Annotated in this window: 54 protein-coding genes and 1 pseudogene (2 of these 55 only partly in view); 24 read left to right on the top strand and 31 right to left on the bottom strand. The window is 59.6% G+C overall.

Annotated elements, in window-relative coordinates; all coding sequences use genetic code 11:
* Positions 1–709, top strand: the 3' portion of a protein-coding gene (locus phaeop14_RS15600; protein ID WP_040178820.1) for an SDR family oxidoreductase. It extends 41 nt beyond the left edge of the window; 709 of the gene's 750 nt are visible here — the last part of the coding sequence; its start codon lies beyond the left edge, outside the window; its stop codon occupies positions 707–709.
* Positions 706–1,323, top strand: coding sequence for an enoyl-CoA hydratase/isomerase family protein (locus phaeop14_RS15595; RefSeq protein ID WP_096790045.1), 618 nt, complete (start codon positions 706–708; stop codon positions 1,321–1,323). Before phaeop14_RS15600 ends, phaeop14_RS15595 begins: the two co-directional genes overlap by 4 nt.
* Before the next feature lie 11 nt (positions 1,324–1,334).
* On the opposite strand, the gene phaeop14_RS15590 is transcribed toward phaeop14_RS15595, so the two are convergent.
* Positions 1,335–1,643, bottom strand: coding sequence for an HNH endonuclease (locus phaeop14_RS15590; RefSeq protein WP_082035287.1), 309 nt, complete (start codon positions 1,641–1,643; stop codon positions 1,335–1,337).
* Between the two features lie 90 nt (positions 1,644–1,733).
* Here phaeop14_RS15590 and phaeop14_RS15585 point away from each other — a divergent pair, with 90 nt between their 5' ends.
* Positions 1,734–2,957, top strand: a complete 1,224-nt coding sequence (locus phaeop14_RS15585; protein ID WP_096790044.1) for a TIGR03862 family flavoprotein — start codon at positions 1,734–1,736, stop codon at positions 2,955–2,957.
* Here the strand turns inward: phaeop14_RS15585 and phaeop14_RS15580 are convergent.
* The 5 genes from phaeop14_RS15580 to phaeop14_RS15560 form a co-directional block, all read right to left on the bottom strand.
* Positions 2,930–3,520 (bottom strand): glutathione S-transferase family protein, encoded by a 591-nt coding sequence (locus phaeop14_RS15580; protein ID WP_096790043.1) that lies wholly within the window; start codon positions 3,518–3,520, stop codon positions 2,930–2,932. The two genes, phaeop14_RS15585 and phaeop14_RS15580, sit on opposite strands and share 28 nt — an antisense overlap.
* A gap of 118 nt (positions 3,521–3,638) precedes the next feature.
* Positions 3,639–4,667, bottom strand: coding sequence for a DNA polymerase III subunit delta (gene holA / locus phaeop14_RS15575; protein WP_096790042.1), 1,029 nt, complete (start codon positions 4,665–4,667; stop codon positions 3,639–3,641).
* Complete coding sequence (locus tag phaeop14_RS15570; RefSeq protein WP_040170085.1) at positions 4,664–5,206, bottom strand: LPS assembly lipoprotein LptE; 543 nt, start codon at positions 5,204–5,206, stop codon at positions 4,664–4,666. The genes holA and phaeop14_RS15570 overlap by 4 nt, the downstream gene beginning before the upstream one ends.
* Positions 5,193–7,766 carry a leucine--tRNA ligase gene (gene leuS, locus phaeop14_RS15565; RefSeq protein WP_096790041.1) on the bottom strand — a complete coding sequence of 858 codons (2,574 nt, stop codon included), beginning with the start codon at positions 7,764–7,766 and terminating at the stop codon, positions 5,193–5,195. The genes phaeop14_RS15570 and leuS overlap by 14 nt, the downstream gene beginning before the upstream one ends.
* Before the next feature lie 105 nt (positions 7,767–7,871).
* Positions 7,872–8,360: a DUF3576 domain-containing protein gene (locus phaeop14_RS15560; RefSeq protein ID WP_040170090.1), complete on the bottom strand. Its 489-nt coding sequence runs from the start codon at positions 8,358–8,360 to the stop codon at positions 7,872–7,874.
* A 280-nt stretch (positions 8,361–8,640) separates the two neighbouring features.
* Between phaeop14_RS15560 and phaeop14_RS15555 the strand changes: the two genes are divergently transcribed.
* Together phaeop14_RS15555 and phaeop14_RS15550 are read left to right on the top strand one after the other, a co-directional pair.
* The gene (locus phaeop14_RS15555) at positions 8,641–9,582 is read left to right on the top strand and encodes a porin (protein WP_040170093.1); all 942 of its coding nucleotides are present in this window, start codon (positions 8,641–8,643) and stop codon (positions 9,580–9,582) included.
* 112 nt (positions 9,583–9,694) lie between these two features.
* The gene (locus phaeop14_RS15550; RefSeq protein ID WP_040170095.1) at positions 9,695–10,351 is read left to right on the top strand and encodes a YggS family pyridoxal phosphate-dependent enzyme; all 657 of its coding nucleotides are present in this window, start codon (positions 9,695–9,697) and stop codon (positions 10,349–10,351) included.
* Positions 10,352–10,379: 28 nt separating this feature from the next.
* Here phaeop14_RS15550 and phaeop14_RS15545 read toward each other — a convergent pair whose 3' ends face one another.
* Positions 10,380–10,871 carry a L,D-transpeptidase family protein gene (locus phaeop14_RS15545; protein WP_040170271.1) on the bottom strand — a complete coding sequence of 164 codons (492 nt, stop codon included), beginning with the start codon at positions 10,869–10,871 and terminating at the stop codon, positions 10,380–10,382.
* Between the two features lie 35 nt (positions 10,872–10,906).
* Positions 10,907–11,995 carry a GTP cyclohydrolase II gene (ribA, locus tag phaeop14_RS15540; protein ID WP_096790333.1) on the bottom strand — a complete coding sequence of 363 codons (1,089 nt, stop codon included), beginning with the start codon at positions 11,993–11,995 and terminating at the stop codon, positions 10,907–10,909.
* A gap of 195 nt (positions 11,996–12,190) precedes the next feature.
* Here ribA and phaeop14_RS15535 point away from each other — a divergent pair, with 195 nt between their 5' ends.
* The 3 genes from phaeop14_RS15535 (at position 12,191) to phaeop14_RS15525 (ending at position 14,659) form a co-directional block, all read left to right on the top strand.
* Positions 12,191–12,877, top strand: a complete 687-nt coding sequence (locus tag phaeop14_RS15535; protein ID WP_014876226.1) for a response regulator transcription factor — start codon at positions 12,191–12,193, stop codon at positions 12,875–12,877.
* Positions 12,878–13,157: 280 nt separating this feature from the next.
* The gene (locus phaeop14_RS15530) at positions 13,158–13,946 is read left to right on the top strand and encodes an exodeoxyribonuclease III (RefSeq protein ID WP_040170100.1); all 789 of its coding nucleotides are present in this window, start codon (positions 13,158–13,160) and stop codon (positions 13,944–13,946) included.
* 125 nt (positions 13,947–14,071) lie between these two features.
* Positions 14,072–14,659, top strand: coding sequence for a transglycosylase SLT domain-containing protein (locus phaeop14_RS15525; RefSeq protein WP_040170101.1), 588 nt, complete (start codon positions 14,072–14,074; stop codon positions 14,657–14,659).
* 69 nt (positions 14,660–14,728) lie between these two features.
* Here phaeop14_RS15525 and phaeop14_RS15520 read toward each other — a convergent pair whose 3' ends face one another.
* The 4 genes from phaeop14_RS15520 to phaeop14_RS15505 form a co-directional block, all read right to left on the bottom strand.
* Positions 14,729–15,316 carry a LolA family protein gene (locus tag phaeop14_RS15520; RefSeq protein WP_040170103.1) on the bottom strand — a complete coding sequence of 196 codons (588 nt, stop codon included), beginning with the start codon at positions 15,314–15,316 and terminating at the stop codon, positions 14,729–14,731.
* 64 nt (positions 15,317–15,380) lie between these two features.
* Positions 15,381–18,542 carry a DNA translocase FtsK 4TM domain-containing protein gene (locus tag phaeop14_RS15515; RefSeq protein WP_096790040.1) on the bottom strand — a complete coding sequence of 1,054 codons (3,162 nt, stop codon included), beginning with the start codon at positions 18,540–18,542 and terminating at the stop codon, positions 15,381–15,383.
* 113 nt (positions 18,543–18,655) lie between these two features.
* Positions 18,656–19,834 (bottom strand): aminotransferase class I/II-fold pyridoxal phosphate-dependent enzyme, encoded by a 1,179-nt coding sequence (locus tag phaeop14_RS15510; protein WP_096790039.1) that lies wholly within the window; start codon positions 19,832–19,834, stop codon positions 18,656–18,658.
* Positions 19,835–19,942: 108 nt separating this feature from the next.
* Positions 19,943–21,271, bottom strand: coding sequence for an amidase (locus tag phaeop14_RS15505; RefSeq protein WP_096790038.1), 1,329 nt, complete (start codon positions 21,269–21,271; stop codon positions 19,943–19,945).
* 89 nt (positions 21,272–21,360) lie between these two features.
* Between phaeop14_RS15505 and phaeop14_RS15500 the strand changes: the two genes are divergently transcribed.
* Positions 21,361–22,587: an FAD-dependent monooxygenase gene (locus phaeop14_RS15500; protein WP_096790037.1), complete on the top strand. Its 1,227-nt coding sequence runs from the start codon at positions 21,361–21,363 to the stop codon at positions 22,585–22,587.
* A gap of 71 nt (positions 22,588–22,658) precedes the next feature.
* Here phaeop14_RS15500 and phaeop14_RS15495 read toward each other — a convergent pair whose 3' ends face one another.
* Genes phaeop14_RS15495 through phaeop14_RS15485 form a run of 3 tightly spaced genes read right to left on the bottom strand, consistent with a single transcriptional unit; the run spans position 22,659 to position 24,466 of the window.
* Positions 22,659–22,865 carry a Trm112 family protein gene (locus phaeop14_RS15495; RefSeq protein ID WP_040170111.1) on the bottom strand — a complete coding sequence of 69 codons (207 nt, stop codon included), beginning with the start codon at positions 22,863–22,865 and terminating at the stop codon, positions 22,659–22,661.
* The gene (locus phaeop14_RS15490; RefSeq protein WP_096790036.1) at positions 22,862–23,503 is read right to left on the bottom strand and encodes an LON peptidase substrate-binding domain-containing protein; all 642 of its coding nucleotides are present in this window, start codon (positions 23,501–23,503) and stop codon (positions 22,862–22,864) included. Before phaeop14_RS15490 ends, phaeop14_RS15495 begins: the two co-directional genes overlap by 4 nt.
* 27 nt (positions 23,504–23,530) lie before the next feature.
* Positions 23,531–24,466 carry a tetratricopeptide repeat protein gene (locus phaeop14_RS15485; protein WP_040170274.1) on the bottom strand — a complete coding sequence of 312 codons (936 nt, stop codon included), beginning with the start codon at positions 24,464–24,466 and terminating at the stop codon, positions 23,531–23,533.
* 245 nt (positions 24,467–24,711) lie between these two features.
* Here phaeop14_RS15485 and hspQ point away from each other — a divergent pair, with 245 nt between their 5' ends.
* Positions 24,712–25,038: a heat shock protein HspQ gene (gene hspQ, locus phaeop14_RS15480; RefSeq protein WP_014876215.1), complete on the top strand. Its 327-nt coding sequence runs from the start codon at positions 24,712–24,714 to the stop codon at positions 25,036–25,038.
* A 91-nt stretch (positions 25,039–25,129) separates the two neighbouring features.
* On the opposite strand, the gene phaeop14_RS15475 is transcribed toward hspQ, so the two are convergent.
* The 3 genes from phaeop14_RS15475 to phaeop14_RS15465 form a co-directional block, all read right to left on the bottom strand.
* Positions 25,130–26,704, bottom strand: a complete 1,575-nt coding sequence (locus phaeop14_RS15475) for a gamma-glutamyltransferase family protein (protein ID WP_096790035.1) — start codon at positions 26,702–26,704, stop codon at positions 25,130–25,132.
* A 212-nt stretch (positions 26,705–26,916) separates the two neighbouring features.
* Positions 26,917–27,363: an ATP-binding protein gene (locus phaeop14_RS15470; RefSeq protein WP_040170116.1), complete on the bottom strand. Its 447-nt coding sequence runs from the start codon at positions 27,361–27,363 to the stop codon at positions 26,917–26,919.
* Positions 27,364–27,398: 35 nt separating this feature from the next.
* Complete coding sequence (locus phaeop14_RS15465) at positions 27,399–27,743, bottom strand: STAS domain-containing protein (protein ID WP_040170118.1); 345 nt, start codon at positions 27,741–27,743, stop codon at positions 27,399–27,401.
* Between the two features lie 93 nt (positions 27,744–27,836).
* Between phaeop14_RS15465 and phaeop14_RS15460 the strand changes: the two genes are divergently transcribed.
* From phaeop14_RS15460 to rarD, 9 genes are all read left to right on the top strand, one after another.
* Positions 27,837–29,009, top strand: coding sequence for a thiolase family protein (locus phaeop14_RS15460; protein WP_096790034.1), 1,173 nt, complete (start codon positions 27,837–27,839; stop codon positions 29,007–29,009).
* Positions 29,010–29,104: 95 nt separating this feature from the next.
* Positions 29,105–29,560 carry a GAF domain-containing protein gene (locus phaeop14_RS15455; protein WP_040178795.1) on the top strand — a complete coding sequence of 152 codons (456 nt, stop codon included), beginning with the start codon at positions 29,105–29,107 and terminating at the stop codon, positions 29,558–29,560.
* Between the two features lie 165 nt (positions 29,561–29,725).
* A complete protein-coding gene (locus phaeop14_RS15450) occupies positions 29,726–30,322 on the top strand; it encodes a helix-turn-helix domain-containing protein (RefSeq protein WP_369808849.1) in 597 nt (198 codons plus the stop codon).
* Complete coding sequence (locus phaeop14_RS15445; RefSeq protein ID WP_040170123.1) at positions 30,322–30,951, top strand: LysE family translocator; 630 nt, start codon at positions 30,322–30,324, stop codon at positions 30,949–30,951. The genes phaeop14_RS15450 and phaeop14_RS15445 overlap by 1 nt, the downstream gene beginning before the upstream one ends.
* The gene (locus phaeop14_RS15440; RefSeq protein WP_096790033.1) at positions 30,948–31,319 is read left to right on the top strand and encodes a GFA family protein; all 372 of its coding nucleotides are present in this window, start codon (positions 30,948–30,950) and stop codon (positions 31,317–31,319) included. Before phaeop14_RS15445 ends, phaeop14_RS15440 begins: the two co-directional genes overlap by 4 nt.
* 16 nt (positions 31,320–31,335) lie before the next feature.
* Entirely contained in the window at positions 31,336–33,783 is a 2,448-nt protein-coding gene (locus tag phaeop14_RS15435; protein WP_096790032.1) for a GcvT family protein, read from the top strand.
* A complete protein-coding gene (locus phaeop14_RS15430; protein ID WP_096790031.1) occupies positions 33,764–34,792 on the top strand; it encodes a GlxA family transcriptional regulator in 1,029 nt (342 codons plus the stop codon). The genes phaeop14_RS15435 and phaeop14_RS15430 overlap by 20 nt, the downstream gene beginning before the upstream one ends.
* A gap of 108 nt (positions 34,793–34,900) precedes the next feature.
* The gene (locus phaeop14_RS15425) at positions 34,901–37,351 is read left to right on the top strand and encodes a GcvT family protein (RefSeq protein WP_096790332.1); all 2,451 of its coding nucleotides are present in this window, start codon (positions 34,901–34,903) and stop codon (positions 37,349–37,351) included.
* Between the two features lie 183 nt (positions 37,352–37,534).
* Complete coding sequence (gene rarD, locus phaeop14_RS15420) at positions 37,535–38,428, top strand: EamA family transporter RarD (protein ID WP_096790030.1); 894 nt, start codon at positions 37,535–37,537, stop codon at positions 38,426–38,428.
* A gap of 108 nt (positions 38,429–38,536) precedes the next feature.
* On the opposite strand, the pseudogene phaeop14_RS15415 reads toward rarD, so the two are convergent.
* Both phaeop14_RS15415 and phaeop14_RS15410 read right to left on the bottom strand, forming a co-directional pair.
* A pseudogene (locus tag phaeop14_RS15415) lies at positions 38,537–39,031 on the bottom strand (SGNH/GDSL hydrolase family protein); the annotation flags it as partial.
* Positions 39,032–39,147: 116 nt separating this feature from the next.
* Positions 39,148–39,561, bottom strand: coding sequence for a nuclear transport factor 2 family protein (locus tag phaeop14_RS15410; RefSeq protein ID WP_096790029.1), 414 nt, complete (start codon positions 39,559–39,561; stop codon positions 39,148–39,150).
* A 138-nt stretch (positions 39,562–39,699) separates the two neighbouring features.
* On the opposite strand from phaeop14_RS15410, the gene phaeop14_RS15405 reads away from it, so the two are divergent.
* Positions 39,700–40,353 carry an RluA family pseudouridine synthase gene (locus tag phaeop14_RS15405; protein ID WP_096790028.1) on the top strand — a complete coding sequence of 218 codons (654 nt, stop codon included), beginning with the start codon at positions 39,700–39,702 and terminating at the stop codon, positions 40,351–40,353.
* A 12-nt stretch (positions 40,354–40,365) separates the two neighbouring features.
* Here phaeop14_RS15405 and phaeop14_RS15400 read toward each other — a convergent pair whose 3' ends face one another.
* Both phaeop14_RS15400 and phaeop14_RS15395 read right to left on the bottom strand, forming a co-directional pair.
* A complete protein-coding gene (locus phaeop14_RS15400) occupies positions 40,366–41,223 on the bottom strand; it encodes an alpha-1,2-fucosyltransferase (protein ID WP_040170139.1) in 858 nt (285 codons plus the stop codon).
* A gap of 70 nt (positions 41,224–41,293) precedes the next feature.
* Positions 41,294–41,797 (bottom strand): VOC family protein, encoded by a 504-nt coding sequence (locus tag phaeop14_RS15395; protein WP_096790027.1) that lies wholly within the window; start codon positions 41,795–41,797, stop codon positions 41,294–41,296.
* Positions 41,798–42,156: 359 nt separating this feature from the next.
* Here phaeop14_RS15395 and phaeop14_RS15390 point away from each other — a divergent pair, with 359 nt between their 5' ends.
* Positions 42,157–42,630, top strand: a complete 474-nt coding sequence (locus phaeop14_RS15390) for a glyoxalase superfamily protein (RefSeq protein ID WP_040170142.1) — start codon at positions 42,157–42,159, stop codon at positions 42,628–42,630.
* A gap of 75 nt (positions 42,631–42,705) precedes the next feature.
* Here the strand turns inward: phaeop14_RS15390 and phaeop14_RS15385 are convergent, their stop codons facing one another.
* Positions 42,706–44,145: an aldehyde dehydrogenase family protein gene (locus phaeop14_RS15385; RefSeq protein WP_096790026.1), complete on the bottom strand. Its 1,440-nt coding sequence runs from the start codon at positions 44,143–44,145 to the stop codon at positions 42,706–42,708.
* Between the two features lie 322 nt (positions 44,146–44,467).
* Here phaeop14_RS15385 and phaeop14_RS15380 point away from each other — a divergent pair, with 322 nt between their 5' ends.
* A complete protein-coding gene (locus phaeop14_RS15380; protein WP_024098686.1) occupies positions 44,468–45,118 on the top strand; it encodes a peroxiredoxin in 651 nt (216 codons plus the stop codon).
* A 90-nt stretch (positions 45,119–45,208) separates the two neighbouring features.
* On the opposite strand, the gene phaeop14_RS15375 is transcribed toward phaeop14_RS15380, so the two are convergent.
* Positions 45,209–45,904: a glycosyltransferase family 25 protein gene (locus tag phaeop14_RS15375; RefSeq protein ID WP_244905779.1), complete on the bottom strand. Its 696-nt coding sequence runs from the start codon at positions 45,902–45,904 to the stop codon at positions 45,209–45,211.
* 143 nt (positions 45,905–46,047) lie between these two features.
* The gene (pnp, locus tag phaeop14_RS15370) at positions 46,048–48,186 is read right to left on the bottom strand and encodes a polyribonucleotide nucleotidyltransferase (RefSeq protein WP_040170150.1); all 2,139 of its coding nucleotides are present in this window, start codon (positions 48,184–48,186) and stop codon (positions 46,048–46,050) included.
* Positions 48,187–48,536: 350 nt separating this feature from the next.
* On the opposite strand from pnp, the gene phaeop14_RS15365 reads away from it, so the two are divergent.
* Complete coding sequence (locus phaeop14_RS15365) at positions 48,537–50,153, top strand: class I SAM-dependent methyltransferase (RefSeq protein ID WP_096790025.1); 1,617 nt, start codon at positions 48,537–48,539, stop codon at positions 50,151–50,153.
* 84 nt (positions 50,154–50,237) lie between these two features.
* Here phaeop14_RS15365 and rpsO read toward each other — a convergent pair whose 3' ends face one another.
* The 6 genes from rpsO to rbfA all read right to left on the bottom strand — a co-directional run bounded on the left by rpsO (position 50,238) and on the right by rbfA (position 54,606).
* A complete protein-coding gene (gene rpsO / locus phaeop14_RS15360; RefSeq protein WP_024098682.1) occupies positions 50,238–50,507 on the bottom strand; it encodes a 30S ribosomal protein S15 in 270 nt (89 codons plus the stop codon).
* A gap of 212 nt (positions 50,508–50,719) precedes the next feature.
* Positions 50,720–51,754, bottom strand: coding sequence for a calcium-binding protein (locus phaeop14_RS15355; RefSeq protein ID WP_096790024.1), 1,035 nt, complete (start codon positions 51,752–51,754; stop codon positions 50,720–50,722).
* 102 nt (positions 51,755–51,856) lie between these two features.
* Positions 51,857–52,375, bottom strand: coding sequence for a DUF1643 domain-containing protein (locus phaeop14_RS15350; protein WP_096790023.1), 519 nt, complete (start codon positions 52,373–52,375; stop codon positions 51,857–51,859).
* Positions 52,376–52,418: 43 nt separating this feature from the next.
* Entirely contained in the window at positions 52,419–53,324 is a 906-nt protein-coding gene (truB, locus tag phaeop14_RS15345) for a tRNA pseudouridine(55) synthase TruB (protein WP_096790022.1), read from the bottom strand.
* Positions 53,325–53,455: 131 nt separating this feature from the next.
* On the bottom strand, positions 53,456–54,193 hold the full coding sequence (locus tag phaeop14_RS15340; RefSeq protein ID WP_096790330.1) for a phosphodiester glycosidase family protein: 738 nt from the start codon (positions 54,191–54,193) through the stop codon (positions 53,456–53,458).
* Positions 54,194–54,210: 17 nt separating this feature from the next.
* Positions 54,211–54,606 carry a 30S ribosome-binding factor RbfA gene (rbfA, locus tag phaeop14_RS15335; protein WP_040170160.1) on the bottom strand — a complete coding sequence of 132 codons (396 nt, stop codon included), beginning with the start codon at positions 54,604–54,606 and terminating at the stop codon, positions 54,211–54,213.
* A 114-nt stretch (positions 54,607–54,720) separates the two neighbouring features.
* Here rbfA and dapB point away from each other — a divergent pair, with 114 nt between their 5' ends.
* On the top strand, positions 54,721–55,130 hold the start of the coding sequence (gene dapB / locus phaeop14_RS15330; protein ID WP_096790021.1) for a 4-hydroxy-tetrahydrodipicolinate reductase. 412 nt of this gene lie beyond the right edge of the window; the window shows 410 of its 822 coding nt (coding positions 1–410); the start codon lies at positions 54,721–54,723; its stop codon lies off the right edge, out of view.

Below are 55,130 nucleotides of genomic sequence, written 5' to 3'. Positions count from 1 at the left end.
CCGGGGGATCGGGGCCGATGCGGCCCGCGTGTTTGCTGCTGCCGGGGCCAATCTGGCCTTGCTGGCAAGGAGCGAGGAGAGCTTGACCGCGCTTGCCAAGGAGATCGGCGGAAACGTGCTGACCTTTGCCTGTGATGTGGCGGACTATCCAGCCGTAGCGGCGGCCGTTGCCAAAACCGAGGCGCAGTTCGGGCGGATCGATGTGCTGATCAATAACGCGGGTGTGGTTGATCCAATTGCCCGGCTTGAGGCTGCTGATCCGGCGGACTGGGCACAGCTGATCGATATCAATGTGAACGGGGTTTTCAACGGAATGCGGGCAGTTTTGCCCGGGATGAAGGCTGCCGGCAGCGGCACTGTACTGACCGTCAGTTCAGGGGCTGCGCATAATCCCGTCGAAGGCTGGAGCGCCTATTGCTCTTCCAAGGCCGCCGCGGCGATGCTGACCCGTAGCCTGCACCATGAAGAAGGGGCCAATGGCATCCGCGCCATGGGGCTGTCGCCGGGCACCGTCGCGACGGAAATGCAGCGGGTGATCAAGGCCAGCGGCGTCAATCCTGTCAGCCAGCTGGAATGGTCTGATCATATCCCGGCGGAGTGGCCGGCGCGCGCCCTTCTGTGGATGTGTACTGAGGCGGCCGACGATCTGGTCGGCACCGAAATCTCGCTACGGGATGAGGGCATCCGCAGGCAGGTCGGCCTGATATGATCGACCTTGATATCGCCGAAAACGGGTTGTGGACGGTGACACTGAACCGGCCGGACAAGGCGAATGCGCTGACTGCGGCGATGCTGGAACAGCTCTGTGATATCGCAGAGCGCGCACAAGAGGCTCGCGGATTGATCATCACCGGGGCTGGCCGTGTCTTCAGCGCTGGAGCAGATCTGGATGCGGCGCGAGCCGGGCTGGCGACGTCCCCCCTGTGGGAGCAGCTATCGGGTGCCATCGCGGATCTGCCCTGTCTGACGGTGGCGGCGCTCAATGGTACTCTGGCGGGTGGAGCGAACGGCATGGCGCTGGCGTGCGATTTGCGTATCGCCGTACCAACGGCCAAGGTGTTTTACCCGGTGATGAAGCTTGGCTATCGTCCGCAACCCTCTGACGCGCGGCGGATGGCAGCGCTGATCGGTCCTGCGCGTACGAAGATGATTCTGGCGGCTGGACAGAAAATCACCGCTGAGGAGGCACATATCTTCGGATTGATCGATCGTGTTGTCGCGGCTGGCGATCTGATGACGACGGCGCAGGACCTGATGGTGGATAGCCTCGCGGCGGAGGCGGAGATGGCGCAGGCAATTCTGGCGGATTGCACCCGCGTATAGCGCCCGGCGCTTCAGCGTTTGCGCCGTCCGCCGGGTACGCGCGACTGGAAGGAGGGCGGGCGTTTTTGTACCCAAGCGATGAATTTCGCCAATCTCGGATGCTGACGCAGGGCTTCAATGGTATTGAAAGACCGCGCCAGTTCCGCCTCGCTGAGGGCTGCATGGATTTCTTTGTGACAGATATGATGCAGTAGCACCGTTGGTCCGCCCTTGCCGCCCTTCAGCTTGGGGATCAGATGATGCAGGCTTTGGGCGACGTCCGTCGGGATAGGCCGTTGGCACAGAGGGCATATCGGATCGACATCGGCAGACGGTGACATTGGCGCAGTCTCTCAGTATGGCTGTTTCAACCGTAAGACATGCGCTGGCGGTTGCGATCGGCAAGGATAAGTACGTAAGGAACTGTCAATTTGACACATCAACGGGACAGCTGGGACGCAGTGGTCGTGGGCGCCGGACCCGCTGGTCTGCGGGCCGCTGAAGAACTGGGGGCGGCCGGTCGCCGCGTGCTGGTTGTTGATGCGAAGCCGTCCGTTGCACGAAAGTTCCTGATGGCTGGGAAATCCGGTCTGAACCTGACGAAGGATGAGGCGCGCGAGATCCTGCTTAGCCACTACGGCGAGGCTGCGGACTGGCTTGCGCCGATGATTGCAGACTGCGACGCGGCAGAGGTGATGGCTTGGGCGACAGGACTGGGCAGCACCCTGTTCACGGGCACCACAGGACGGGTCTTTCCCCGCGAAATGAAGGCCTCGCCGCTGTTGCGGGCATGGCTGGCCCGTCTGGATGGCTACGGTGTTGAACGGCGCACCCGCTGGCGCTGGCAGGGCTGGAGCGGCGATGCCTTGCAGTTTGAAACCCCGGATGGTCCCCGTGTGATAAAAGCGGGAGCAACAGTGTTGGCAACGGGCGGTGCCAGCTGGGCGCGGCTCGGCTCTGACGGGGTATGGGCTGCAACTCTGGCAGGAGAGAATGTGCCACTGGCGGCGTTTCAACCTGCCAATGCAGGATTGCTCGTCCACTGGTCCAATCACATGGCGCCTCATTTCGGGGCACCGCTGAAGGGGATTGCCCTGCATGCCGGATCAACCCGGTCGCGGGGCGAGGCGGTCATTTCCAGACAGGGCCTGGAAGGGGGCGGTGTCTATATGATCTGTGCTGCAGTGCGTGAGGGGGCGGAGCTATATATGGATCTGTTGCCGGATCTGTCGCAGGAGCAGGTTGCCGCGCGTCTCGCGCGCCCACGGGGGAAATCCAGCCTCTCGACCCATTTGCGAAAGGTGACAAAATTGACACCACCGCGCCTGGCGATCCTACAGGAATTTGCCCGTCCGCTTCCGGCTGAACCTGCGGCGCTGGCCCAGTTGCTGAAGGCAGTGCCGATCCGGCATCAGGGGCTGCGGCCGCTGGATGAAGCGATTTCCACCGCCGGAGGTGTCCTGGCAGAGGCGGTTGATGGCGGACTAATGCTGCACAGACGCCCCGGCGTATTCTGCGCCGGAGAAATGCTGGACTGGGAAGCGCCGACCGGTGGATATTTGCTGACCGCATGCCTTGCGACAGGGCGCTGGGCGGGGCGGTCAGCAGTCCGATATCTGACGGGCGACTATGTGATCGAGGCCGCAACCGCCTGAAACGCGGGACGCGCGCGCATCCGCTTGCTATAGGCCAGCATGGCCTCGCTCTCGATCGGGAATTTGGCGCTATAGGCCCAGTTCAGGCAATGGGTGCAGATGATGTCGGGAATGGTGAACTCTTCCCCCATCAGAAACGGGCCTGTCATGCAGGTTTCCAGCTGCGCCAGATTGCGGGAAAACTCCCATTTCAGGCTGTCTTTCACCTCGGGCACGCGCTTATCTTCGGGCAGGATGAAACTGTGACGTGCGCCAGTCCACAACACCGCGTCCAGCTCATCCAGTAGACGATTTGTCATCGCGTCCTGTTTTGCACGGGCGATGGTGCCCGCGGGGGCGGTCAGCTTGCCATGTTTATCCGCAAGATAGGTGATGATGGCGGTCGAATCGGTGATCACCGCCTCACCATCCTTGAACACGGGCACCTTGCCTGAAGCGTTGAGGGCGACGACCTCTTCGCTCTGCGGCAGGGCAGGGTTCAGCTTATAGGATTGGCCCAGTTCCTCAAGCGCCCAAAGAACACGATAACTGCGCGTCAGTTGCTTGCCAATAACGGTGTACATTGTGAAATCTCCCTGCGGTTTATGCCCGGAACGGAACCGGGTTCCCGCTGTGGGGTCAAGCCTTACTCAAGCCGCTCTGACTGAAACGCAACGTCGGTGCAGATCTGCCGGTCGTGGGCTACCCCACCCGGCTGAGGCGGGCCAGCTGGATCAACGCCCGTTCCATCAGGGCAAGCGCCGGAGCGGTTTGCCCTGCCGAGCGCAGCTGAAGATCGGTGTCCGTCAGCAAGGTGAGCGCGGTTTCAAGCTTGAACGCACCCCAGCTTTGAGCCTGCCGCAGCAGCCTGTCACGGCGCTTGCCATAGGCAGGGGGGCGCAGTCGCCCAATACCCTGCGCCGGACCGCCGGGATCAGAGGCAATGGTGTAAAGCGTCCGAAAATGGCGGGTTGCCCCGATACAGAGTGTCACCGCATTGGTGCCCTGGGCCTGCAATCGCCCCATCAGTGGGCCGATTTCTGCGCCGCGCCCCTCGGCCACGATATTGAGCATGTCGTCGACTGCCGCTTCGGTCGATTGCGGGGCGATGGACTGAATATCGTCAAGCGTCAGCGGGGTGCTGTCCTCGTATTTATACAGCGCCAGTTTCTCCACCATGCGGGAAAAATCACCGGGACCGATTTCATTGGCGATATCAACCAGCGCAGACATGCTGTCCCCTGGCACATCACGAATACGGGCCGTACCCAGAATACGCTCGATTTCACCGCGTGACGGAGGATCGTCATAGATGCCGGTCGCATAGGCGTTGCGGTGCCCCTCAAACGCCTTGCGCAGCTTCGAGGTGGCTTTCAATTGCCCGGCTGTCACGATGATCTGCGCATCACCTTGCTGCCAGGCCTCAAGTGCGGCGATCACGGCAGGGGCGGCGGTATCATTGGCGTCTTCGACAAACACGGCACGGATGCCGGGGAAAAAGCCAACCGCCTTCATCGCATCCATCAGCAACGCCGGGTCCTTGCGCAGATCCGCTGCGGGCATCCGGGTCAGGCGCATCTCTTCTTCGGCGGTGGGGCCAAGCAGCGCCGCCAGCAATTGCTGACGTTTCAGCGAGACGCGCATGGCGTCGGGGCCGTAGATCAAAAGGCCTGTCTTGCCCGGATCCGGTTTGGCAAAATAGCCGTCCGCCTCGCGCGGGCTCAGTTTCATTTGGCGGCAACCGCAGGCTGTTCGCTGCTGGAAGTGGCAAGATCCGCAGTGCTCAGCAGTTCAGTTGTGATTTGATCTGCAAGGATAACCATCAGGCGTCGATGGGCATCACGTTCCCCGGCGAGCGTTTCAACCGTGGTGCCTGTGGCGGAATAGCCGGTGAAATTTTCCACATCGCCACTGGCGACAATGGCACCATCAGATTGCCGGGTCAGCACATAGGCGGCCTGCCCCACGATCGAATAGCGCGTGATTTCATTGTCGGCGGTAATGGCCTGCCCTTCGCTTTGGGTGCGCAGCTTCAGATCCAGGGCATAGTCAGCACCACCCCCGCGACCCAGCCGGGTTTCAAGATTCTGAACCAGAAAATAGGCATCGGTATCATCGGTTGCCCCGATCGTTTCCGGGGCCTGAACCGTCACCACGCCATAAAGCGCGGACCCGGTGCCCCCCGGAGCATAGACGGGGGTGAAGCCGCAAGCCGCCACCAGAAAGGCAGCGGCCAATGCGGCCGGATATTTCAGGTTAAGCCACGACATTCACAATCCGACCCGGCACAACGATCACCTTTTTCGGAGCGCCGCCATTCAGCGCCTTTTGCACAGCTTCGTGTGCAAGGGCGAGTTTTTCAACCTCATCCTTGGCCAGATCTTTGGCCACGGTGATTTCGCCGCGGCGTTTGCCGTTGATTTGGATCGGCAGGGTCACGCTGTCTTCGACCAGCATCGAATCGTCTGCCACCGGCCAGGGGGCCGTCGCGCAGAGGCCTTCGCCGCCTTGATGGCTCCAGATATCCTCCGCAAGATGCGGTGTCATTGGCGACATCAGCTGCGCCAGCGTCATAATTGCCTGTTTCTGGGCTGCGGTGCCGGCCTTTGATTTGGCCAGTGTGTTGGTGAAGCTGTAGAGCTTGGCAATTGCGGCATTGAAACCAAAGGTTTCGATGCTGAGGGTGACATCGCGGATCGCCTTGTGCATTTCGCGCAGCAGATCCTCGTCGCCGTTGCCGCTAGCGCCGGGGTCCATTTCGCCAATGCGATCACAGAGGTTCCAGACGCGGTTCAGGTGCTTATGCGCAGCCTCAGCCCCGGAAGCCGTCCATTCCACATCGCGTTCCGGCGGCGAATCGGAGAGCACGAACCAGCGTGCTGTATCCGCGCCGTAGGAGGAGATGATGTGGAGCGGATCGACAACGTTGTTTTTCGACTTCGACATCTTGGCCGAGGGGATGACTTTGACCGCTTCACCTGTTTCTTTGACCACGGTTGCCCCGTCCCGTTCTTCGATTTCTTCGGGGTAGTGATAGATCGGGCGATCGTTTTCGGTGCGGCGCTCTGCGTTTTCATAGATCGCGTGGGTTACCATACCTTGGGTGAACAGCGCATCAAACGGCTCTATCGCCTTCTCCGGAAGGTGGCCGCAGATCTGCATCGCGCGGGCGAAGAAGCGCGAATAGAGCAGGTGCAGAATCGCATGTTCGACGCCGCCGATATACTGATCAACGTTCATCCAATATTCGGCGTCTTCCATCCGGGTCGGCGTATCCGCATCAGGCGCGGTGAAACGGGCGAAATACCACGACGAATCGACGAATGTGTCCATCGTGTCGGTTTCGCGCTGTGCAGGCTTGCCGCAGGCGGGGCAGGCGCAGTTGCGCCAGCTGGGATGACGATCCAACGGATTGCCGGGAACGGAGAAGTCGATCGCCTTGCCATCCTCGTCGTAGGGCAGCGCGATGGGAAGGTTCTCTTTTTTCTCGGGCACCACGCCGCAATCCGGGCAATGCACCACGGGGATTGGGCACCCCCAATAGCGCTGTCGGGACAGACCCCAGTCGCGCAGGCGGAATTTGGTCACGCCTTCGCCCCAGCCTTCTGCTTCCGCCTTGTCGACGGCTGCGTTTACAGCCTCTTCGCCGGTTTGTTCGTCGTTGCCCGCGAATCCCTTGATGTAGCGGACTTTCTCCGCCTTGGTCGGGACATAAGCCTCAGTCAGAGGGGAGGTGTCCTCAGGGTTCTCAAACACTGGGATGATCGGCAGATCGTATTTGGTCGCAAACTCATAGTCCCGCTGGTCATGCGCCGGGCAGGCAAAGATCGCGCCGGTGCCGTAATCCATCAGGATGAAGTTGGCGATCCAGACCGGCAGCTCCCAGTCCGGGTTTAGCGGATGTTTGACGCGGATGCCGGTGTCATAACCCAGCTTTTCGGCGGTCTCGATGGCCTCTTCGGTGGTGCCGCCTTTCCGGCACTCGGCAACAAATGCTGCCACCTCTTCCGATTCGGCTTCCAAGGCCTTGGCAATCGGGTGGTCGGGCGAGATGCCGACAAAGGACGCACCGTTCAGCGTGTCGGGACGGGTTGTATAAACCTCAATCGGGTCACCACCGTCGGTACGGGCAAAGCTGAACTGGAGGCCGCGGGATTTGCCGATCCAATTTTCCTGCATCAGGCGCACCTTGGCGGGCCAGTTCTCCAGCGTGTCCAGAGCGGTCAGCAGCTCATCCGAATAGTCGGAGATCTTGAAAAACCACTGTGTCAGCTCGCGCCGTTCGACAAGCGCACCGGAGCGCCAGCCACGACCGCCTTCGACCTGTTCGTTTGCCAGCACGGTCATGTCGACCGGATCCCAGTTCACCACAGCGTTCTTGCGGTAGACCAAACCTTTTTCGAGGAAGTCGAGGAACAGCGCCTGTTGCTGGCCGTAGTACGATTCGTCACAGGTGGCGAACATCCGCGACCAGTCCAGCGACAGACCCAGCGGTTTCATCTGCTCGACCATCGTGTCGATATTCGCGTAGGTCCAGTCCTTGGGGTGGCCGCCGCTCGCCATTGCGGCGTTTTCAGCGGGCATACCAAAGGCATCGAACCCCATCGGGTGCAGAACGCTATGCCCTGTTGAGAGTTTATAGCGCGCGATCACATCGCCCATCGTGTAGTTGCGCACATGCCCCATATGCAGCTTGCCCGACGGGTAGGGGAACATCTCCAGCACATAGTACTTCGGCTTGTTGGCGGAGCGTGTTGCCTGAAAAATCCCGGCTTTCTCCCAGGCTTCTTGCCAGCGCGCTTCGATTTCCGGGGCAACATAACGGGGCATCAGAGCAGTCCTTCGTAGATAAAAACGCCAGGTTTGGGGCCTGGCGCTTGTGATAGTGATGTTTGCCCGCCTGTTCCAGAGGGCAGAATGAGGGGATGCGTCGCGTCAGAGCCTGCGATCAGCGATCCGAAGCTGCCGCGCCCGTGAGAGAATCGCATCCTCAATCGCGCGTGCGGTGCTTGCGCTGACGGGACCGTTGCGGGTCTGCAGCGAGACATTCAGCGAGCGGGCGTCCAGTGCCGGGTCTTTGATATGAACTGTGGCGCGATAGGCGCGCCCGCCACCCGGAGGCGTGCCGTAGCCGGTGACGATGACCCCGGTGTAGGGCTCGACGGTTTGCAACGGCAGGAAGTCCAGCACATCCAGCGTTGCCGTCCAAAGGTAGCGGTTCACCTGAACGATCTGTTCCGCTTTTGTCGGTTTGAAGGCGTCCCAGATTGTTGTGCCTTCGATGTTCTCAGGGTCTCGTGGGTTGCCGCCAATGACATTCTCATTATAGGTCGACGGGCCGCCGCGGTTCTTGCCGCCGAATGCGCCACAGCTGGCGGTGACTGCCAGAAGCGAGATGAGTCCAAGTTTCGTGAGCCAGCGCATGATGGGCAAGATCCGTTGCTATTCCGGTTGCGGACTAGTCCTAGCCAAGCGATAGGGCGGCAACAAGCCTATTCTTTAATAGACTCTCTCTGTGCGAAGCCGTTGATGGCGCTGGGGTTAAGATACTGTGACATGGTTGCATCAACTTCGGGCCGAAAGGAATTGCGGCCTGCGCCCAAGCTTGCGCAACCACCCCAAAAAAAGCGAAACGGATGGCGTACTCAGACTTGTGCCACTCAGCGCCTGTTTGAGCTTGGAAATTTAAACCCGAGGGAAAAACATGAAAAAGATTCTCTTCGCTTCGACTGCGCTGGTCGCCACCGCTGGTGTTGCAGCAGCAGACGTTTCGTTCGGTGGCTACGGCCGCTTTGGTGTTGGTTACGTTGAAGACCGCACCGTTGGTGGCACTTCCGACACCGTGATCGTCAGCCGCTTCCGTATGAACATCGACGCATCCGCTGAAACCGACGCAGGCGTGAAATTCTCCGCTCGCGTTCGTATGCAGGCTGACGAAGATGCTGCTTCCGGCGAAGCAAACGCAGCTGGCCTGAACGGCGCGCGTTTCTCCGTTGAGTACGGCGGTCTGCGTGTTGACGTTGGCAACGTTGCTGGCGCAATCGACAACCTGCCCAACTACTACGGCAACGAGCCGGGCCTGGAAACATTCATGGGCCAGTACTCCGGTGCTGACTATGGCTTCATCGGTTACTCTTCCGGTGGCGCAGGCGTAAACGGCGTATACGCACGTTACGCTGTTGGTGACTTCGCTGTTGCAGCTGCTTACGACCAGGCAGCAAACGGTGCAGACGGCGACCGTTTCGACATCCACGCTGCTTACACCTTTGGCAACATCACTGCCGCTCTGGCATATGGTGAAACCGACAACGGTGCAGCTGCAGACTTCGACATGACCGTCCTGACCCTCGGCGGTTCCTGGGGTGCATTCTCCGGTACTCTGATCGTTGGTGACGAATCTGTTGCAGCAGTCAACGAATCCGACACCTTCTACGGTATCTCCGCTGCTTACGACGTAAGCTCCGCAACCACCCTGACCTTCGCTTACGGCGACGGTTCCGGCGACGGCGACACCCGCAACATCGGTCTGGGCGTGATCCACGACCTGGGCGGCGGCGTCTCCCTGCGTGGCGGTATCGGCGAAAGCAAAACCGGCAACGCCGACGGCCAGATGCGTGCCGACTTCGGTGCTCAGTTCAGCTTCTAAGCTGACCTGAACCACTACGGTTCTTGGGGCGGGCTCTTACGAGCTCGCCCTTTTCTTTTGGGCAGAAACCGTGTTTGTCTGCGGCAACAAACGACCACAGTGAGACTGCCCCATGTCGCTTCAGGACATTCAAACCCGCATTCGTTCCGCCGAAGAAAAAGCCAATCGCTCCACAGGATCGGTGCAGCTGATTGCCGTATCAAAAGTTCAGCCCGATGACCGGGTTGAGGCCGTTCTGAACGAAGGGCATCGCTGTTTTGGCGAGAATCGCGTGCAGGAAGCTGCCGGAAAGTGGCCGGATTTTTCGACCCGCTACTCAGACCTGGATCTGCATCTTATCGGTCCCCTGCAAACGAACAAGGCGCGGCAGGCGATGGAATTGTTTCAGAATATTCACACTGTGGATCGGCCGAAATTGGCAAAAACCCTCGCCCGACTGGCACAGGAGTTGGGTCACTGCCCCAAGTTATTCGTACAGGTGAACACCGGAGAAGAGCCGCAAAAGGCGGGTATCCCACCGCGTGAGGCGGATGCCTTTATCCGCGAGTGTCAGGACATGGATCTCATTGTGGAAGGTCTGATGTGCATTCCACCCGCTGATGAAGAGCCGAGCCTGCATTTTTCCCTATTGGGTAAAATCGCGGCCCGAAACGGTCTGAGTGGTCTGTCGATGGGCATGAGCGGTGATTTCGAAACCGCCATAGCCCTGGGCGCGACTCATGTTCGGGTTGGATCCGCTATTTTCGGCGCCCGTGCCTACGAAATCTAGGGGGCTGGCACGCCAAAACTGAAGCCTGTCAATCTGCCAGCGGCGGCACGACAAGGCGCGTTCCGGGGGCAATCTGTCTGGCCAGCCAGTGGAGGTTTCTTCGTGAGAAGGCGATACACCCCTCGGTCGGATATCCGGGGCGGCGCCATTGGTGCAGAAAAATCGCCGATCCGCGTCCCGGTTCGGCATCTGGCCAGTTCCAATCCGTCACTAAGATCAGATCATACAGCGGGTCGGCCCGCCTCAGAGCTTCGTGGCTGTCGGCGTATGGCGCGCGGATGTGGTGGTTGTAGTCAACCGCACCGGGAGCGTCGGACCACAGATCACCGGGCCCAATCGGTTCCGCCCAGTCTGTCGGCGGGGTCATGCGGTCAGGTCGGTAGAGCATTCCGACGATCTCATGGCTGCCGATTGGGGTCGCCCCGTCACCTTCTGCTTTGTTGCGGGTCAGCCCGCCGCGCCCAATCGTGCAGGGCAGGCGGCGCCCGGCAAAGCGCAGCCCCTGCCGTGTAAGCACCATGTCCATCGGCCCCGAAGCGCGCGCCATTGAGGATCTCACAGCATGTGACCTGACTTGGCGGCTTTGGTTGCGAGATACCCGCGGTTGAATGCGGTTTCACCAACCTTAAGCGGAACCCGTTCCGCAACGGTGATGCCGGTTTTCTCCATCATGGAAATTTTGTTCGGATTATTGGTCAGCAGTCGCACCGATGAAAACCCCAGCTCCTTGAGGATAGCAGAACCCAGGCGGAAATCCCGCTCATCGTCCTCGAACCCCAGTCTGTGGTTGGCCTCAACAGTGTCAAACCCCTGATCCTGCAAGGAATAGGCGCGCATCTTGTTGGCCAGACCTATCCCGCGCCCTTCTTGGTTGAGGTAGAGCAGAACACCCTGGCCCTCGGCACCCATTTGCGCCAGTGCCCCATGAAGCTGCGGACCGCAGTCGCATTTCAGCGACCCTAGAACATCGCCGGTAAAACAAGCCGAGTGCAGCCGGGCCAGAACTGGCTGGCTGCGGTCAGGTTTGCCGATCTCGATGGCGTAATGTTCCTCGGCGCCATCCTCGGGGCGGAAGATATGCAGTCGGCCAGCCTCAGCAGCGGCAATCGGCAGGCGGGCGGCGGCCACCGGGTGGAGGGGCGAGCTTTCGACCATCAGCGGTGCAACAGCGGCAAGTGGCAGTGTTGTTAATCCGTGACTTTGGGCGAACTGTGCCGGATGCTGCACTGGGCAGATTACTGCCGTAGGTAAGAGTCGGGCTGATTTCGTCAAAGCAATGGCCAGACGGTGGAGTTCTGCGTCGCCGTCTCTGACGCTTCGCAGTGGCCCCTTCATCGGTGTACGCAGGTCGTCAGCCGGATCGGCAACTGCTTGAATCCATGTAAGATCTGCAGAGGCAGGAACGGCAATACGGGCGATATCCCCATCATAGACCCGAGCCTTCAGTGTTTCAGCGCGCCGGGCTGTCACCGTCAGCGCAATAGGACCGAGCGCCCGCAAGCTGGCAAGACGTTTCGTGTCCAAAGGCTCCACCGCGAGGGCCAGAATAGCCTGCTCCGGGGTTGTCAGAACCACCGGCAGCCCCATCCGCAAATCTACCCGCGCGCGGGCCAGAAGGTCGATCATCGTGGGCATCAGACTCATGCGGGAATCCTGTGAGGTCGTTGAGGTCTTGGGGCGCTGCATCATTGCGCTGGCCCGCCTTTAAGTAGTCACAAACGATGCGAAAGTGAAACAATTCCCGTCTGATGGACACGTCGGCGTGAAAGCTTTGCAGCATAACTTGTGATCGGGGAATGGACTGCGCATGTGTTGGGAGTAGCACAGGAGGACAAGGTGATGGCCCAACTGAAGAAAATACTGCTCGTCGATGATGATGAGGATCTGCGCGAAGCCTTGAGCGAACAGTTGGTCATGACCGAGGACTTCGATGTCTTTGAGGCTGAAAACGGTCAGAATGCCATGGAGCGTGCAAAGGAAGCGCTTTATGATCTGATCATTTTGGACGTGGGTTTGCCGGATACGGATGGGCGGGAGCTCTGCCGTCTGATGCGCAAGCAGGGCGTGAAGGCCCCGATCCTGATGCTGACAGGCCACGACAGCGATGCAGACACCATTCTTGGTTTGGATGCGGGCGCGAATGACTATGTCACCAAACCGTTCAAATTTCCGGTGCTGCTCGCGCGGATCCGTGCCCAGTTGCGGCAGCATGAGCAGTCCGAAGATGCCGTATTCGCGCTTGGCCCCTATACGTTCAAACCTGCGATGAAGCTGCTTTTGACCGAGGATGAGCGCAAGATCCGTCTGACGGAAAAGGAAACCAATATCCTGAAATTCCTCTACCGCTCTAACGAGGGAGTGGTGCAGCGCGATGTGCTGCTGCACGAGGTCTGGGGCTATAATGCAGGGGTGACGACCCACACGCTTGAGACCCATATTTATCGTCTTCGCCAGAAAATTGAACCAGATCCGTCGAATGCACGTATACTAGTTACTGAGTCGGGTGGCTACAAACTGGCAATCTGATATGTCAGCGCCATAGAATCGCCAAGTCGCGTGACTATGCTGATGATTGAGACAGGCGCCTTAGGCGCTGATGAGAGTTCCCGTGCATGTCCGGGTAATGACATGTTCCTCCCTGTTGGACTGCCGGGCCATTGTGCCCGGCCTTTTTTTATCTGTTTGGCGCTGGCAGGGCGTGCGCGCCGATTGGGCGGCCTCTTACAATCATTTGGCCACTGGTATCACCGCGTCGGAGCGGGCAGTATCCCGCCCACAGCACAGATCTGACAGAAAGAGGCGCGCAATGTCGTTTACCCTAGCCACCTGGAACATCAATTCGGTTCGCCTGCGGGAGCCGATTGTCTGCAAGCTGTTGGCAGAGGAAGGTCCGGATGTGCTGTGTTTGCAGGAATGCAAAAGCCCGGTGGACAAGATCCCGATGGAGCAGTTTGCCGAGCTTGGCTACGGCCACATGGTTGCGCGTGGGCAGAAGGGTTACAATGGTGTGGCGATCCTGTCCCGACAGCCGATCGAGGATGTTGGCGACAAAGATTTTGCAGGCTTAGGTCATGCACGCCACATTGCAGGGCGGTTGGAAAACGGGGTCACGATCCACAATTTCTACGTGCCTGCCGGTGGCGACGTCCCGGACCGTGCGGTGAATGAGAAATTCGGTCAGAAACTCGATTACCTCACTGATATGCGCGACTGGTTCAACGCCGAACGGCCCGAGAAATCCATTCTGGTTGGTGACCTTAATATTGCGCCGCGCGAGGATGATGTCTGGGACCACAAGAAGCTGTTGAAGGTGGTGAGCCACACCCCGATTGAGGTCGAGCATTTCGCAGATGTCATGGACGCAGGTGGCTGGTCCGATGTCACGCGCAACGATATTCCTGACGGGCAGCTCTACAGCTGGTGGAGCTACCGCGCGAAGGACTGGGATGCGGCGGATAAGGGACGCCGACTGGATCATGTCTGGGCGACCCCGGATATCAAGAACGCAGCCCATTCCAGCCGGGTGATGCGTGCTGCCCGTGGTTGGGAGAAGCCCAGCGACCATGCGCCTGTGTTTGCAACATTTGACCTTTGAGATGTTCCTGACGGTATCGCCGACCGCCTTCATCGGCGGCACCACGGAATAGTGATTTTCACGCCGCGCCTGATTGGCTACACTGCCGCCAAAATACGCCCAGTGATTTACAAGAGGCAGAGGCAATGAGCAGAATCATAGGCGCCATGATCCTATTGTTGATCGTGGCATCCTGCGGCGGTGGCGGTGGCTCACCACCGCGCAATCTCGACAACGCGTGCAGTATCATCAAGCAGCGGCCTGAGTATCTGAAGGCGTTCCGCGCCACAGAAAAACGTTGGGGCGTGCCGATGCATGTGCAGATGGCCGTTATTCACCAGGAGAGCCGGTTCCGTTCCGACGCGCGCACACCGCATCGGTTTGCGCTTGGGGTGATCCCAATGGGGCGGCAATCCAGCGCGTATGGCTATAGTCAGGCGTTGGACGGCACTTGGGACGACTATCGCAGATCAGCTGGACGGCGTGGTGCGAAACGCAATCGCATCAAGGACGCCACCGACTTTATGGGCTGGTACATGAACCAGACGCGGGAGCGGAACGGCGTGTCGCTCTATGATGCACGTAACCAGTATCTGGCTTACCACGATGGCCACACTGGCTATGCGCGGGGCACCTACCGGTCCAAACCCTGGCTGTTGCGCGTCGCTGGAAAGGTCCAGGCCCGGGCTGAGATGTATCAAACGCAACTCGCCACCTGCCGACGCGCACGCTGATCGGCATATCCCTGAAATGAAAGCCCCCGCTCAGATTATTGGGCGGGGGCTTTTTCTGTCTGTGGCTTATCAGCGTGTGGGGGCCGAGCTGGTGTTGAAGAGCTTTGATGGCAGCTTCACGCCAGTCTTTAACCCGCCCAGGATCACTGTGGTCTGCCCACCAGAGCCATCGTGGATCACCCATTTACGCAGTTCGACCGGGTCACCGGTAAACATCATTTCGATGCTGCCGTATTCAGGGTTCTTGGGATCCTGCGCCCGGATGATGGTCGAGGTGCCGTCAAAGCTATGGCCGACGACCATATTGGCACGCCCGAGGTTCACGTTCCGGGCAAGAATAAGAGAGAGCGGGGTGCGCTTCAGCGGATAGGTTTCCGGTGGCTGATTTGACTTCGGGTCCTGGATCAGCACAGCGCCCGCACCTGCGACCACAACGCCCTTGTTCGGTGGGTCATATTCGAACCGCATTCGGCCAGGGCGGTGCATATACAGCTTCCCGGTCGACAGGCTACCATCATCGTTGATCTGGCTGAAGGGCGCCGTGGCGGTGGAAATCCCGTTCAGGTATTGCGAAACTTCATTCAGGCTCAGCTTCTCGGCTGCCCATGCAGCCGGGGAACAGAGCGTCAGCGCTATGGCGTAGGCGATTTGTTTCATGGCTTCTAAATAAGGACGCTGCGACAAATGTGAAGAGGCGGGACCAATTGGCCCCGCCCCGAATTTATTGTTCAGGAACCAGAATTTCCCTTTTCCCGACGTGGTTTGCTGGGGAAACGAGGCCCTCTTCCTCCATCTGTTCAACAAGACGTGCGGCCTTGTTGTAGCCGATGGCGAGTTTGCGCTGGATATAGGAGGTGGAGCATTTGCGATCCTTGATCACAATCTGGACCGCGGTGTCATAGAGGGCATCCTCGGTATCGGTGTTGCCTCCGGTCGAGAGCCCAAGAACGGCGTCGATGTTGTCCGCCTTCTCGTCGTCCGGACCGTCCAGCACGTTGCCTATATATTCAGGCGGGCCAAATTGCTTGAGGTGATTGACGACCTCTTCCACCTCTTCATCTGAGACAAAGGGACCGTGGCAACGGGTGATCTTGGCTCCGCCGGCCATATAGAGCATGTCGCCCATCCCAAGAAGCTGTTCGGCGCCCATCTCACCAAGGATGGTCCGGCTGTCCACTTTTGAGGTCACCTGGAAGGAAATCCGGGTCGGGAAGTTGGCCTTGATCGTGCCGGTGATCACATCGACCGACGGCCGTTGCGTGGCCATGATCAGGTGAATGCCCGATGCCCGTGCCATCTGGGCCAGGCGCTGGATGCAGGCTTCGATTTCCTTGCCAGCAACCATCATCAGGTCGGCCATCTCGTCGACAATGACGACGATATAGGGCAGGGCTTCGGGGGCGAATTCTTCGGTCTCGAACACCGGCTCGCCGGTGTCATCGTCAAAACCGGTCTGCACCGTGCGGCTGAACATTTCGCCTTTGTCGAGCGCCTCTTTTACCCGGCCGTTGAAGCCTGCGATATTGCGGACGCCCATTTTCGACATCTTGCGATAGCGATCTTCCATTTCGCCGACGACCCATTTCAAGGCAACGACAGCTTTTTTCGGATCGGTCACCACCGGCGACAGCAGGTGCGGGATACCATCATAGACGGAAAGTTCCAGCATCTTGGGATCGATCATGATCAGGCGGCATTCCTCTGGCGTCAGCTTGTATAGCAGCGACAGGATCATGGTGTTGATCGCCACGGATTTACCCGAGCCGGTGGTCCCTGCGATCAGCAGGTGGGGCATTTTGGCGAGGTTGGCGACCATGCTGTCGCCGCCAATATCCTTGCCAAGCGCAAGCGGTAGCGCATGGGTGCCGTCACCGAAATCGCGCGAGGCGAGGATTTCACGCAGAACAACCTTTTCGCGTTTGTCGTTCGGCAGTTCGATACCGATCACTGTGCGGCCGGGCACGGTAGACACACGCGCAGAGAGCGCCGACATCGAGCGGGCGATATCATCCGCGAGGCCGATAACACGGCTTGCCTTCAGGCCGGGTGCCGGTTCCAGTTCATACATGGTCACAACGGGGCCGGGGCGCACTGAAACGATGTCTCCTTTGACGCCATAGTCATCCAGCACCGATTCCAGCATCCGGGCGTTTTCTTCCAGTGCCTCATCGCTCAGATGATGACGTTCGATTTGCGCCGGACTGGTCAGGAGAGAGAGCGGCGGCAGTTCAAAGTCACTGCTGGTGTCCTCAAACGCCAAGGGTGGTTGTGCTTCCGCCTTGGCGCGCGTCGACGGCTGTGGTGGTTTGCGCACCGGCTGTTCCACAACAGCCCGCCGGGGCTCTGCCACGGGGAGCGCTACGGGAGGCGATACAGCTGCCGCGGCTGCCGCAGTGTCCGTGGCAGCTTGCGCTGACTGAGGCGTGCGGCGCAGAACCTGCGCAGCACCTGAGGTGACGGCGGGCGCATGTGGCAGATCTTCCGATGCGACATGATCAACGAACTCCGGAGAGGCGTCATGCTGCAACTCAGATGATGCGACAGCAGGATGATCATAGGCGCCGTCATCGTAATCCTGATGCGGATCGATGGCGGTGGAAAAGCTGGTTTCAGGCGCGGGAGGCAAAGGCGTGGTCGCCCCCAGTGCCGCGCCCATGGCGTCCAAGGATGCGCCGGTCAACGGTGGCTCCGGCGGTAGGCCGTCGCTTGCCTGGTTGGGATTGAAAATCAGCGGTTCTGGTCGGCGTCCGCGGCCCTTGGTCAGCGGGAAATCCACTTCGGGGGCGACATCAGCAGCTCGGCGTACACGCACCGCGCTGGCGATTTTCTCTGCGATCCGTTCATCGCCGGGCAATCCGTCCAGATCTGCGGCGGCATCCAGATCGCTTAGGGTCGGTTCAACCAGCTCCGGTTCTGGCATGACGGGATCTGCCCGACGGATAAGGTTTGGCACGCGGGCAAATAGTCCGGTCTTTTCCTTAACCGGCTCGGGGGCGTCTTCCTGCGCGGCCTCAAAGGTTGGTTCTACCCGAGCAAGGGGCGCAGCAGCTGGCCCAAGTGACGGGGCACCCAGCGGCGGTGCGGCCATCGGGGCATCGTCGAAGTCCATCGGCTCAAACATCTGCGGGTCGGTTTCAGCGCTGTCGACAACATCGGCCATGGCGACAGCGGCGGCTGTGCGTTCGGCGCGACGGCTGCGATAGCTGAGCGCCGCCTGCATGCCACTGGCGGCCCCCCGGCCAAGCAGACCCGCAATCGCACCATAGATCAGGATGAGGCCAACAAGCACAAACCGCAGGCCGCGCGTCACCTCGGGTCGGGTGAAGCCGAGCACGGTCGCACCGAGGCTGACCATGCCAAGTGCCGTCAGCAGCGACAGGAATTTGACGAGAAAGATCAACCCGACCGGCAGCAGTGCCAGCAACATGCCAAGGAAGGTGTACCCGATCATACCACCAAGGCCAAAAGTATGGGCTGATTTCCAAGCCTCCGAGGGGACCAGTGTTTCCAGATGCAGAGAGACCAGCAGGAGCCAGGGCAACGACAGCAGCAGTGGCCACAGAAAACGATCCTCCCCCCGGTGCAGCACGCAGCGTCCGCCCCAAACGGTCAGGAATAGGGCAATTGCCCAACTGGCCTTGCCAAAGAGGGTGATCAGAATGAAGGCGACAGAGGCACCGGTGCGGCCCAGCATATTCTGGACCGGGGCATCTGTTGACACCATCCAGTTGGGATCATCTGCGGAATAGCTGCCGATCATCAGGGCAACCATCAGGCCCAGCCCGATCAGCAAGACGCCGATCAGCTCCTTGCCGCGTTTCTCAATGGCCGCCTGCATCGTACTGTCCAGCAATGGATCACGGCTGCGCGTCTGAAATGCCATGCCTACCTCGTTTCATCTTGTCCGTCGGGGTGTCCCGCTTTTGGCGCGGGTTTTGTCCCCATGACTTTTCTTATTTTGGCGCCCCCTCTGAACGGGGCGCATGCAATGGATCGTCAGTACAGGCAGCTGCGCAACGTGTGCAGGGCGGCCTCTGTCTGTTTCGCGGGCGCAACCAACGCCACACGAATATAGCCTCTGCCGGGATTTGCGGTGCCGTCACCTTGGGCCAGATAGGCGCCGGGCAGGACCCGCACACCAGTGTCTTGCCATAGTTTAAGTGCGGCTGTCTCGCCGTCTTCGACCGGTAGCCAGAGGAAAAATCCCGCCTCTGGCGCCATATAGCCATCGAGCCCGTCAAAGACCCGATCCGCGATCCGGTATTTCTCCTGATAGAGTGCGCGATTCTCGGCAACATGCGCCTCATCGGCCCAGACGCGGGCCGCGGCCGCCTGTAATGGCGCGGGCAGAGGGGCGCCGGAATAGGCACGCAGCTGATGCACCCGCTTCATCGTATCCGGGCCGCCTGCAATCAGACCTGAACGCAGACCAGCAAGGTTGGAGCGTTTGGAGAGCGAGTTGAACAGAACGACGCGTTCGGGATCTGCCCCCAGCTCCTGCGCCACGCTCAATGCGCCGACAGGTGCTGTATCGCGGTAGATCTCAGAATAGCATTCATCGGCAAAGATGCGAAAATCATACTGTTCCGCCAACTGGATCAACTGGGTCCAATATGCCCGGCTGGCAACAGCGCCCTGCGGGTTCGCGGGGGAGCAGATGTAGGCTACGGCGGTGCGGTTCAACACGTCCGGCGATAGGCTGGCATAGTCGGGCAGATGGCCGGTATCTGCCGTGGCAGGTACAAAAACAGGCTCAGCCGCGACGGAGATCGCCGCAACCATGTAGACTTGATAAAACGGGTTAGGGATCAAAACCACGGGTTTTGCGCCGTTTTTCTGCTCCGGGCACAATGCCATTGCGGCGTTGTAGAGACCCTCACGGGTGCCGTTCAGCGCCATCACCTGGGTCATTGGATCAACGCTCACATCATAGCGGCGCTTGATCCAGTCGCTGATGGCACCGCGCAGCTCGGCGCTGCCCTCATTCGGGGGATAGCTTTGAAAGCCAGCGGCATTTTCGACGATGACATTGGTAACCCAGGCAGGGAAATCATGTTTGGGTTCGCCAATGGTCATATGCACCACGTCGCCGCCCGGCGTGTGGTGGTCAAGCAACGCCCGCAGGCGCGGAAACGCATATGGCGGCAGGTTTGAAAACCGCTCCGGAAAATTCATATATCTGGCCTCAGGTCCGGGATCGTTAGTGCCCCGTTTGTGATCAAACTACAGAGCCGATCCCGCTGCGTCCAGCCACGCAAAACCGGGCTTGGCGAAATGTGGCTTTCACGCCAACGCTCGCTCCACCGCAGCGCCAATGCGCAAAAGCGCCTCTTCGCAGTCGGGCTGGCCGAGGATCTGCAACCCACAGGATGGCACCCCTGTCGGCAGCGTCAGGGCGCAGAGACCCATCAGGTTCCCAATCCGGGTATTGCGCAGCGCCATCAGGTTCGAATGGATGTAGTAGTCATGATCGCTTTGGAGCCGTGCGACATTCGGCGGCAGAATGGGGGAGGTCGGGCAGAGGATCCCGTCAAAGCCTGCGGTGGCCAGATCCCAGTCCATTCTGAATTGTTCCAGCTTGGCCCAAGCTGCGACATAATCCGGACCGCTGAAGCCCGCACCGGAGCGGAAGCGTTCGAGGATCTCCGGGAACATCAGATCTGGGGCTGCTTCAATCACATCCTTCCACAGACCGTAGGCTTCGGATGTGAACAGGACTGCGCTTAGGGCCATGGCTTCTTCCAGCACGGGCACCTCTAGCGGCATGATCTCCGCCCCGGCGGCGCGCAACTGATCCAGGGCCGTGCTGTAGGCGCTTGCGATCTCAGGCGCGAGGTCCTGCTGCGCGACAGTCCACAGATCGGCAAATCGTTTCCCCGCCAACGTTGCCCCTCTCAGGTCGGGGCCATGGTTGCCCTCCAACATGCCGAGATAGAGCGCAGCATCCTCAACCGATCGGGTCAGCGGGCCAACCGTATCAAACCTGAGGCAGAGCGGGACGACCCCTTCCAGGCTGATCCGGCCAGAGGTGGTCTTTAGCCCCACAAGATCGTTCCATGCCGCCGGAATACGCACCGAACCCCCAGTGTCAGAGCCGATTCCACAGGCCGCAAGCCCAAAGGCGACAGAGGTCGCCGCACCGGAAGATGACCCGCCGGGCGCGGCTGCGCTGTCATGAATGCAAGGCGGTGTCGCCTTCACCGGGTTGAGGCCAAGCCCGGAGAACGCCAGCTCGCTCATATGCGTCTTGCCAAGGCATACAGCGCCCATTGCGGTCGCTGACCGCAGCACCAGCGCATCGCGATCAGGTATGCGGTTGGCCAGCAGATCAGACCCGGATTCGGTCACTATGCTGGCGCTGTCAAACAGATCTTTCCAGCTGATCGGAACACCGTCCAATAGCGACAATCTCTGTTCATTTGCTGCGCGCGCTTTGGCGGCTTCTGCTTCGGCGAGGGCGCGGTCATGGGTCACGACGGTGTAAATCCGGTCACGATGCGGATGTGCGTCGATCGCATCGAGATAGGTTTTGGTAAGGGCAACCGGACAGATATCGCCCGCCTCGATGCCACGGCCCAAATTCGCCGCAGTCTGCGTCAGCCACTCTTGCATATGCGCCTCTCCAAGTTGCACGGGATGGGGCGACGGTAGCGGCACCGCGCCCCATGGACAATCCCAATCGCAGGCGCATATTGCGGGGCATGAAAAACACATCTGACATCCTGATTGTGGGCGGTGGCCTGAATGGTCCGGCTCTTGCTTTGGCGCTGGCACAGACCGGGCACAACGTGACCCTGATTGATGCGCTCCCTCGAGATCTGCGCGACGATGAGGCCTTCGACGGGCGCAGCTATGCCCTGGCGCTGGCCTCGCAGCGGCTGGTGGATCAGATTGGCGTCTGGTCGCAGGTCGCTGACAACGCACAGCCGATGCTGGATATCAAGGTCACCGACGGCAGGGCCGGGCAGGGGCCGTCGCCGTTTTTCATGCATTTCGACCACGCCGAGATCGAAGATGGCCCGATGGGCTACATGATTGAGGATCGCTATCTGCGCCGGGCCTTGCGCAGCGCCATGGAAGACAACGCCGCGATCACATTGGTGGATGAGCAGACAGTGGTCGCGCAGCAGGTCGACACCAGCGGAGTGACCGTCACGCTTGCGTCTGGCGACACGTTGCGCGCTGGCATGATTGTTGGCGCGGATGGCCGGCGCAGCGGGACCGCAGCACGGGCCGGTATCAAACGGACCGGATGGGACTACGGGCAGACGGCCTTAGTCTGTGCGATTGAACATGAAAAGCCCCACCACGGGGTCGCACATCAGTTCTTCATGCCGCCTGGCCCTCTGGCCATCCTGCCGCTACCGGGTAACCGGTCTTCAATCGTGTGGAGCGAACGCAGTAGCTCGGCCCGGTCCATTCAGGCGCTTGGAGAGGCGGATTATCTGGCGGCGCTGCGTCCGCGCTTTGGTGATTTTCTGGGCGAGATCAGTCTGGCCGGGGACCGGTTCACCTATCCGCTGAACCTGACACTGGCGAATGCGTTCGTGTCGGAGCGGCTGGCGCTGGTCGGGGATGCCGCACATGGGGTCCATCCGATTGCCGGGCAGGGGCTCAACGCGGGTCTTCGCGATGTTGGCGCCCTGGCGGAGGTGCTGACCGAAGCGAAGCGCCGTGGCGAGGATATCGCCTCACCCTTGGTGCTGGCGCGATACCAGCAGTGGCGTCGTTTCGATACTGCCAGCCTCGCAGCCGCCACGGATATGTTCAACAGGCTGTTTTCCAGCGATAATCCGCTGCTCCGTCTGGGGCGCGACATCGGTATGGGCGTGGTTGGTGCGATCCCGGGGCTGCGGCAAAGCTTTATTCGAGAGGCCGCTGGGTTGACCGGCGATCTGCCACGCCTGCTGCAGGGGCGGAAGATCTAACGGATGAAGGTCGAGCAAACCATTCCCAGTCTCCGTCACATTGCAGAATGCCTCAATAAGGAACGCGGGAGTTAGTCTAGCACGCGGGCTTCATCTTCCAGCATCACCGGGATCCCGTTGCGGATTGGGAAGGCCAGATTGGCGGCGCGCGAAATCAGCTCCTGTGCAGATGCGTCATATTCCAGAACCGTCTGGGTGCGCGGACAGACCAATGCCTCCAGCATCCGGCGATCAAAGGAGGCCGCCATGGCATCGGTGGAAGACGGTTCAGTGCTCATTGCAGAATTTCCTCATGCGAGCCGCCGCGCAGGGCAAACTCGATCAATGTGACCAGTGTTTCGCGCCTTGTGGCAAGGCAGGGCGCTTCGAGCAAGGCCTGTTTGTCCTCGGGATCGAAGTCGAGCATCATGGAGAGGGAATTGATCAAAAGCTCATCTTCAGCGTCCTTCAACGCATCCCAATCTGTCGACAAGTTGCGCGATTCGAAAAAGCGCTCGAGCAGGTCCAAAAATCCTGGTCGGTTGAAAGTTCCGTCGGCTTCAACTTTACCCAGGTCGCGGTTAAAATCGCTCCAGTCGACTTCGCATCGCCGATAGGGCGTGAATCCGTTCACCTCGGTCTTGATGCGGAAGCGCGATACGCCTGACAAAGTGATCAGGTAGCGCCCGTCCTCGGTTTCTGAAAACTGGGTCACACGCCCCGCACAGCCGATACTGTGGAGGGTGCTGTCTTCTGTTTTCGAGGGGAACGGCTGGACCATGCCGATCAACCGGTGCGACGTCTTGAATGCGTCCTCCAGCATTTGCAGGTAGCGCGGTTCGAAGATGTGCAGCGGTAGCCGTGCCCGAGGCAGCAATAGCGCCCCGGGTAGAGGAAACACCGGTAGGGTATCGGGCAGATCAGCGGCCTGTATCATGCTAGGGACTGTAGCGCTGACATTGCCTTAGGCAAATATGATAGAACTGAGTTTGCGCCGACCATTCAGAACAATCGGATCATTCGGTTTCAACGCATCAAAGATCGTGAACAGTTGGGCCTTTGCGGCGCCATCATTCCAGTCTTGATCCTTGCGGAACAGCGTCAGAAGTTCATCCACGGCGGCCTCTGCCTCGCCGGCGGCATGCAAGGCCTGCGCCAGATCAAACCGCGCCTGATGGTCTTCGGGATAGGCCTCCACGGTTGCGCGCAGTTCGGCCACCGGACCGGCATTTTCGGCCTGACGGGCGAGGGCGATTTGGGCATGGGCTGCCTCGATCTCTGCGGCGTCGGAAATCTCAGCGGGGGCGCCATTCAGCACAGCCTCTGCCTGATCCAGGTCGCCCATGGCAACATGGGCACGAGCCAGACCACCGTAAGCAGCTGCGTTTTTGTCATCTTCGCCCAAAACAGCGGCAAAGGTCTGTGCGGCATCTGCCACATCGCCGTCGGCCAACATCTGCTCTGCGGCTTCGATCGCATCGCCCAGACCGCCATCTGCGCTACCGCCGCCTGCTTCGATGGCGCGCTTGATGAACGCATCGATTTCGGATGGGGCCACAGCGCCCTGGAACATGTCAATTGGTCGACCTTGGACAAAGGCGACAACCGTAGGGATCGACTGCAGCGGCAAACCCTGCTGCGATAGCGCCTGCACCAGACGCTGGTTCTGATCCACGTCAATCTTTGCCATTGTGACCGCGCCTTTGGCTTTGGTCACGGCAGCCTCCAATGCGGGGCCAAGGGTCTTGCAGGGGCCGCACCAGGGCGCCCAGAAATCCACGATCACCGGCGCCTGCATTGAGGCATCGACGACATCCTGCATGAATGTTGCCTCGGTCACGTCTTTGACCAGATCACCTGCGGGGGCCATATCTCCCGCGCCGCCAAGAATATCGATCATGCGCTTGCTCTCCATTTCGAACTTGCCCCCTATATGAAAGCTGGCCGCCCAGAAACCAAGGGTCGATCTGCGCAAAGCCTATAGACGTTTCGCAATCACGAGGGTTTCACGGGCGCTGAATACCTGGCAGTGGGGGCAGCAGCATTGTCCTATCGTGAAGGACAGAGTGTTTCCGCCGAAACCCTGTCGCGGATTCGACATTTTCCCTTGTGGCAGAGTATCATGAGGCGATAGGAACAGCATTCATGCTTAGAACGCGCGCGAAATATAATCTGGGACAGGTTGTCCGCCATCGCAAACACCCTTTTCGCGGTGTCGTGTTCGATGTCGATCCTGAATTTGCCAATACAGAAGAATGGTATGAGGCGATCCCCGAGGACAGCCGTCCCGTGAAGGATCAGCCTTATTACCATCTGCTGGCAGAGAACGATCAGACATATTACGTGGCGTATGTGTCTGAACAGAACCTGATTGCGGATTATTCCGGCGAACCTGTGGGCCACCCTGATATCCCCGAGATGTTTGGCAGTTTTGACGACGGCAGCTATGCGTTGCACTATCAGCTAAACTAGGGTCGGTGCCGTTGGGGGATTGGATCTCCGCAACAGCACATGCGGCTGCGAAGATCACTATTCTTTCTGATGATCGGCTGCCGAGAGCGGGTCAATACCCGAGGGCGCAGCCATCCTTGCGTGCGTCACTGGCGCCTTCCAGAATTCCCGAACTGTGAATCTGAATCGCCTGAGCACCGCCAATCGCTGTCTCCGGGATCGTAACGTTATGGCCCAAATCGGCGAGCTCTTGACGCACCGCATCGCTATAACCTCGTTCGACCTTCAGCTGGCCAGCATCCGCAAAGGCACGGGGCATATCGATTGCTGCTTGTGGATCCATCCGGAAATCCGTCAGGTTGGACACAAACCGCGCGTGCCCATTGGGCTGATACGCCCCGCCCATCACGCCGAACGGCATGGTCACAGCGCCCTCTTTGCGCAGCATTCCGGGGATGATGGTGTGCATCGGACGCTTGCCTCCTGCCAACATATTGGGGTGGCCCTCCTCCAAGGTGAAACCGGCGCCCCGGTTCTGTAACAGGATGCCGAATTTATCAGAGGCAATTCCCGACCCGAAGCCATGGAAGATCGAATAAATCAGCGAGACGGCCATGCGGTCCTTGTCCACCACGGTGATATAGATGGTGTCCTTGTGCACCGCTTCGCTCAGTGGGGCGGCGGCAACCATTGCCCGTTTCGGATTGATCAACTCCGCCAGCCGGGCTGCCGTTTCAGGGGCCAGCATATGATCCAATCGGTTGGTGTGTTCGGCATCGGCAATAAACCGATTGCGCGCATCATAGGCCAACTTCGCCGCCTCAGCCTCAATATGGACCCGCTCAGCACCTAAGGGGTTCATCCCGGCGATGTCGAAATGTTTGAGAATATTCAGCATCAGAATGGCAGTGGCACCCTGGCCGTTGGGCGGATGCTCAACCAGATCGATATCGTGGTAATTTCCAGAAACGGGAAGGGTCAGCTCGGCCTTGGTGTTGGCAAAATCATCCGCGCTTTGAACGCCGTCACGCGCCTGCAACGCAGCTATCATATCCTCAGCAATTTCGCCGGTATAAAAGGCATCGCGGCCGTCCTTGGCAATCCGACGCAGCACTTCAGCCTGCCCTGCTGCGCGAAACATCTGGCCAATTTTCGGTGGTGTACCATCAAAGAGGTAGTGGTCGCGGGCACGGCCTTGCAGGGTCCCCGCATCACTTTGCCAGTCAAAGGCCACGCGTGGGGCAACCGGTACCCCCGCCTCGGCATAGTGGATGGCGGGTGCAAGGAGCGTATCCAGTCCAAGCCGCCCTTCCGTATCGGAGAGCGTGCAGAAGGCATCAACCGCACCGGGTATGGTAACCGCATGTGCGCTGGTCAAGGGGACGGTCGCCAGCCCGCTCGCCCGCAGCCCTGCCGCATCTGCGGCCGCCGCCGCACGCCCGGAACCGTTCATCGCCTGAACCGCTGCGCCGGGGCGTGAATAAAGAACAAAGCAATCGCCGCCGATCCCGGTCATCTGCGGTTCGCATATGCCAAGCAATACGGCGCCCGCGATTGCGGCATCCATGGCATTGCCACCTCGCTTGAGGATGTCAACCGCAACGCCCGCTGCCAGTGGATGAGATGTGGCGCAGAGGCCATTTTCAGCGAATACAGCTGATCGCCCAGGGAAATGAAAATCGCGCATGATGCCTCCTGTGATTGGAAGCCAGATTAGATCGCGCAGAGGCAAAGGCAACGACAAAGCGCTTATCAATGCTGATGGGGCGGGTGGGGCGTTTGGGAGGGTGCATCACAAACTGGCGATCTGCGTAAGATCCTGTGCTTGTGAATTTTGGGCGTCAAGTCACGCACTGCTTGGTTGCCTGTCAGGCTGCCCCTCGTGTCCGCGCGTGCTGTTCAGGCGCTGTTGGCGTTGCGCATCTTGATTTCGAAGCAGAGCGAGAGATTGTTGCCTGTGTCGTCGCGCTTGTACTGCACGTCGGAGGTAAGCTCCCGGATCAGCAACCAGCCAAAGCCGCCCTCAGGCAACTGATCGGCATCAACAGTTAGATCATGTGGCGTGCCCATGGGCAGTTCGTCGTTCTTGAAGGGGGCGCCACCGTCACCAATGGAAATCCACAGCTGGTCAGGGTGCAAGTTGCAGCGGATACGTACGTCACCGATGTCCATACCTGCGTAGGCATGTTCGACAACGTTGTTCACGGCCTCGGTAAGAGCGATCTGCACCTCGTCCACACGGGGGGCCGGGATCCCCATAGTGCGCAGCCGCGCGACAACATCCTGTACGCCTGATCGGGCATCCAGTTCTGTAGCCGTGAACGTGCAGGAAAAGGTTTCTACCATAGTCTTTGCGCTCCGCGTAACAAACACGCGTTGGTTCAAGAATCGATTTGGGTTGCGGTTGTCGCATCGCCCAGCGACGCATATAAATCAAAAACAGTATCCATTCGCGTCAGTCGAAACACTTTGTCGACCATCGGCGTCAACCCCGCGAGGTCCAGTTTTCGTCCCTGACCGAGTTGCTTCATGGCCGCTACAATAGCACCCAGCCCGCTGGAATCGATGAATTTCACCTCAGACAGGTCGAGAATGACACGATCAGGTCCGTTTTCGGTGGTCGCGCGCATATCTTCTTTGAATTGGATGGCCATGGCCGCATCAATGCGCTCGGCATTGACGGTCACGATCTGAGTGCCATCGGATGTTGTGCTGGTCAGGCTCATAAGTGTCCCCGCGTCAATATGTGTTGACGATCAGCCTAGACGCCAATCCTTACGATTTTGTATGCACTATTTCGACATTAGGAGGAATATTCGATGAAAACTGTTGTGATCGCGGGCGCTGCCCGCACCCCGATGGGCGGATTTCAGGGGATGTACGATGGCGTCCCAGCCGCCGAGCTGGGCGGCGCTGCAATGCGCGCCGCACTTGCGGGGGCAGGGGCCACCACTGTCGATGAAGTCCTGATGGGGTGTGTTTTGCCCGCGGGCCAGGGGCAGGCCCCAGCGCGGCAGGCAGGGTTCGCAGCTGGCTTGGGCGAAGAAGTGCCGGCCACCACGCTGAACAAAATGTGCGGCTCCGGCATGAAAGCGGCGATGGTGGCCTATGATCAGATCTCGTTGGGTCAGGCGGACACCATGATTGCGGGCGGCATGGAGAGCATGACAAATGCACCATATCTGCTGCCAAAGATGCGCAATGGCGCGCGGCTTGGGCATGGGCAGGTGGTCGATCATATGTTCCTGGATGGGCTCGAAGACGCTTATGACAAGGGCCGCCTGATGGGCACCTTTGCCGAGGAGTGTGCGGAGACCTATCAGTTCACGCGGGAGGCGCAGGATGAGTACGCGCTGACATCATTGTCCAATGCGCTGGCAGCACAGGAAAGCGGTGCCTTTGATAACGAGATCGCGCCGGTTACTGTCAAAACCCGCAAGGGCGAGACTGTTACGGATGCGGATGAGCAGCCCAAATCAGCACGCCCGGACAAGATCCCGACGCTGAAACCGGCCTTCCGCAAGGATGGCACTGTGACTGCCGCCAATGCTTCGTCGATTTCGGATGGCGCCGCCGCATTGCTGCTGGCCTCACAGGATGCTGCGGAAGCGCAAGGCCTGACCATACGCGCCCGTATCATGGGGCATGCCAGTCACGCCCAGGCGCCGGGGCTCTTCACAACCGCTCCTGTTCCAGCAGCACAAAAGCTGATGGCGCAGCTCGGCTGGACCGTTGGCGATGTGGATCTTTGGGAGGTGAACGAAGCCTTCGCCGTCGTGCCCATGGCTTTCATGCATGAAATGGGGTTGCCGCGTGACAAAGTGAACGTCAACGGCGGCGCCTGTGCTTTGGGTCATCCGATCGGAGCCTCCGGGGCGCGTATCATCGTGACATTGCTGAACGCATTGGAAAAACGCGGCCTGAAGCGCGGCATCGCAGCCATTTGCATTGGTGGCGGTGAGGGTACGGCCATCGCGATTGAGCGCATGTGATTATCACCTTTCAAAAAATACTCTCGGGGGTGAATTGACCGACAGGGCAAGAGGGGGCAGACAGCCCCCTCAGCGACGTTGAAGGAGGGCTACCCATGCAGGTCGACTACGAAACACTGGCCAAGACCATCACTGCTTTGACCGAGGGCGAGACCGACGAGGTCGCGCTGATGGCCACCGTGGCCTGCGAAGTGCATCACAGTGATGAGCGGTTTGACTGGACCGGGTTTTATCGGGTGGTGGCACCGGAATTGCTGAAGATCGGCCCGTATCAGGGTGGTCATGGCTGCCTGCAGATCCCGTTCTCCCGGGGGGTCTGCGGCGCAGCGGCCCGGACCGGCGAGGTGCAGCTGGTGGCCGATGTCGAGGCGTTTCCTGGCCACATCGCTTGCGCTTCTTCGACGCGCTCTGAGTTGGTGTTGCCAGTCTGGAACGGTGATGGAGCATTGATCGGGGTTTTTGACATCGACAGCGACCAGCCCGAGGCTTTTACTGGGAATGATGCAGAACAGATCGCTGCGATGCTGAAGCGGGTCTTCGCTCCAAGCTGATTCGCAGTGGCAGGGGCTTTGCCCCTCGGCCCTCAGGGCCTCACCCCAGAGTATTTACGGAAAGATGACAGAGCCCGGCGCCTATAGTGTGCTGGGCTTTTGTATATAAAGTGATGTTCGTGAAAAAATCCTTGGAAATTTCATGAATACATTGCATCGTGAAAAATGAGCGGCAATTTTCACAGGTGCTATGTGACGGATCAATCTCCACAACCCGCAAGCCTAGGGGCTGATTTGCGTGCCTTGCGCAAGGCGCGAGGCGCAACACTTGCAGATCTCGCGGCGCGTTTAGGTCGGTCTGTCGGTTGGCTGAGCCAGGTTGAGCGGGATATGTCGGAACCGTCGATTTCGGACCTCCGCGAAATTGCAAAGGCTTTGAACGTGCCGATGTCGATGCTGTTTGCCCATTCGGCGGCGCCGGCCGCAGAGCAGGGGTATATCGTCCGTGCGGGAGCGCGTCGCCCGATGGGGTCTGGTGAGGAAGGCCTGATGGAGGAGTTGCTGTCACCGGATCTGACCGACGATTTCGAGATGGTGCATTCCACCTTTCGCCCGCATTCTCGAATGCAGGTCCCGGCGGATCGTCCGACACAGGAGGTCGGCTATATGATTGCCGGGCAATTGGACCTGGTGATCGGGGGCCGCAGCTTCACCGTTGGGCCGGGTGACAGCTTCCGGATCAAGGAAGAAGCCTATCAATGGGCCAACCCCTATGATGTGCCTGCTGTGGCCGTCTGGGTTATCGCGCCGCCGGTGTATTGATGAGTTTTGACGCCTGGACCCTCTTTGCTGTGTTTTGGGTGGTCTTCGTCACCACACCCGGACCAAATGCCGTGAATTGCATTTCCAATGGAATGAGCTTGGGGTTCTGGCGGGCGATGGTCGGCGTTCTGGCCATTCTGACACAGGCAACCCTGTTTCTGCTGCTGTCGGCGATCGGCGTGACGGCTCTGATTGCAGCGTCGCCGAGTGTGTTTCTGATTGCCAAGCTGATCGGGGCGGCATTCCTGATCTATCTGGGCGTGCGCGGATGGCGCAACGCCACACGGCCAACTCCGGCAGTGGAGCGACCTGCGCGCCATGTCTATCTGCATGCTCTGGCTGTGGCGGTGATCAACCCTAAGAGCGTTGCCGGATATCTCGCAGCGTTTTCGCAATTTGTCGAACCAAGCGTGCCAATCTGGGATCAGATGCTGGTGATCATGCCCACCGCGCTGATCCTCACAACGCTGAGCTATACTGGATTCACGCTGCTTGGTGTTGCGATGGGTCAGGCGGCGATGAAAGCGGTCTTCAACCTGTGGATCCGGCGTCTTCTGGCCATTTGTTTCATTGTCTACGGGGTGCTCTTGGGTTCGACCAGCGTGCCTGATCTGGAGGGTGCGCGATGATCAAGGGATCTTGCCTGTGCGGTGACGTTGGTTTTGAAACCGCCGCAGAACCGAGCGGCGCATCGATGTGCCATTGTACCCAATGTCGCAAGCAATCGGGCGGCATCTGGGCCTCCGCACAGGTGCGTGACGTGGACCTCATGATCACGGGCCCGGTCCGCTGGTTTGAGGCAACATCGCTGGCCAAACGCGGCATCTGCCCGCGATGCGGCTCCTTCCTGTTCTGGAAGGCCATGGACGAAGACACCATCAGCTTTGCACTGGGCGCTGTCGACGGGAACACCGGTCTCAGCGTCGAAAAGCACATCTTCACCGCCTCCAAGGGCGACTACTACGACATTGCGGACGGTGTGCCGCAAGAGGACTGACGACGAGGGAGGCATCATGTCTGATTTTCCAACAAAGGCCCGTGTGGTCATCATCGGCGGCGGTGTCGTCGGTTGTTCAGCGCTTTATCATCTGGCCAAGAAAGGCTGGGCGGATTGCGTGCTGCTTGAGAAGAATGAGCTGACTGCAGGCTCCACATGGCACGCGGCGGGCAATGTCCCGACCTTTTCGACGTCCTGGGCGATCATGAACATGCAGCGCTACTCGACCGAACTATATGCGGGTCTGGGGGAGGAAGTCGATTATCCGATGAACTACCACCAGTCCGGGTCCATCCGTCTGGCACATACCAAGGAACGGATGCAGGAGTTCGAACGCGCCTGTTCCATGGGCCGGTATCAGGGCATTGAGATGGAGATGTGGACACCTGATCAGGCCAAGGAGCATTACCCGTTTCTGGAGACCCACGATCTGGAAGGGGTGCTTTATGATCCCACCGATGGAGATATCGATCCGGCACAGGTGACGCAGGCGCTGGCCAAAGGTGCGCGCGACATGGGAGCCAGGATTATCCGCTTCTGCCCGGCAACGGGTGTGACGCAGAAGGAAGACAAAACCTGGATCGTGCACACCGATAAGGGCGACATCGAATGTGATTATGTGGTGAATGCCGCAGGTTACTATGCCCAGCGGGTGGGTGAATGGTTCAAGGACTATGGCGGTCGTACGGTGCCGATGATGGTAATGTCGCACCAGTATCTGCTAACCGAGCAGATTCCGGAAATCGAAGCCTGGAGCAAGGAGCACGGCAAAAAGCTACCGCTGATCCGTGACGTGGATGTCTCCTATTACCTGCGTCAGGAGAAGAACGGCTATAACCTTGGCCCCTATGAGCCGAACTGCCGAGGTCACTGGATGACCGATGATGACAAGATGCCGGACGACTTCTCGTTCCAGCTCTGGTCAGACGATCTGGACCGGATCGAGGATATCGTGACCGACGCCATGGACCGTGTGCCGCTGATGGCCACCTCCGGTGTGTCCAGCGTGATCAACGGCCCGATCCCCTATGCGCCCGATGGCCTGCCGCTGATCGGCCCGATGCCGGGCGTCGATAACGCGTTTGAGGCCTGCGTCTTCACCTTTGGCATCGCCCAGGGCGGTGGTGCTGGCAAGGTGCTGGCGGAATGGATCGTCGATGGTCAGACTGAATGGGACATGTGGGCGGTCGATCCGCGCCGCTACACCGACTACACCGATCAGGATTACTGCGACCAGAAAGGTATGGAAGTCTACGGCAACGAATATGCCATGCACTTCCCGCACCACGAATGGCCCGCCGCCCGCGACAAGAAGGTCAGCCAGGTTCATACCAAGATCAAAGAGTTGGGAGGTGTCATGGGCGCCTATAACGGCTGGGAGCGCGCCAACTGGTTCGCGCAGCCGGGCGATGATACGTCTGAGGACGCCACTCATACCTGGGGTCGTTCCGGCCCGTGGCAGCAGCGGATCAAGGAAGAATGCGAAGCCGTGCGCGATGGTGTTGGCGTGCTGGATCTGCCGGGCTTCTCTCGCTTTAATCTGAGCGGCGCAGGTGCCGCCGAATTCCTGCGCGGCTTGGTCACCGGCGGGCTGCCCAAGGTGGGCCGGATGAACCTTGTCTATTTTTCCGATGATCGCGGTCGCATCCTGACGGAGATGTCCTGCATGCGTCACGGTGAGGATCACTTCACCATGATCACCGCAGGCTCGGCCCAGTGGCATGATTTTGAGATCTTGAAGAAGGCTCTACCCGCTGGTCTCAGCTTGACGGATCACACCACGGAATGTGCGACGATGATTGTGACGGGCCCGCAATCGCGGGAGCTGCTGGCGGATATCTCCGACGCCGATCTGTCGCTTGGCTGGCTGACCCATCAGGAAGCCACCGTTGCAGGCAAACCCGCCTTCCTGGCGCGGGTGTCCTATGCCGGTGAGCTGGGCTGGGAGGTCCATTGCGCCAACGCACATCAGACTGACATTTACGCAGCGCTGATCGAAGGCGGCGCCAAGCCGTTCGGCATGTATGCGCTGAACTCGCTGAGGATCGAGAAAGGCTATCGCACGTGGAAAGGTGACCTCAGCACCGATTATTCGCTGCTGGAAGGGGGGCTTGAGCGGTTTGTCAAACTGGACAAGCCGCAAGACTTCCCGGGCAAGGCCGCGATCCAGAGTGAAAAACAGCAGGGCGTCAAGAAATCCTTTGTTACTCTGATCGTTGAGGCTGGCGATGCGGATGCGCCTTATATGTCCTGCATTTGGAAGGATGGCGAGATTGTCGGCGAGACCACTTCCGGCGATTGGGGGTATCGCGTGAACGCCTCAATCGCGCTGGGCATGGTGCGCCGTGATGTCGCGGTGCCGGGCACCGAGCTGGAGGTTGAGATCTATGGAGAGAAATACCGCGCTGTAGTTCAGGAAGACAAACCGCTGTGGGATCCGGACAATGACCGGCTCCGCGCCTGAGACTTCAGTGGCCACCGGAGGGGCACCCCCGGGGGGACGTCAGTGGCAGGTTGATATCATCCTGACGGAAGGCTTTGTGCTCACTGAGTTTTCCGCTGTGGTGGAGCCCTTGCGGTTGGCCAATCGTGTGCTCGCCCAACCACCGTTCTCCTGGACTATGCGCTCTGCTGGGGGCGGTCAGGTCGGATGCCGCGCCGGCGCCTTTGTCGAGACGGAGCCTTTCGCGGCAAAAGCAGATGCCAACTGCGTGTTTGTCTTGGGCAATACGGATCCCGACTGTCCAGAGCTGTCGATGGGATCGCTGATCCGCACCTACCGCACGCGCGGGGCCAAAGTCTATCTGCTGGCAGAGGCCGCCAGCCGGTATATCCGTGACAGTGGCAAGGACGGGGCCCAGCACACGACGCACTGGGAAAACACCAACTTGATGCGTGAACGCATTGGATTGTTCGACGCCAATTTTGCGCTGGCGAGTGAAGATGGGCAGGTGGTGACCTGTGCCGGGATGGGGGCGACGGTGGACATCGTTCTGGCCCTGATCGGACAGCTGACCACGGCAGCCGCGCAGGTGACGGTTGCGAATATCCTCTTGCATGACAAGGTACGGGACTTCGCGTCGTTGCAGCCGTTTTCGGGTGTGAAACCAACGATCACCGGCGATGCGGACCTTGATCAGGCCATTCACGTTATGCAGGAACACATAGAGGAACCGCTGCCGATCAATGAGATCGTTGACCATCTCGGGATTTCGACCCGGTCGCTGGAACGCAAGTTCAAGACCTTTCTCGGCACGACACCCAATGGCTTCTACCGGGAGATGCGTTTGAATAAGGCCAATAACCTCTTGCTGAATACCACGATGAGCGTGCGCGAAATCGGTTTAGCCTGCGGGTTCTCCAATGGGTTTTCGACCCTGTATAAGGCGTTTTTTGGCATGACACCCTTCGCTCTGCGCAAATCACGGCGCGTGTCTCAGTCACGTCAGCAGCGTCGAAAATCCACAGGATAGCGGTGGAGAATAGAGGGTGCAGACTGGCGTTTTTGATGCATTTGTTGTCGCCTTGATGTGGCAGGATCCGGCCATGCAGTTCGTCCAGTCAAGTTCAGGAGGCACATGATGAGCGATCTTCCCAACAAGGCCCGCGTGGTCATCATCGGCGGCGGCGTGATTGGCTGCTCGGTCGCCTATCACCTGACCAAACTTGGCTGGAAGGACGTTGTGCTGCTGGAGCGTAAACAGCTGACCTCGGGCACGACCTGGCACGCCGCGGGTCTGATCGCCCAACTGCGCGCGACCGCCAACATGACCAAGCTGGCAAAATACAGCCAGGAGCTTTACGGCGCGCTGGAAGAGGAAACAGGCGTTGCCACCGGGTTCAAACGCTGCGGCTCGATCACCGTAGCTCTGACCGAAGAGCGCAAGGAAGAGATCTTCCGCCAGGCTGCCATGGCGCGCGCATTCGGTGTCGAGGTTGAGGAAATCTCCCCCAAGGAAGTGAAAACCCGCTATGAGCACCTGAATGTCGGCGATGTGACTGCAGGCGTGTGGCTGCCAAAAGATGGGCAGGGGGATCCGGCCAACATCGCGCTGGCCCTGGCCAAAGGCGCCCGCCAGCGCGGCGCGCTGGTCAAGGAACGGATCAAGGTCACCGGCATCTCCAAGGAGGGCCGCCGTGTCACCGGCGTCGACTGGGCTAGCGATGATGGCCAGTCGCAGGGCCACATTGAGGCCGACATGGTGGTGAACTGTGCGGGCATGTGGGGCCATGAAGTTGGCCGCATGGCGGGCGTCAACGTGCCGCTGCACGCCTGTGAACACTTCTACATCGTGACCGAAGGCATCAAGGGCCTGACCCAGATGCCGGTATTGCGTGTTCCGGACGAATGCGCCTACTACAAAGAAGACGCAGGCAAAATCCTGCTGGGCGCGTTTGAACCGAACGCCAAACCCTGGGCGATGAACGGTATCCCCGACACATTCGAATTTGACCAGTTGCCCGAGGATTTCGACCACTTCGAACCCATTCTGGAAGCCGCCTGCAACCGGATGCCGATGCTGGCCGAGGCGGGCATCCACACCTTCTTCAACGGGCCTGAGAGCTTCACCCCGGATGACGCCTACCACTTGGGCCTGGCGCCGGAGATGGATAATGTCTGGGTCGCGGCAGGCTTCAACTCAATCGGCATCCAGTCGGCGGGCGGCGCTGGTATGGCGCTGGCGCAGTGGATGGAAGACGGCCAGAAACCGTTCGACCTTGGCGACGTGGACATCTCCCGCATGCAGCCGTTCCAGGGCAACAAGCACTACCTGTACGAACGCTCCAAGGAGACGCTGGGCCTGCTCTACGCCGACCATTATCCCTACCGACAAAAGGCCACCGCTCGTGGCGTGCGCCGCACCCCGTTCCACCATCACTTGCTGCAGCAGGGCGCGGTGATGGGCGAAATCGGCGGCTGGGAGCGTGCCAATTGGTTCGCCAACGAAGGCCAGGAGCGCGAATACCAATACAGCTGGAAACGCCAGAATTGGTTCGAAAACTCGGCAGCTGAACACAAGGCTGTCCGCGAAAATATCGGCATGTACGACATGTCCTCCTTCGGCAAGATCCGCGTCGAAGGCCCGGATGCCGAAACCTTCCTGAATTACATCTGCGGCGCCAATCTCAGCGTTCCGGCGGGCAAGATCGTCTATACCCAGTTCCTGAACGCCCGCGGCGGCATTGAGGCCGATGTGACTGTCACCCGCCTGTCGGAGACCGCCTATCTGGTGGTGACCCCTGCGGTGACCCGTCTGGCAGATCAGACCTGGATGATGCGTCATGTGGGCGACTACCGGGTTGTGATCACCGATGTGACCGCAGGCGAGGGTGTGCTGGCCGTTATGGGTCCAAACGCCCGCAAGTTGCTGCAAAAAGTGTCGCCCAATGACTTCTCCAACGCGGTGAACCCCTTTGGCACCGCGCAGGAAATCGAGCTGGGTATGGGGCTGGCCCGTGTTCACCGCGTGACCTATGTGGGCGAACTCGGCTGGGAGATTTATGTCAGCGCGGATATGGCAGGCCACGCGTTTGAGACATTGCATGAGGCGGGTCAGGATATGGGGCTGAAGCTGTGCGGCATGCATATGATGGACAGCTGCCGGATCGAAAAGGGCTTCCGCCACTTTGGCCACGACATCACCTGCGAGGACAATGTGATCGACGCTGGCCTGGGCTTTGCGGTGAAAACCGACAAGGCGGATTTCATCGGTAAATCCGCAGTGTTGGCCCGCAAAGAGACCGGCCCCAAGAACCGCATGGTCCAGTTCAAGCTGACCGACGCCGAACCGCTGCTTTTCCACAATGAGCCGATCATTCGTGACGGCGAATATGTGGGTTACCTCAGCTCCGGCAACTACGGGCATACGCTGGGTGCCGCCATCGGTATGGGCTACGTGCCGTGTGAGGGCGAAAGCGCGGCTGATGTGCTCGGCTCAAGCTATGAGATTGACGTCTGCGGTGTGAAGGTGAAGGCCGAGGTGTCGCTGAAGCCGATGTATGACCCGAAATCAGAGCGGGTGAAGCAATAGAAACGCCCGATCTTGTGACATGATATAACGCGTCATAGGGGAAGATGCGTGCGATAATCGCGCATCCTCCCGGCAGCCTAGAGTAAAGCTGCCGCCCAACGATGACATCAACACCTTTGGCAATATCCCCCCCTGTTCATTGTCGGCCGACCTGTCATAAACCCGGCTCAGGGAGATTTTACGATGACGCCGCAGCCTGAGAACAAAGACACGCCACAGGGCCTCGCCTTTGCCGTTTCCGCCTATCTGATGTGGGGCTTTCTGCCACTCTATATGAAGGCGCTGGCGCATATGCCGGCAGCGGAAGTGGTGGCCCATCGGGTGATCTGGTCAGTGCCTGTTGCGGGTGTTCTGCTCATCATTCTGCGGCGGACCCGCGACCTGCGCGCGGCACTTACCTCCCCGAAAGTGTTGATGATGGGCGCGGTAACAGCAGCACTGATTTCGGTGAATTGGGGCATCTATGTCTGGTCCATCGCGACCGGCCATGCGTTGGATGCGGCTCTTGGCTATTATATCAACCCGCTGTTCAGCGTTATGCTTGGTGCTGTGCTGCTGGGCGAGCGGCTGTCACCTGCCCAATTGGTCGCGATCGGTTTGGCAGCACTGGCGGTATTGGTGCTCGCCCTGGATGCGGGTCGGCTGCCTTGGGCGGCGATTGGGCTAACGCTCAGCTGGGGCTTTTACGCCTTTTTCAAGAAATCCCTACCGGTTGGTCCCAATCAGGGCTTCATGTTGGAGGTTTTGATCCTAACGCCCCCTGCATTGGTGTATTTGGCCTATCTGACGGTCACGGGCGGTGCCCATTTTGGCGGCGACTTCAGCGATACCGCGCTGTTGCTGGGGTGTGGTGTGGTGACGGCGGTGCCGTTGATCACCTATGCCAATGGCGCCAAACTGCTGCGCCTATCCACGATCGGTATCCTGCAATATATCGCGCCCACCATGATCTTTCTGGCGGCGGTCTTTGTCTTTGGCGAGGAGTTCGGCCGCGCGCGGATGATCGCCTTCCCGATGATCTGGCTCGCGCTGGTGATCTATTCCGCTTCTCTGCTGCGCCAGATGCGTCGCGCCTGACGGATCGGAAGGCCCCGACAGTTCGGCGTTGATTGTCTGTGCCAGCGTGTCAGCCCAAAGCGCATAAGCCGTGGCCGAAGGGTGGTACCCGTCTCGTGCGGCCAGCGTTGGATCGGGTGGCAGTGTAAAGGGCAGGTGAATAATGTTTGGATCTTTCGCGGCCAGCTTGGCCAGAACTTGGTCCAGCCGCGTCGCATGCCGGCCCAGCACCCAGGCCAGCGGGTTGGGAAGAGCGGGAAAATCCGCCATCGGCGGGACACCGGCCAGGATCACCAGCGTGACTCCAAATCGGTCACGCAGTAGTCGGATCAGGGCTGACTGTTCCATGTGAAACCGTCGCCGTCGTGTAAGCCGCGTCACATCATTCACCCCAAGCGCCAAGACAGCGACGTCGAATGTCTGTGGTGGCAATGCGCGGACCCGCGCCAGTGCATCAGCGCTGCGATGTCCGGTTGTCGCCTCCAATCGCCAGGTCAGATGCCGCCCTTCGGCCAGTTTCGTGGTCAGTTGGCCGCAAAGCGCGTCATCCTGCCGACCGACACCAACCCCTGCGGCGGAGCTGTCGCCGACAATCAACAGACGCAGGGGGGCGCCACGCCCCATCTGTCCAAACCGCGGTCCCCAAGGTTCAGGCAGGCGCAGGGCCCTGCGCCGTACGTTGACCACCTGCACGACCAGCAACGGTAGCAGTACGATCCGGGCGATATGGTCCAGGCCGATCAGCTGAGCGCCGATTGATAGTGCAGAAACCTGGGATCCGAGGTGACCCGCGCCATGATTGCGTCCCGCAAGATCCCGATGCTTTTGTAAGGGCGCATCACCACTTCGAACTGAGCAATCAGCCCGTCTGAATTCAGGGTGATCAGATCAACGCCGACCGCGTCGAATTCGCCGATCTTGCATTGGAATTCCAACGCCCAGTCATCGCTATCTCCCATGATGCGACGATAGCGGAAATCGCTGAAAACTTGACCGACATGCCCCAGAATGGCCGCGACCGGTGCGCGACCTGTCCAGGTTTCCCAGTAGGTTGGTGGCAGAAACTGCACGTCTTCGGCCAGGAGATCTGCAATCTGACTGTCATCACCCTTGGCGACGACCTCTTGCAGCCTGCTGATGGTTGGATGAGTCATGCGTCACCTTTCAGACCAGGGAGCCCGCGGACGGGGCGGATGTGAAGATGTCACCACCCTGCCGCTCTACCCAAGCGCCGACAAGCGCGACGTCGCGATACCTTGCCCTGCAGGCAACGGGCCGCTAGGGACGCGGGCATGACAGTTTCTAGCGACTACACTCCGCCGAAGGATCCCCTGGACATCCTGCATCACGATGCCCAGCTCCTAGTGGTGAACAAGCCCCATGGTCTGCTCAGCGTGCCGGGGCGGGGGGAACATCTTGCGGATTGTCTGCTGAGCAGGCTGCAGGCTGCCTTTCCGGAAGCGCTTTTGGTGCACCGACTTGACCGCGATACCTCCGGTGTGATGGTTTTCGGCGTCTCTCCACATGCGCAGCGGCATCTGTCCATGCAGTTTGAAAAGCGCAGCGCGAAGAAAGCCTATGTCGCGCGGGTTGACGGTCGGCTTGAACCGCGCAGCGGCACCGTAGATCTGCCGCTCATCGTGGACTGGCCCAATCGTCCGCGCCAGATGGTCTGCCATGACACTGGCAAAGAAGCCGTGACCGACTGGCGGGTGATGAAGTACGAAGACACCGCAACCCGCGTGCGCCTGACGCCCAAAACCGGGCGGTCGCATCAGCTGCGGGTACATATGCTGTCTCTAGGCCACGCGATTCTGGGCGATCCGCTTTATGCAGCGGGGCGCGCGCTGGATCACCCGCGTATGATGCTGCATGCAGAAGAGCTGCGGATCAAACATCCTGACAGTGGTGAATCGATGAAGTTTCGCGTCAAGGCTCCGTTCTGAGGTCGGCCCTACCTAAACGCTAATACGCAGCCAGTCTGGCGGCAGAATATCGGGATTGTTCAGTTTCGGATCGCCGAACCATTTGGCGGGACCAGCCACGCGGCGGTCCGGTGTCTGGTTCAGCCAGGCCGCCCACCAGGAGAACGAACTGTTGCCGATGATGTTGTGTTTGCACAGGCTCATCAGGCGCATGTCCTCATAGTCGGTATCAGCGCCGTTGAAATCCACCACCACCTTGTCACAGGGCAGAGGGAGATTTTCCTTGGCCCACTGTGGATCATCCGAGAAGACATAGACCGTTGGATGTCCCTCCAACCCGTCCAGAACCTTCGCCAGTGCGGCCTCGTAATAGGCTTGATCGCAAAGCACATGCGCGGCGAGGGTCAGATAGTCCCCCCGCCGTACGTGCAGCGAAATTGCATTGGTTTCGTGGATGCGGGCCGCCATCTCCGCGTTCTGCTGATTTGCATACTCAGGGAAGGTGAAGTCGCGCCGAATGCGTTCGGCACTTTGTGCGAAATAGCGCTCGCTCTGCCAGTAGCCGTGCAGGTAACTGTTGTCGCCCCAGTCCGCGAAACCCGGATTGTAGCCCAGGCCTGCCTCCCGGCGCAGCTTCGGTCCGGCGCCGAGATGCTGGCCCAAACTGCGCCATAGCGCATAACCAAGCGGAGCACGTTGGCGCAACGGCGGCAGGATATCCGGTGTCGCCAGATCAAGATCGAAGACGCGCGTCAGCACGCCCTCACCGCGCAGCTCGGCGCCGCGACTGTCAAGCGCAACTGATACACCTAGCCGATCCGCCAGCGCACGCCCGGCAGCGTATTGGAACATCTGGTTGCCCAGTCGGCCATGCAGGCGGGTGATGATCATGGTTGGTCCCTCGGAGCGCTATACCGCGTTGATAGGCGCCATCGACCGCCATGACCAGTCCCGGTCAGGTTCATCCGCCGGATCGCGCCTGCCAGTCGCTGTAGCTTGCAACGCCAAAATCCATATCTGGGTCGTCGGTCATTGGTGCCAGAAACTCAATCGAGTGTCCGTCCGGATCCTTGAAGTAGACCGACAGCGCGGGCATCCAGCCCAGCACCACCGGTTCTGTCGTCGGGGACCCGTGAAAATCAAGCGGCGTGATCCCGGCATCAGACAGCCGGTCGCAAATGCCATCAAGTGCTGAGACCGTGGTGCGAAACGCCATGTGCAACCGCATACCCATCGGGCCGGCACCGCCGGTCCAGAGCCCAAGCATCCCCTGAGATTGCCCGCCGACCCAGTAGAAAGCGACCTGCCGTTCGGGTAGGTGACGCGCAAGTTCCAAGCCTATGGTCTCCCCATAAAAGGCCATTGAAACCTCAAGGTTTTTCACCGGCAGGTGGGTTTCGTAAATACCGGTCAAGGTGGTGTTGATACCGGGTTTGACGGCGGGGACAGGCTTCTGATGGATCATTCGGTGTCTCCTTTGAACAATCGTTTTTCCCACCCTGCGAGCTCAAGTCAGGTTTAGATCAAGGGGTAAATGACCTCCCCGGTTTTTTCTTTTGATGCGGCTTGGACGTGGCCACTTTCAATCAGCAGGGCTGATAGACAGCCACTCAACCACAGACACGAGGTGGCAAGGGTCTTGACCACGGCGGGTGGAAGGGCCTAAGGCTGAGGCAGGGCCGGGGCCCTGCCGCTCGCGGTCAACACGACCATGGTGAACCCCCGTCAATAGAATTCCTGTCTTTCGCCCATCGATGTGATGCGCCAATGGCAATGCGGGCTCCATGTTTTCGGCGCATCTTGTTGATTGGACAAGAGGCAAGAATGACGACCAACCCAGAAGACCTCCCCACCGTCGGGAGCCTGAAACAACAGGCCCGCAATCTGCGACAGCAGTTGCAGGCCCGCAATCTCACCCTGTCACATAGCGCCGCGCTTGAGATGGTGGCCCGGCAATATGGCTATAAAGATTGGAATACGATCAGTGCCAAGGCGGACAGACCGCGTCCGAATATTCCGCAGCAGACCCTGCGTGTCGGGCAGACCCTGCGGGGCAGCTACCTTGGTCAGGCCTTCACCGCTGAGCTGCGCGGGCTGCAGGTCTTTGGTGAAGGCGCGCGCCGACGTGTGACCCTGCATCTGGAAGAGCCGGTGGATGTGGTGAAATTCGACAGTTTCTCCGCAATGCGTCAGCGGATCAGCGGCACCATTGGGTGGGACGGACGCTCGGTTGAGCGGACCTCGGATGGTGTGCCTCAGCTGGTTCTTGATCTGCCTGATTGGAGCCGTTTCACCTGAAATCAGCGCAAAAATAGCAAAGAGCCGCCCTGATGGGCGGCTCTTGTCGTCGGGTTCGCAGATTGGTGTGGGGCGTTACTCGTCGGCCCAGCCACCGACGGCTTTGACCTCCAGGAAATCCTCGATCCCCCAGCTGCCGCCCTCGCGGCCATTGCCGGATTGTTTCATGCCCCCAAACGGCGAGCCAGCGGAACGCGACTTGCCGTTCATCTCGATCATGCCGGCGCGCAGCTTGCGGGCCATGCGGTTGGCACGGGCGGGATCCTGTGTCTGCACATAGTTGGTCAGGCCATAGGGCGTGTCATTGGCGATCTCGATTGCGTCCTCTTCGCTCTCGAAGGGGATAATCGACAGCACCGGGCCAAAGATCTCTTCGCGGGCGATGGTCATATGGTTGTTCACGTCGGCAAAGACGGTTGGCTTGACATAGAAGCCTTGGTTCAAGCCATCGGGGCGACCGGTGCCGCCTGCTACCAATCGGGCGCCTTCGTCGATGCCTTTCTGGATCAGATCCTGGATCTTGCCCCACTGCAGCTCGTTGACCACTGGGCCGATATGGCGACCTTCGCTGGAGGCAGGGCCGACCTCTACCTTGTTGGCAACAGCGGCGGCCTCTTCGACGGCTTTGTCGTAGATGCCCTTCTGAACCAGCATACGACTTGGCGCGTTACAGCTTTGGCCGGTGTTGTTCATCATATGCAGCACGCCGCGCTTGACCGCTTTCTCGTCGGCATCGTCAAAGATCACATTGGCGCCTTTGCCACCAAGCTCCAGATGAACCTTCTTCAGGGTATCTGCCGCGGCCTTGGAAATGGCAGTGCCGGCGCGGGTCGAGCCGGTGAAGGACACCATGTCCACATCGGGATGGCTGGACAGCTGGGTGCCCACGCCGGTGCCGTCACCGTTCACCAGATTGAAGACACCAGCAGGGAAGCCAGCCTCGTCCATCATTTCGGCAAAGATCATCGCGTTGAGCGGGCTTTGCTCCGAAGGTTTCAGAACCATGGTGCAGCCCGCGATGGCTGCGGCGCCAACCTTCAGCGTGACCTGGTTCATCGGCCAGTTCCATGGCGTGATCAACGCAGCGACGCCTACAGCCTCATGGATGATGCGATCGTTGGGGGCATGGTCGCCCAAAGGAGCATCGAAGGAAAACGCCTTCGCCGCCTTGATGAAGTTGCGCAGATGCCAGCTGCCTGCGCCTGCCTGCTGAGTGCGGGCCATGTCGATGGGCGCCCCCATCTCGACGCTCATCGCCTGCGCCAGATCTTCGGTGCGGCTCTCGTAGACTTCGATCAGCTTTTCGACCAGCGCGATACGATCTTCAACCGGTGTCGCCATCCAACCCGGCAGGGCGGCCTTGGCTGCTGCGACAGCGGCATTGGTATCCGCAGCATCGCCCAGGGAAATGACGGCACAGGGGGCCTCGGTCGAGGGGTCGATCACTTCGAAATCATTGGGTGCAGCAGGGGCGACCCATTGGCCGTTGATGTAAAAATCACGTTTCTCGATCATCTGTCGATCTCCCAGGTATCAGGGTGTGACGGGGCAAAACCCCGCAATTGGCCGACACTCTGTCACCGGTGTTTCTGATGGGCAAGGGGGGAATGAATAATTTGATCAAATCATAGAAATGGACAAAAATCCGCCATTTTACCGCTGTTTTGGGATGGCTGCGCGGTCTCATCGATTGACGTACACGTATGTCCCGGACGGGTCAGATTTGCGCGTGGGTTAATCTTTTCGGCTGCTTGCACCCGATCAAGGGTTTAACCTGCGCGTTGAGTGGTTAGGTTATCTACCAGAGAACAATTATTTGACAGCAGAGGAGAGACCCATGGGTTTGCGTATCAATGATGTGGTTCCGGATTTCACCGCAGAAACCGATCAGGGCACCGTCTCGTTTCATGATTGGATCGGCGACAGCTGGGCGATCCTGTTTTCCCACCCCAAAGATTTTACACCTGTCTGCACCACGGAGTTTTCGGCTGTGGCGCAGCTGGCTGACGAATGGGCAGCCCGCAATACCAAGGTGATCGGTGTGTCCGTTGACGGTGTCGAGGATCACAAGAAATGGAAAGGTGACATCGAAAGCTACGGCAAGGCCAGCGCGGGCTTTCCGATCATTGCCGATGAAGGACTGGCCGTCTCCAAGGCCTTCGACATGCTGCCTGCTGAGGCCTATCTCCCCGATGGCCGCACCCCTGCAGACAGTGCCACTGTGCGCTCTGTCTTCATCATCGGTCCGGACAAGCAGTTGAAGCTGTCAATGACCTACCCGATGACCGTGGGACGTAACTTTGCCGAAATCCTGCGCGCTCTGGACGGTCTGCAGATGTCGGGCAAAGGCGTTGCGACGCCTGCGAACTGGGTGCCCGGCGAAGATGTGATTATCCCGCCAAGCGTGTCGAATGAGGACGCCAAAGCCAAGTTCGGTGAGTTCGAGACGATCTTCCCCTATCTGCGCAAAACCAAGGCGCCGGAATAACCGACTGAAGCATCCAAACGGGGGCGTCGTGCCCCTGTGAACTGACCGTTGTGGAAAAGGGGCCGACCGGCCCCTTTTTCTATGGCTCCACTACGAGTGTTTTTGTGGGCGCAGGGCGACTTGGCTCCGGTAGAGTGCGCGTTTCACTTCACGCGCGATCTTTCCTCCTGTGGGGCGCGACTGGATGGTTGAGCCCCCCAATGCCTCCGTCAGTTCTGATGCACCATTGGGCCAGATGGTGTGGACCATTTGCCCATGGATCCAGTGCATCTGGAGAAAGGTATCAACCGGACGGTCCAGCGTCTCCGTGGCAGCCAGTAGACGCGCCGCCGCGGCTTTTCCCACCATCTGCGCGACGGTTTGCAATCCGATGCGTCTTGGCAGGAACAGGCGCGCTTCGCCCTCGGTCGCGATAAGCTGCGTCGCGGTTTCGCGGTGTTTGGCAGGCAGCCGGAAAAAACTCTCGGTGGTGGCGTGATTTTCGGCCAATGCGATGGCATCGCGCCAGATCCCCAGATCCAAGGCAAGATCGTCCTCGACGATCAGGCCGAACTCATCAGCGCTGTCGACGATCTTCTGCCAGCATTTGCGGTGGGACAGGAAACAGCCGATCTCCCCAGCCCTCAGCGCAAAGGGGTAACGTGGCTGGTGCAGGTCGCCATTGCGCACGGTGATCCCGCCTGCCTCCAGAACCGCGCGGCCGTTGACCGCCTCAATGACCTCCGGCTGTGGCAGCTCCGTCATCAGCCGTGCCACATTTGGGGCGCGTTTCTGATCACCTGCCATATGAATGATATAGGATCGCATAAGCCAGAGGTAGCGATCTTGCCCAGCGGTGAAAAGAGGGAGGCCGCAGCCTGCGGACCCGAAAACGAAGAAACCCCGCCATCTCTGGCGGGGTTCCATGTGTTTTCAAAACAAGAGGCAGATTATTCTGCGTCTTCTTTCTTCTCAGCCTTGATCTCTTCGCCGGTTTCCTGATCCACGATCTTCATGGACAGGCGGACCTTGCCGCGATCATCAAAACCCAGCAGCTTCACTTTCACTTCCTGGCCTTCCTTCAGAACGTCCGAAGGGTGGTTCAGGCGGCGGTTTTCGATCTGGGACACGTGTACCAGGCCATCGCGCTTGCCGAAGAAGTTCACGAAGGCGCCGAAGTCGACGATCTTCACAACTTTACCGGTGTAGATGGCGCCTTCTTCCGGCTCTGCCACGATCGAGTGGATCATGTCATAGGCCTTCTGAATAGCGGTGCCGTCGGCCGATGCGATCTTGATCACGCCGTCGTCGTTGATGTCGACTTTCGCGCCGGAGGTTTCCACGATCTCGCGGATGACCTTACCGCCGGAGCCGATCACTTCACGGATCTTGTCGGTCGGGATCTGCATGGTCTCAATGCGCGGCGCATGGACGGAGAACGCGTTGGTTTCCGACAGAGCCTTGGCCATTTCGCCGAGGATGTGCAGACGGCCGTCTTTCGCCTGATCCAATGCTTTTTCCATGATCTCAGGCGTGATGCCTGCAACCTTGATGTCCATCTGCAGTGAGGTGATACCCTTGTCGGTACCCGCCACTTTGAAGTCCATGTCGCCGAGGTGGTCTTCGTCGCCCAGAATGTCCGACAGGATCGCGTAGGAGCCGTCGTCTTCCAGGATCAGACCCATGGCCACACCGGCAACCGGTGCCTTCAGCGGAACGCCGGCGTCCATCATGGACAGCGAACCACCGCAGACGGATGCCATCGAAGAGGAACCGTTCGATTCGGTGATCTCCGACACCACGCGGATGGTGTAGGGGAAGTCGGTCGGCGCAGGCAGAACCGCCTGAAGCGCGCGCCATGCCAGCTTACCGTGACCGATTTCACGGCGACCCGGGGAGCCGACACGACCCACTTCACCAACCGAGTAGGGAGGGAAGTTGTAGTGCAGCAGGAAGTTGGATTTGAAGTTGCCGTGCAGCGCGTCGATGAACTGCTCGTCGTCACCGGTGCCCAGCGTGGTCACGGCCAGTGCCTGGGTTTCGCCACGGGTGAACAGCGCCGAACCGTGGGTCCGCGGCAGCATGCCGGTCTCCGACTCGATGGCGCGGACGTCCGTGGTTGACCGTCCGTCGATCCGCTTGCCGGTCTTGACGACGTCGCCACGCAGAATGCCAGCTTCCAGCTTCTTCAGGGCGGAACCGAGGTTGGCATCTTCCAGCTGTTCTTCTGTCAGCGAGGCTTTGATCGCGTCGCGGGCAGCGGCAACAGCGGCGGTGCGCTCCTGCTTGTCGGTGATTGCGAATGCAGCGCGCATCTGCTCTTCACCTGCGGCTTTCACGACGGCGAACAGCTCGGAATAATCCGCCGGCTGGAAGTCAAACGGCTCTTTCGCCGCGTCTTCTGCCAGAGAGATGATCAGGTCGATCACCGGCTGGATCTGCTCATGAGCAAATTTCACCGCACCCAGCATTTCTGCTTCGGTCAGCTCGTAAGCCTCGGATTCAACCATCATCACGGCATCTTTGGTGCCGGCAACAACCAGATCCAGACGCTGATCAGGGTTCAGGCGCAGGTCCTGCATGTCGTCGACAGTCGGGTTCAGAACGTATTCGCCGCCCTCAAAACCAACGCGCGCAGCTGCGATCGGACCCATGAAGGGTGCGCCGGACAGGGTCAGCGCCGCAGAGGCTGCGATCATTGCGACCATGTCGGGATCGTTGACCAGATCGTGGCTCAGCACGGTGCACATCACCAGAACTTCGTTCTTGAAGCCGGGGACGAACAGCGGGCGGATCGGACGGTCAATCAGACGCGCAGTCAGCGTTTCTTTTTCGGTGGGGCGTGCTTCACGCTTGAAAAAACCACCGGGGACCTTGCCCGCCGCGTAGTATTTTTCCTGGTAGTGGACGGTCAGAGGGAAGAAGTCCTGACCCGGTTTTTGCTGGCGGGCAAAGGTGACATTTGCCATGACCGAGGTCTCGCCCAGGGTGGCAATCACGGTGCCATCAGCCTGACGGGCAACCTTGCCGGTCTCCAGTGTGAGCGTCTCTTCGCCCCACTGCATCGATTTCTTTGTAACGTTAAACATTCAGCTTATCCTAGCTGGGAGCACTCCCGGGCGTATCCCGGGTCTCCCGTTTGATGTGGCGGCCCCATTGCCGCCGACCCCTCTCTATCTTTCTTTCGACTGCCGGGGTCTTGGCAGCACGTCTCAGATAGGCCGCCCTTACAGGATTTTTGCACAGATTGAAAGGGCAAGCGCTGGCCGAGCCTGTGCATTGAAATTTTGGCGCCGGGCCAATGCAGCAGGTCGCACCGGCAAACTTGGCAACTCAAAACACTGATGCGTTAACCAGATCCTCAACGTTTTTATGAAAACATTGCGCACCCCAGAAGGGAAAGATGCCGTCGCCCCCACCACGAACGAACAGGTGCTGAATGAACGATTGGACCTCCGGCTATGTTGCCGAGCTCGACTACTCGCATGATTTCTTTCATGAGATGACGCCATCGCGCTTGGCGTTTGCTGCGTTGTCGCGGGGGCATCGGCATGGGTTGGACGACAACCGTCTAACCTATTGTGAGTTGGGCTGTGGGCAGGGGTTCACCGCCAATCTGCTGGCCGCTGCAAACCCGCATGTTGATGTACATGCCATGGATTTCAATCCGGCGCATATCGCTGGTGCACATCGATTGGCGCGGGAGGCCGCGGTGCCCAATGTCACCTTCTACGAAAGGTCCTTTGAGGATTTTGAGGAGGAGGCAACCCTGCCAAACAGCTTCGACGTGATTGCGCTCCACGGTGTTTATAGCTGGGTTTCGCGTGAGAATCAGGAACGGATTATCGACTTTATTGCCCGTCGCCTGAAACCCGGTGGACTGGTCTATATCAGTTACAATACACAACCGGGCTGGGCACCATCGATGCCATTGCGCCGATTGCTGACGGATCGCGCGTCCCAAGGCAACGGGTCACTGGAACAACGCATCGATGAGGCCCTGGATTTCGCCGAGCGATTGAAGCTGGCCGACGCCGGTTTCTTTGCCTCCAATCCTGGTCAGCTGACCCGGCTGAGCGAGATGAAGTCCATGTCCCGGAATTATCTCGCGCATGAGTTCTTCAACAAAGATTGGACCCCGTTTCATTTTGCCGATGTTGCAGATGATCTTGCGCAGGCAAAACTGGAGTTTATGGGCGCGGCGAACCCTCTGGATCACATCGACGATATCTGTCTCAGCAGGCCACAGCAGGCGCTGCTCGCAGAAGAAAGCAATTCAGTCAGGCGCGAGGGCCTGCGTGATATTCTGTTGAACGAGCAGTTCCGCGCAGATGTTTTTGTACGGGGGTGGCTGCCACAGACACAACGTGGCGGCGTCGGAGGGTGGTTTCAGACCCCCTTTGCGCTGGCGCGTCATTATGGAACCGGCCCGTTGAAAGTCAGCTGGCGCAAGGGCGATATCGCGCTGGAAGCGAGCCAGTATGAGCCTGTCTTGCAGGCTTTGTCCGATGGGCACCACACCGTTCGTGCCTTGCTGGAGCAAGGGGTGTTCTCAGATATGACTTGGGGCGACATTACGCGGATGCTGACGATTCTGACCGGTGCGGGCTATATCGTGCCCTGTTTGCCGCAAGCGGGATATGCGGATCGGATTGTGCGGTGCCGCGACTTCAATATGGCGGTTTGCAAGAATGCTGAGGACAGCGAGCGCCTGGGATTCCTGGCATCCCCGGTGACGGGGGGCGGTGTCGCGGTTGACCGAATGGAGCAGCTGTTCCTACTGGCTCAAAGCGAGGGTCATCAGACACCAAATGACTGGGCGACCTTCGTCTGGCGAATTCTTGAGCCCCAAGGGCAACGGCTGGAGCAGGAGGGTCGCGTTCTGGACCTACCAGAGGAAAACCTTGCCGTCTTGCGCGCCCGCGCCCATGCTTTTTCAGCGCGGCGTCTGGGTATTCTCGCAGGCCTTGGAGTGAGCTTGCTTCAGGCCGACCCATCGCAGCCAGAAATGGCCCATCCGACGGCTGCCTCGTCACAGAGCGGCGCTGTCGCCTAGCTGACCACGGATCATGCACTGAAATAAAAAACGCCCGCAGCCGAGAGGCGCGGGCGTTGATTTTTATTCGTCAGGTCGTCGCGTTTAGCGACGGATGCCGAGACGTTTGATGAGGTCCTGATAGCGGGCCACGTCTTTGCCTTTGGTGTAGTCCAGCAGCTTACGACGCTGAGCAACCATTTTCAGAAGGCCACGACGACCGTGGTTGTCCTTCTTGTGGGTTTTGAAGTGTTCGGTCAGGGTGTTGATGCGCGAGGTCAGGATTGCAACCTGGACTTCCGGGGAACCGGTGTCGCCGTCTTTGGTTGCGAATTCTTTCATCAGGCGGGCTTTTTCTTCAGCAGTGATCGACATCGGGGTCTCCTTTGAAGGTTTGTGTGAATGGCGCAGGCCGGGATGTCGTCCAGCACAGGCCCATGGAGGCGTCTCGGGCACTGCAGTTTTCCGCAGAAAGTCGCAGTGCCGTTGAACAGGTCGCGCGTATACGCAGATTCTTCGGAAATAGCAAAAGGTTTTGAAGAGTGGTCTCTGTCAGCGCAGCGGATGTCGACCCGACCAGATCCGGGTCACTCGAGCGTCAGTCCGCCATCCCCCGATTCTTTGGCAATCACGCCAAAGCCGACAGCGGCATCTTGGTCGACCACCAGTATGTCGGACGCAGTTAACTCTGCCAGTCCGATAACGCGCAGCACCTCCTCGCCGTCGATGGTCACGATATGCTCACCGGGGGTATCTGGATTGTTGCTCACGTCAACGACAGGCGTGTCAGAGCCGAATTTGTCCCAGATGACAACCAGCTGATCCTCATTGCTATTGAAATCGGATAAATCGATGGGGGCGGTGGGGGCCGCGTTGTCCCCATTTGCGTCCTCGCTGATATAGAAATCCCCGGCGCCAACAAGGATACTATCGGCGCCTGTGCCGGCGGTCACGATATCACCGGCCCCGGCAAGTATCGTGTCATCGCCGTCACCGCCGTTCAGATAATCCGTGGCGTCACCATCATCATTGCCGACCAGACGATCATCGCCAGTGCCGCCGAACAGCGTGTCCTGCCCCTGCCCACCTGTCAGATGATCATCATCGTCGTTCCCGTGCAGCGCGTCGCGCCCGTCAGCCCCGACCAGCGTATCATTACCGTGACCGCCGTGGGCCTGATCATCGCCTGCACCGCCGTCAAGCATGTCCTCACCGAAGTGGCCGAACAACCTGTCGTCATCGTCGTCTCCGGACAGCAGGTCATCGCCATCGTCACCGTGCAGAAGATCATCTCCATCCCCACCCTGCAGCGTGTCGTGGCCCTCTCCACCATGCAAAGAATCGTCACCATCGCCGCCCAGCACCCCGTCATCGCCGGAGTAGCCGTTCAGCTGATCGTGTCCCGCAAGACCTTGTAGAGAATCATCCGCATCGCCGCCGCCAAGCTGATCGCTCCCGGAGGTCCCCGTGGAGACAAGTGAAGCTAGGGAGGAGGTTTCATCGGTATTTCCCTCTGCCGCGTGGTCATTGACGTCAGAGCTTTCCGGGTCATCGCCCCCCTCGTCAATCAACAAGATGCCACCAACGGCGGCGACCCCCAACATTGCAGCCAGCATCAACATTCCGGCGACCCCTTACAAAACACGCGGAACACCCGCATGATCAATATTGAACACGCAATGGTTGTATATCAAACCAAATCGAAAGCGATGGTTAGCAAGATCTTATGCCGACTTGGGCCGCCAGGGTTCAGGTTTCTGGTCGTAGCGAATGTAGAGCGGGTGTTTGGGATGACCGGCCTTGCTTAGTCCGAGATGAAACAACGGCCTACCGGTTTCGACAAGCGCCGCCGCAACTTGATCACCTTGCTGACGAAACGCGCCGTGGGTGCCCCAGGCGCAGATCACCTGATCCGCCCAGGCCGCACCCTCCAGAATTATTCCGAGATTATCAGGGCCAATCGGGTCCGCCGCACGTTTCATGTCACGCGGATCAGTGGCCCGAAAGGCAAAGATATTGGTGGCGCGAAATCCGCCATGTCCCAAGGTGCGCGCGCGTCTCTCGCAGCGCTCGATCGTTGGATCGTTCTGCACCTCAGTCGCGGTAGACGGGTTGAGCATCACAAACATCACCCGTGTCCCCGCCGGATCCCAGATCCGGCTGAGGCTATATCGATACTGCTCGCAGTCGGAATAGACCGCGGTTGAAGGCGCGTCGCCCTTGGTGTGGCTGCGATGGATCATGGCGCCCGTGGTGCCCAGACCTCGCGCCGCTGTCAACCACAGGCTAACGGACGAAGACCCGGCTGGGATGCAGCTCGCCGGCTTTGTAGTGTCCAACCGCAACAGCCAGACCATCCAGTGAGGCCCAGGCTTCCTCGCCGTATTCAACATCGGAGGCGAGCACCATTCCGGGATTGCCATTGCGCAGCTTGGCCGCGCCTTCAGGTGTGCAGGTCAGCTGCGGCAGATCGGCGAGCCCTTCTTCAAGCGGGCGCAAATAGCCATCAAGATCCGGCGATTTGGCCATTTCATCCAGCGTCTCAAGGCTGATGCCATCCTCCGCGTCAAACGGCCCCGACCAGATCCGGCGCAGGCATTTGACATGGCCGTGACACCCAAGCGCGGCACCCAGATCCCGCGCGATGGACCGCACGTAGCCGCCTTTGCCGCAGGTCATTTCCAACACGACATGGTCAGCGTCAGGACGATCCACCAGGATCAGCTCCTCAACCCACAATGGGCGGGCGGCCAGTTCGATGTCTTCACCGTCGCGCGCCAGCTTATAAGCGCGCTGACCGTCGATCTTCACCGCTGAGAATTTTGGTGGCACCTGCATGATATCGCCAAGGAATTGCGGCAGCGCCGCCACGATGTCCTCATCACTTGGCCGTGTGTCGCTGCTGGCGATCACTTCGCCTTCGGCGTCATCGGTATTGGTCGCCTGACCGAGCCGCACAGTGAAGGTGTAGGCCTTCAGCGCATCGGTGATATAAGGCACGGTCTTGGTGGCTTCGCCGAGGGCGACTGCCAGAACGCCGGTTGCCTCGGGATCCAATGTGCCGGCATGGCCTGCCTTCTTCGCATCAAAGGCCCAGCGGACTTTGTTGACAACCGCAGTGGACGTCAGCCCCGCAGGCTTGTCGACCACCAGCCAGCCGGAAATATCGCGCCCTTTGCGTTTGCGTCCCATATCGTACCCCAATGTCATCGTCGGTGAGAGAGGCGCGCGGGGTAGCCCAGCCATCCCGGGCTGTCAATCGCGGGAGGTCGCGAAACCGTCAGCCAACTGCGGCGCGGGCTGGCCCAATGCGTGTGGTTGGCTCAGTTGGTCGCCGCGTCGCTCTGGGTGCCGTCTGCCACCACGCCCACCACCGGCCCCATCATGAAACCGGCATCACTGCGATTGATCTGCGGTGCGTGGAGCCGCGATATATTGCCATCAAAATAGAGCGCGCTTGGCAGTTTCAGATGGTCCCGGAACAGGCTGCCAAACTGGTGAAACGTCACAGCGTTCCGCGAGATGGCAAAGACCACGCGCTGGCCGTCGGCGCTGGTGCCGACGCCGTTGCGAATGAAATACGAGGTCGAGTCCGGCAGAAACCGCGGGTGCAACGCGCCGTCGATCACCAGCATCGGGCCGGATTGCGTGGCGTAGCGGCACGATGGCTCTGTCTCGGCGAAGGTCAGTGTTTCGATCACATCCGTGCGGGCAGCGCCGATACACAGCACCCCATTGGGCAACAGTCCGAAATTGCCCGGACCGGGGGTTGTGATCAGCCGCATCTCCTCGCCGTCGCCGTCCCGGTACAATCCGACAGGAGAACGGTCGCGATGGTACATGCCGGCATTGGTCGCAAAGGGCAGACTCTGCCCCTTGGCAGCCAGATCGTTTTCGATTGTCGAGAAATGACCGTAGACCTCGCCCGCGCCGTTTTTCAGAAACAGGCGCAGCTCATCTTCGGCCACGTCGACCTCGCAGATCGTGTAGCGATTGCCGTCATAGGCGATGTCGCGGCAGTCCACCGCCGCTGCAGGCGCAGCCCAAAGGGCCAACACCACAGCCACCGCCCAGCGAATCACTCGCCGATATCGCGGCGCACCGCGTCCTGCGACAGCATCCGGCGGGTGTCATCCATCCGGTCAAAGGTGTCATCCAGCTGGAACCGCAGTTCCGGCGTGAATTTCAGTGCCAGCTTCTTGCCGATCATCCGACGCAGTTCGCCCTTGTTGCGAGCCATCAGTTTGAGCGTGTCTTCCTGCCCCTTGCCACCAAGCGGCAGCACATAAGCCGTGGCAATACGCAGATCGGGCGAGGTGCGAACCTCACCAACGGTGATCGACAGCCGGTTCAATTCGGGATCATGCAGGTCACCGCGTGCAAAGATCTCGGACAAGGCGCGGCGAATCAATTCGCCGACGCGGAGCTGACGTTGTGAGGGCCCTGAGCCCTCTTGGAGTTTGTTCTTAGCCATATATCCGATTTATGCCGAAAGCGGGGCTTTGCCAAGCGCAGCACAAGCGGTTAGGACAAAACCAGCCCGAAACAGACCACCCGCGATCCAGCGCAACACCTAAGGACCCCAGACATGACAGCTTCCCGCACGGATACACCCGGCATCGTGATCACCGGCGCCTCTGGGCGCATGGGGCAGATGCTGATCAAGACGGTTGCGGATCATCCCCGCGCGCATCTGGTCGGCGCGGTGGAGCGGGCAGGCCACGATTGGGTCGGTCAGGATGTAGGGCTGGCCATGGGCGGCTCTGAAATCGGTGTGACAGTGACCGACGATGCGGCTGCTGCCTTTGCCAAGGCGCAGGCCGTGATCGACTTCACCAGCCCAGCGGCGACTATTGCCTTTGCCGGGTTTGCGGCCGAGGCCGGTGTTGTCCATGTCATCGGCACCACCGGGATGAGCGACGCAGAGATCGCCCAGCTGGAACCGGCCTCGCGTCAGTCGGTGCAGATGCGCGCTGGCAATATGAGCCTTGGCGTGAA

The organism is Phaeobacter piscinae (assembly GCF_002407245.1).
Taxonomy (GTDB): Bacteria; Pseudomonadota; Alphaproteobacteria; order Rhodobacterales; family Rhodobacteraceae; genus Phaeobacter; species Phaeobacter piscinae.
This window is presented reverse-complemented; position numbering and strand designations above follow the sequence as displayed.

What these genes read in the sequence shown, in the direction of transcription:
- phaeop14_RS15595 (WP_096790045.1), top strand. Translation starts at nt 706, where the DNA reads ATGATCGACCTTGATATCGCCGAAAACGGGTTGTGGACGGTGACACTG.
- phaeop14_RS15590 (WP_082035287.1), bottom strand. Translation starts at nt 1,643, where the DNA reads ATGTCACCGTCTGCCGATGTCGATCCGATATGCCCTCTGTGCCAACGG.
- phaeop14_RS15580 (WP_096790043.1), bottom strand. Translation starts at nt 3,520, where the DNA reads ATGTACACCGTTATTGGCAAGCAACTGACGCGCAGTTATCGTGTTCTT.
- holA (WP_096790042.1), bottom strand. Translation starts at nt 4,667, where the DNA reads ATGAAACTGAGCCCGCGCGAGGCGGACGGCTATTTTGCCAAACCGGAT.
- phaeop14_RS15570 (WP_040170085.1), bottom strand. Translation starts at nt 5,206, where the DNA reads ATGTCGTGGCTTAACCTGAAATATCCGGCCGCATTGGCCGCTGCCTTT.
- leuS (WP_096790041.1), bottom strand. Translation starts at nt 7,766, where the DNA reads ATGCCCCGTTATGTTGCCCCGGAAATCGAAGCGCGCTGGCAAGAAGCC.
- phaeop14_RS15560 (WP_040170090.1), bottom strand. Translation starts at nt 8,360, where the DNA reads ATGCGCTGGCTCACGAAACTTGGACTCATCTCGCTTCTGGCAGTCACC.
- phaeop14_RS15555 (WP_040170093.1), top strand. Translation starts at nt 8,641, where the DNA reads ATGAAAAAGATTCTCTTCGCTTCGACTGCGCTGGTCGCCACCGCTGGT.
- phaeop14_RS15550 (WP_040170095.1), top strand. Translation starts at nt 9,695, where the DNA reads ATGTCGCTTCAGGACATTCAAACCCGCATTCGTTCCGCCGAAGAAAAA.
- phaeop14_RS15545 (WP_040170271.1), bottom strand. Translation starts at nt 10,871, where the DNA reads ATGGTGCTTACACGGCAGGGGCTGCGCTTTGCCGGGCGCCGCCTGCCC.
- ribA (WP_096790333.1), bottom strand. Translation starts at nt 11,995, where the DNA reads ATGAGTCTGATGCCCACGATGATCGACCTTCTGGCCCGCGCGCGGGTA.
- phaeop14_RS15535 (WP_014876226.1), top strand. Translation starts at nt 12,191, where the DNA reads ATGGCCCAACTGAAGAAAATACTGCTCGTCGATGATGATGAGGATCTG.
- phaeop14_RS15530 (WP_040170100.1), top strand. Translation starts at nt 13,158, where the DNA reads ATGTCGTTTACCCTAGCCACCTGGAACATCAATTCGGTTCGCCTGCGG.
- phaeop14_RS15525 (WP_040170101.1), top strand. Translation starts at nt 14,072, where the DNA reads ATGAGCAGAATCATAGGCGCCATGATCCTATTGTTGATCGTGGCATCC.
- phaeop14_RS15520 (WP_040170103.1), bottom strand. Translation starts at nt 15,316, where the DNA reads ATGAAACAAATCGCCTACGCCATAGCGCTGACGCTCTGTTCCCCGGCT.
- phaeop14_RS15515 (WP_096790040.1), bottom strand. Translation starts at nt 18,542, where the DNA reads ATGGCATTTCAGACGCGCAGCCGTGATCCATTGCTGGACAGTACGATG.
- phaeop14_RS15510 (WP_096790039.1), bottom strand. Translation starts at nt 19,834, where the DNA reads ATGAATTTTCCGGAGCGGTTTTCAAACCTGCCGCCATATGCGTTTCCG.
- phaeop14_RS15505 (WP_096790038.1), bottom strand. Translation starts at nt 21,271, where the DNA reads ATGCAAGAGTGGCTGACGCAGACTGCGGCGAATTTGGGCCGTGGCATC.
- phaeop14_RS15500 (WP_096790037.1), top strand. Translation starts at nt 21,361, where the DNA reads ATGAAAAACACATCTGACATCCTGATTGTGGGCGGTGGCCTGAATGGT.
- phaeop14_RS15495 (WP_040170111.1), bottom strand. Translation starts at nt 22,865, where the DNA reads ATGAGCACTGAACCGTCTTCCACCGATGCCATGGCGGCCTCCTTTGAT.
- phaeop14_RS15490 (WP_096790036.1), bottom strand. Translation starts at nt 23,503, where the DNA reads ATGATACAGGCCGCTGATCTGCCCGATACCCTACCGGTGTTTCCTCTA.
- phaeop14_RS15485 (WP_040170274.1), bottom strand. Translation starts at nt 24,466, where the DNA reads ATGATCGATATTCTTGGCGGCGCGGGAGATATGGCCCCCGCAGGTGAT.
- hspQ (WP_014876215.1), top strand. Translation starts at nt 24,712, where the DNA reads ATGCTTAGAACGCGCGCGAAATATAATCTGGGACAGGTTGTCCGCCAT.
- phaeop14_RS15475 (WP_096790035.1), bottom strand. Translation starts at nt 26,704, where the DNA reads ATGCGCGATTTTCATTTCCCTGGGCGATCAGCTGTATTCGCTGAAAAT.
- phaeop14_RS15470 (WP_040170116.1), bottom strand. Translation starts at nt 27,363, where the DNA reads ATGGTAGAAACCTTTTCCTGCACGTTCACGGCTACAGAACTGGATGCC.
- phaeop14_RS15465 (WP_040170118.1), bottom strand. Translation starts at nt 27,743, where the DNA reads ATGAGCCTGACCAGCACAACATCCGATGGCACTCAGATCGTGACCGTC.
- phaeop14_RS15460 (WP_096790034.1), top strand. Translation starts at nt 27,837, where the DNA reads ATGAAAACTGTTGTGATCGCGGGCGCTGCCCGCACCCCGATGGGCGGA.
- phaeop14_RS15455 (WP_040178795.1), top strand. Translation starts at nt 29,105, where the DNA reads ATGCAGGTCGACTACGAAACACTGGCCAAGACCATCACTGCTTTGACC.
- phaeop14_RS15450 (WP_369808849.1), top strand. Translation starts at nt 29,726, where the DNA reads ATGAGCGGCAATTTTCACAGGTGCTATGTGACGGATCAATCTCCACAA.
- phaeop14_RS15445 (WP_040170123.1), top strand. Translation starts at nt 30,322, where the DNA reads ATGAGTTTTGACGCCTGGACCCTCTTTGCTGTGTTTTGGGTGGTCTTC.
- phaeop14_RS15440 (WP_096790033.1), top strand. Translation starts at nt 30,948, where the DNA reads ATGATCAAGGGATCTTGCCTGTGCGGTGACGTTGGTTTTGAAACCGCC.
- phaeop14_RS15435 (WP_096790032.1), top strand. Translation starts at nt 31,336, where the DNA reads ATGTCTGATTTTCCAACAAAGGCCCGTGTGGTCATCATCGGCGGCGGT.
- phaeop14_RS15430 (WP_096790031.1), top strand. Translation starts at nt 33,764, where the DNA reads ATGACCGGCTCCGCGCCTGAGACTTCAGTGGCCACCGGAGGGGCACCC.
- phaeop14_RS15425 (WP_096790332.1), top strand. Translation starts at nt 34,901, where the DNA reads ATGAGCGATCTTCCCAACAAGGCCCGCGTGGTCATCATCGGCGGCGGC.
- rarD (WP_096790030.1), top strand. Translation starts at nt 37,535, where the DNA reads ATGACGCCGCAGCCTGAGAACAAAGACACGCCACAGGGCCTCGCCTTT.
- phaeop14_RS15410 (WP_096790029.1), bottom strand. Translation starts at nt 39,561, where the DNA reads ATGACTCATCCAACCATCAGCAGGCTGCAAGAGGTCGTCGCCAAGGGT.
- phaeop14_RS15405 (WP_096790028.1), top strand. Translation starts at nt 39,700, where the DNA reads ATGACAGTTTCTAGCGACTACACTCCGCCGAAGGATCCCCTGGACATC.
- phaeop14_RS15400 (WP_040170139.1), bottom strand. Translation starts at nt 41,223, where the DNA reads ATGATCATCACCCGCCTGCATGGCCGACTGGGCAACCAGATGTTCCAA.
- phaeop14_RS15395 (WP_096790027.1), bottom strand. Translation starts at nt 41,797, where the DNA reads ATGATCCATCAGAAGCCTGTCCCCGCCGTCAAACCCGGTATCAACACC.
- phaeop14_RS15390 (WP_040170142.1), top strand. Translation starts at nt 42,157, where the DNA reads ATGACGACCAACCCAGAAGACCTCCCCACCGTCGGGAGCCTGAAACAA.
- phaeop14_RS15385 (WP_096790026.1), bottom strand. Translation starts at nt 44,145, where the DNA reads ATGATCGAGAAACGTGATTTTTACATCAACGGCCAATGGGTCGCCCCT.
- phaeop14_RS15380 (WP_024098686.1), top strand. Translation starts at nt 44,468, where the DNA reads ATGGGTTTGCGTATCAATGATGTGGTTCCGGATTTCACCGCAGAAACC.
- phaeop14_RS15375 (WP_244905779.1), bottom strand. Translation starts at nt 45,904, where the DNA reads ATGGCAGGTGATCAGAAACGCGCCCCAAATGTGGCACGGCTGATGACG.
- pnp (WP_040170150.1), bottom strand. Translation starts at nt 48,186, where the DNA reads ATGTTTAACGTTACAAAGAAATCGATGCAGTGGGGCGAAGAGACGCTC.
- phaeop14_RS15365 (WP_096790025.1), top strand. Translation starts at nt 48,537, where the DNA reads ATGAACGATTGGACCTCCGGCTATGTTGCCGAGCTCGACTACTCGCAT.
- rpsO (WP_024098682.1), bottom strand. Translation starts at nt 50,507, where the DNA reads ATGTCGATCACTGCTGAAGAAAAAGCCCGCCTGATGAAAGAATTCGCA.
- phaeop14_RS15355 (WP_096790024.1), bottom strand. Translation starts at nt 51,754, where the DNA reads ATGTTGATGCTGGCTGCAATGTTGGGGGTCGCCGCCGTTGGTGGCATC.
- phaeop14_RS15350 (WP_096790023.1), bottom strand. Translation starts at nt 52,375, where the DNA reads ATGATCCATCGCAGCCACACCAAGGGCGACGCGCCTTCAACCGCGGTC.
- truB (WP_096790022.1), bottom strand. Translation starts at nt 53,324, where the DNA reads ATGGGACGCAAACGCAAAGGGCGCGATATTTCCGGCTGGCTGGTGGTC.
- rbfA (WP_040170160.1), bottom strand. Translation starts at nt 54,606, where the DNA reads ATGGCTAAGAACAAACTCCAAGAGGGCTCAGGGCCCTCACAACGTCAG.